The organism is Phocaeicola acetigenes (assembly GCF_027529745.1).
Classification (GTDB): Bacteria; Bacteroidota; Bacteroidia; order Bacteroidales; family Bacteroidaceae; genus Phocaeicola; species Phocaeicola acetigenes.
This window is the reverse complement of the sequence record NZ_JAPZVM010000001.1, coordinates 173,015-230,685: the sequence shown is the minus strand read 5'-3', so window position 1 is coordinate 230,685 and position 57,671 is coordinate 173,015. Positions and strand designations below refer to the sequence as shown.

The 57,671-nt window shown below is 41.3% G+C and carries 42 protein-coding genes and 3 tRNA genes (2 of these 45 running past the window's edge); 31 read left to right on the top strand and 14 right to left on the bottom strand.

Features of this window, described 5'->3' with window-relative positions; genetic code table 11:
* Positions 1-718, top strand: partial view of an RluA family pseudouridine synthase gene (locus O6P32_RS00985; RefSeq protein WP_269876348.1) — the final stretch only. The gene continues 953 nt to the left of window position 1, outside the view; the window shows 718 of its 1,671 coding nt (coding positions 954-1,671); its start codon lies beyond the left edge, outside the window; it ends in the stop codon at positions 716-718.
* A gap of 59 nt (positions 719-777) precedes the next feature.
* Here the strand turns inward: O6P32_RS00985 and O6P32_RS00980 are convergent, their stop codons facing one another.
* Positions 778-3,741, bottom strand: a complete 2,964-nt coding sequence (locus O6P32_RS00980) for an AsmA family protein (protein ID WP_269876347.1) — start codon at positions 3,739-3,741, stop codon at positions 778-780.
* A gap of 277 nt (positions 3,742-4,018) precedes the next feature.
* Here O6P32_RS00980 and O6P32_RS00975 point away from each other — a divergent pair, with 277 nt between their 5' ends.
* The 4 genes from O6P32_RS00975 (at position 4,019) to O6P32_RS00960 (ending at position 6,789) form a co-directional block, all read left to right on the top strand.
* A complete protein-coding gene (locus O6P32_RS00975; protein ID WP_178266459.1) occupies positions 4,019-4,411 on the top strand; it encodes a DUF2721 domain-containing protein in 393 nt (130 codons plus the stop codon).
* 133 nt (positions 4,412-4,544) lie between these two features.
* Entirely contained in the window at positions 4,545-4,949 is a 405-nt protein-coding gene (locus O6P32_RS00970; protein ID WP_269876346.1) for a hypothetical protein, read from the top strand.
* The gene (locus tag O6P32_RS00965) at positions 4,946-6,247 is read left to right on the top strand and encodes a DUF3440 domain-containing protein (RefSeq protein WP_269876345.1); all 1,302 of its coding nucleotides are present in this window, start codon (positions 4,946-4,948) and stop codon (positions 6,245-6,247) included. The genes O6P32_RS00970 and O6P32_RS00965 overlap by 4 nt, the downstream gene beginning before the upstream one ends.
* A complete protein-coding gene (locus tag O6P32_RS00960) occupies positions 6,238-6,789 on the top strand; it encodes an IbrB-like domain-containing protein (RefSeq protein WP_178266462.1) in 552 nt (183 codons plus the stop codon). Before O6P32_RS00965 ends, O6P32_RS00960 begins: the two co-directional genes overlap by 10 nt.
* On the opposite strand, the gene O6P32_RS00955 is transcribed toward O6P32_RS00960, so the two are convergent.
* Together O6P32_RS00955 and tamL are read right to left on the bottom strand one after the other, a co-directional pair.
* Positions 6,790-7,020, bottom strand: a complete 231-nt coding sequence (locus tag O6P32_RS00955) for a DUF6965 family protein (protein ID WP_269876344.1) — start codon at positions 7,018-7,020, stop codon at positions 6,790-6,792.
* A gap of 11 nt (positions 7,021-7,031) precedes the next feature.
* The gene (gene tamL / locus O6P32_RS00950; protein ID WP_269876343.1) at positions 7,032-9,344 is read right to left on the bottom strand and encodes a translocation and assembly module lipoprotein TamL; all 2,313 of its coding nucleotides are present in this window, start codon (positions 9,342-9,344) and stop codon (positions 7,032-7,034) included.
* A 105-nt stretch (positions 9,345-9,449) separates the two neighbouring features.
* On the opposite strand from tamL, the gene O6P32_RS00945 reads away from it, so the two are divergent.
* Complete coding sequence (locus O6P32_RS00945) at positions 9,450-10,208, top strand: RNA methyltransferase (protein ID WP_269876342.1); 759 nt, start codon at positions 9,450-9,452, stop codon at positions 10,206-10,208.
* Positions 10,209-10,225: 17 nt separating this feature from the next.
* On the opposite strand, the gene O6P32_RS00940 is transcribed toward O6P32_RS00945, so the two are convergent.
* The gene (locus O6P32_RS00940; protein WP_269876341.1) at positions 10,226-11,389 is read right to left on the bottom strand and encodes a hypothetical protein; all 1,164 of its coding nucleotides are present in this window, start codon (positions 11,387-11,389) and stop codon (positions 10,226-10,228) included.
* A gap of 287 nt (positions 11,390-11,676) precedes the next feature.
* On the opposite strand from O6P32_RS00940, the gene O6P32_RS00935 reads away from it, so the two are divergent.
* The 4 genes from O6P32_RS00935 to O6P32_RS00920 all read left to right on the top strand — a co-directional run bounded on the left by O6P32_RS00935 (position 11,677) and on the right by O6P32_RS00920 (position 20,419).
* Positions 11,677-12,855 (top strand): ATP-binding protein, encoded by a 1,179-nt coding sequence (locus O6P32_RS00935; RefSeq protein WP_178266466.1) that lies wholly within the window; start codon positions 11,677-11,679, stop codon positions 12,853-12,855.
* A 44-nt stretch (positions 12,856-12,899) separates the two neighbouring features.
* Complete coding sequence (gene nifJ / locus O6P32_RS00930; protein WP_269876340.1) at positions 12,900-16,451, top strand: pyruvate:ferredoxin (flavodoxin) oxidoreductase; 3,552 nt, start codon at positions 12,900-12,902, stop codon at positions 16,449-16,451.
* A 183-nt stretch (positions 16,452-16,634) separates the two neighbouring features.
* Positions 16,635-17,582 (top strand): thioredoxin-disulfide reductase, encoded by a 948-nt coding sequence (gene trxB, locus O6P32_RS00925; RefSeq protein WP_178266468.1) that lies wholly within the window; start codon positions 16,635-16,637, stop codon positions 17,580-17,582.
* Between the two features lie 20 nt (positions 17,583-17,602).
* Complete coding sequence (locus O6P32_RS00920) at positions 17,603-20,419, top strand: M16 family metallopeptidase (RefSeq protein ID WP_405371906.1); 2,817 nt, start codon at positions 17,603-17,605, stop codon at positions 20,417-20,419.
* Between the two features lie 289 nt (positions 20,420-20,708).
* Here O6P32_RS00920 and O6P32_RS00915 read toward each other — a convergent pair whose 3' ends face one another.
* The 6 genes from O6P32_RS00915 to O6P32_RS00890 form a co-directional block, all read right to left on the bottom strand.
* Complete coding sequence (locus tag O6P32_RS00915) at positions 20,709-21,842, bottom strand: immunity 26/phosphotriesterase HocA family protein (protein ID WP_269876339.1); 1,134 nt, start codon at positions 21,840-21,842, stop codon at positions 20,709-20,711.
* Between the two features lie 112 nt (positions 21,843-21,954).
* Positions 21,955-22,041: transfer RNA gene (locus O6P32_RS00910), tRNA-Ser, on the bottom strand.
* Between the two features lie 4 nt (positions 22,042-22,045).
* Positions 22,046-22,118: transfer RNA gene (locus O6P32_RS00905), tRNA-Glu, on the bottom strand.
* Between the two features lie 50 nt (positions 22,119-22,168).
* Positions 22,169-22,255, bottom strand: a tRNA-Ser gene (locus O6P32_RS00900).
* 148 nt (positions 22,256-22,403) lie between these two features.
* Positions 22,404-22,772, bottom strand: a complete 369-nt coding sequence (locus O6P32_RS00895; protein ID WP_178266409.1) for a DMT family protein — start codon at positions 22,770-22,772, stop codon at positions 22,404-22,406.
* A gap of 24 nt (positions 22,773-22,796) precedes the next feature.
* Positions 22,797-23,540, bottom strand: a complete 744-nt coding sequence (locus O6P32_RS00890) for an ATP-binding protein (RefSeq protein ID WP_340322084.1) — start codon at positions 23,538-23,540, stop codon at positions 22,797-22,799.
* Between the two features lie 85 nt (positions 23,541-23,625).
* Between O6P32_RS00890 and O6P32_RS00885 the strand changes: the two genes are divergently transcribed.
* The 15 genes from O6P32_RS00885 (at position 23,626) to O6P32_RS00815 (ending at position 40,004) form a co-directional block, all read left to right on the top strand.
* Positions 23,626-25,035, top strand: a complete 1,410-nt coding sequence (locus O6P32_RS00885; protein ID WP_269876626.1) for a tetratricopeptide repeat protein — start codon at positions 23,626-23,628, stop codon at positions 25,033-25,035.
* Between the two features lie 11 nt (positions 25,036-25,046).
* Positions 25,047-25,514 (top strand): NfeD family protein, encoded by a 468-nt coding sequence (locus tag O6P32_RS00880; protein ID WP_178266411.1) that lies wholly within the window; start codon positions 25,047-25,049, stop codon positions 25,512-25,514.
* Between the two features lie 24 nt (positions 25,515-25,538).
* Complete coding sequence (floA, locus tag O6P32_RS00875) at positions 25,539-26,540, top strand: flotillin-like protein FloA (protein WP_178266412.1); 1,002 nt, start codon at positions 25,539-25,541, stop codon at positions 26,538-26,540.
* 46 nt (positions 26,541-26,586) lie between these two features.
* Positions 26,587-27,465, top strand: a complete 879-nt coding sequence (locus O6P32_RS00870; RefSeq protein WP_269876337.1) for a nucleoside phosphorylase — start codon at positions 26,587-26,589, stop codon at positions 27,463-27,465.
* 71 nt (positions 27,466-27,536) lie between these two features.
* Complete coding sequence (locus tag O6P32_RS00865) at positions 27,537-28,028, top strand: GAF domain-containing protein (RefSeq protein WP_178266414.1); 492 nt, start codon at positions 27,537-27,539, stop codon at positions 28,026-28,028.
* A gap of 71 nt (positions 28,029-28,099) precedes the next feature.
* Positions 28,100-29,557 (top strand): tRNA uridine-5-carboxymethylaminomethyl(34) synthesis GTPase MnmE, encoded by a 1,458-nt coding sequence (gene mnmE / locus O6P32_RS00860; RefSeq protein WP_269876336.1) that lies wholly within the window; start codon positions 28,100-28,102, stop codon positions 29,555-29,557.
* Between the two features lie 270 nt (positions 29,558-29,827).
* The gene (locus O6P32_RS00855) at positions 29,828-30,706 is read left to right on the top strand and encodes a helix-turn-helix domain-containing protein (protein WP_269876335.1); all 879 of its coding nucleotides are present in this window, start codon (positions 29,828-29,830) and stop codon (positions 30,704-30,706) included.
* Positions 30,707-30,823: 117 nt separating this feature from the next.
* The gene (locus O6P32_RS00850; protein WP_087394634.1) at positions 30,824-31,939 is read left to right on the top strand and encodes a tyrosine-type recombinase/integrase; all 1,116 of its coding nucleotides are present in this window, start codon (positions 30,824-30,826) and stop codon (positions 31,937-31,939) included.
* A 168-nt stretch (positions 31,940-32,107) separates the two neighbouring features.
* Positions 32,108-32,950, top strand: a complete 843-nt coding sequence (locus tag O6P32_RS00845) for a hypothetical protein (RefSeq protein WP_269876334.1) — start codon at positions 32,108-32,110, stop codon at positions 32,948-32,950.
* A gap of 101 nt (positions 32,951-33,051) precedes the next feature.
* Positions 33,052-33,426: a helix-turn-helix domain-containing protein gene (locus tag O6P32_RS00840; protein WP_016273330.1), complete on the top strand. Its 375-nt coding sequence runs from the start codon at positions 33,052-33,054 to the stop codon at positions 33,424-33,426.
* Between the two features lie 2 nt (positions 33,427-33,428).
* Positions 33,429-34,499, top strand: coding sequence for an AAA family ATPase (locus tag O6P32_RS00835; protein WP_269876333.1), 1,071 nt, complete (start codon positions 33,429-33,431; stop codon positions 34,497-34,499).
* A 316-nt stretch (positions 34,500-34,815) separates the two neighbouring features.
* A complete protein-coding gene (locus O6P32_RS00830) occupies positions 34,816-35,235 on the top strand; it encodes a plasmid mobilization protein (protein WP_269876332.1) in 420 nt (139 codons plus the stop codon).
* A complete protein-coding gene (locus tag O6P32_RS00825) occupies positions 35,232-36,440 on the top strand; it encodes a relaxase/mobilization nuclease domain-containing protein (protein ID WP_269876331.1) in 1,209 nt (402 codons plus the stop codon). The genes O6P32_RS00830 and O6P32_RS00825 overlap by 4 nt, the downstream gene beginning before the upstream one ends.
* A gap of 282 nt (positions 36,441-36,722) precedes the next feature.
* Positions 36,723-38,861 (top strand): DNA/RNA helicase domain-containing protein, encoded by a 2,139-nt coding sequence (locus tag O6P32_RS00820; protein WP_269876330.1) that lies wholly within the window; start codon positions 36,723-36,725, stop codon positions 38,859-38,861.
* Between the two features lie 51 nt (positions 38,862-38,912).
* Complete coding sequence (locus O6P32_RS00815; RefSeq protein ID WP_269876329.1) at positions 38,913-40,004, top strand: HNH endonuclease signature motif containing protein; 1,092 nt, start codon at positions 38,913-38,915, stop codon at positions 40,002-40,004.
* Positions 40,005-40,161: 157 nt separating this feature from the next.
* Here the strand turns inward: O6P32_RS00815 and O6P32_RS00810 are convergent, their stop codons facing one another.
* The 4 genes from O6P32_RS00810 to O6P32_RS00795 all read right to left on the bottom strand — a co-directional run bounded on the left by O6P32_RS00810 (position 40,162) and on the right by O6P32_RS00795 (position 47,975).
* Positions 40,162-41,910, bottom strand: coding sequence for a hypothetical protein (locus O6P32_RS00810; RefSeq protein WP_269876328.1), 1,749 nt, complete (start codon positions 41,908-41,910; stop codon positions 40,162-40,164).
* Between the two features lie 33 nt (positions 41,911-41,943).
* On the bottom strand, positions 41,944-44,544 hold the full coding sequence (locus O6P32_RS00805) for a site-specific DNA-methyltransferase (RefSeq protein WP_269876327.1): 2,601 nt from the start codon (positions 44,542-44,544) through the stop codon (positions 41,944-41,946).
* Positions 44,541-47,687 carry a BPTD_3080 family restriction endonuclease gene (locus O6P32_RS00800; protein WP_269876326.1) on the bottom strand — a complete coding sequence of 1,049 codons (3,147 nt, stop codon included), beginning with the start codon at positions 47,685-47,687 and terminating at the stop codon, positions 44,541-44,543. Before O6P32_RS00800 ends, O6P32_RS00805 begins: the two co-directional genes overlap by 4 nt.
* Positions 47,688-47,759: 72 nt before the next feature.
* On the bottom strand, positions 47,760-47,975 hold the full coding sequence (locus tag O6P32_RS00795) for a helix-turn-helix transcriptional regulator (protein ID WP_269876325.1): 216 nt from the start codon (positions 47,973-47,975) through the stop codon (positions 47,760-47,762).
* A 322-nt stretch (positions 47,976-48,297) separates the two neighbouring features.
* On the opposite strand from O6P32_RS00795, the gene O6P32_RS00790 reads away from it, so the two are divergent.
* The 6 genes in view from O6P32_RS00790 to O6P32_RS00765 are tightly spaced (at most 12 nt apart) and all read left to right on the top strand, a layout consistent with a single transcriptional unit that may run on beyond the window.
* On the top strand, positions 48,298-49,023 hold the full coding sequence (locus O6P32_RS00790; protein ID WP_269876324.1) for a hypothetical protein: 726 nt from the start codon (positions 48,298-48,300) through the stop codon (positions 49,021-49,023).
* The gene (locus tag O6P32_RS00785) at positions 49,020-51,335 is read left to right on the top strand and encodes a DEAD/DEAH box helicase (protein ID WP_269876323.1); all 2,316 of its coding nucleotides are present in this window, start codon (positions 49,020-49,022) and stop codon (positions 51,333-51,335) included. Before O6P32_RS00790 ends, O6P32_RS00785 begins: the two co-directional genes overlap by 4 nt.
* A gap of 12 nt (positions 51,336-51,347) precedes the next feature.
* Positions 51,348-54,062: an AAA domain-containing protein gene (locus O6P32_RS00780; protein WP_269876322.1), complete on the top strand. Its 2,715-nt coding sequence runs from the start codon at positions 51,348-51,350 to the stop codon at positions 54,060-54,062.
* Positions 54,059-55,237, top strand: a complete 1,179-nt coding sequence (locus O6P32_RS00775; RefSeq protein WP_269876321.1) for a DUF6361 family protein — start codon at positions 54,059-54,061, stop codon at positions 55,235-55,237. Before O6P32_RS00780 ends, O6P32_RS00775 begins: the two co-directional genes overlap by 4 nt.
* The gene (locus tag O6P32_RS00770) at positions 55,230-57,014 is read left to right on the top strand and encodes a phospholipase D family protein (protein WP_269876320.1); all 1,785 of its coding nucleotides are present in this window, start codon (positions 55,230-55,232) and stop codon (positions 57,012-57,014) included. Before O6P32_RS00775 ends, O6P32_RS00770 begins: the two co-directional genes overlap by 8 nt.
* Positions 57,011-57,671: the 5' portion of a helicase C-terminal domain-containing protein gene (locus O6P32_RS00765; RefSeq protein WP_269876319.1), read on the top strand. Its footprint extends 2,300 nt past the window's final position; only the first 661 of its 2,961 coding nucleotides appear in the window; the start codon lies at positions 57,011-57,013; the stop codon falls past the right edge of the window. Before O6P32_RS00770 ends, O6P32_RS00765 begins: the two co-directional genes overlap by 4 nt.

The following is a 57,671-nucleotide window of genomic DNA, read 5'->3' as shown; positions in this document are numbered from 1 at the left end:
CATGTTAGTAGGACTGAAGGTGGAAAAGAATCCACTCGACGAGAATATACATAGCCAGACTCCACTGGATATTGTGTATGAGGATGAATGGATAGTTATGGTAAACAAGCCTGCCGGCATGCTTTCTGTTCCGGGCAAGAATGATTTGAACTCCGTCAGCCAGCGGTTAAACGAATATCTTCCCCATGCTACCGGTCCGCTCATTGTGCATCGGCTCGATATGGCTACATCGGGATTGCTGCTCGCGGCTAAAAGCAAGGAAATACACCAGCAATTGCAGGCTTTATTTGAGACACGTAATATCCACAAACGATATACAGCCATACTGGACGGTATACTTCCTCTTGATGAGGGCGTAATTGATTTACCTCTTTGTCTGAATCCATTGGACCGCCCCCGGCAGATGGTAGATTATACGTATGGGAAGCCTGCCATCACACGGTATAAGGTAAACAAGAGAGAAAACGGGAAAACTTACGTTGATTTCTTTCCACAAACCGGACGTACCCATCAGTTACGGGTACATTCGGCACATCCTCTGGGCTTGAATTGCCCGATTACCGGGGACGAACTGTATGGACGAAAATCGACGAGATTGTATCTGCATGCGGCCGAATTATCGTTCGTACACCCTGTGACGGGTAAACTTCTTACCATTCAGAAAGAAGCAGATTTCCCTCCTTTTCCGTCCGGTGATCTTTCATCCCAATTGCCATAAAAAAATCCTGATAGTGTAACAGAGCATTACGCTATCAGGATTTTTATCATTCTATCCCATTACCTTCTCATGATACGTCTGAAATCGTCTACAATCTGACGTCCCATATTGACTCGGGTACTATCCACTTTACGGATTTCTACCGGAGTAACAGCATCCTTGTACTTGGCTTTTCCTATCTTGAATTTCATTTTATCCATGTTTCCGGTAATGGTCACTCCGGCCTTGAATGGGAGCGGAGATTTCAATATCGATATATGATAATTAAAGTTCATATCAAGATCTTGTGTACCTCCTACGGCCGCCTTATACCGGTCTATTTGTACAAGGAAAGGATATACGGTAACGTATCCGTCTTTTACCGTAATATTTACAGCAATGCTATCGAATACATTCTTTTCCTTATTCTTGAACATCAGTTTTTTGGAAATCTCGGTAAATGTTTCTCCATCCATCAGTACAAGACTATCTCCCTTGATATGAATAGCGGAACGGAGACTCGGAATCCTGACATTTAAGTTTGAATCGAGTACGGTTTCGGCCGCCGCATCAAAATCGACAACTCCCTTGAAGGAACGGAGCATCGGCACAATGGTATCCAAAGAAGGAACAAAATCGACCAGTTTGCTGACGTCCACATCGCGCAATTTAAAGTCGAATCCGGCATATCCTCTTTTCTTTTCTTTGGCACGATATACCAAGGTTGCATTCATCTGGGCATCCATCCCGCGCATGCTGACTTCCTTCAGATGGACAGCCTGATTACGAATATCGATATCGCCCTGTACATTTTCGAATACCATGCTATCGTATTTTACTTTATCAAGCTTCACATCCAGTTCAAAATCGATATTTTTAGGAATCACAAATAACTGAATGTTGGAGTCTACAGTATCATTTTCTACCTGAAGCGTATCTTCCGGGAAATTTAATGAATTGATGAGCTGGTTACAATCCAGATTTCGCGATGCTATACTCAATTTGGCATGTATGGTTTTATTCTTTTTCAACGATTCATACAAATTGTATACAGCCCCACTTGCCGTCAGATTCGAGCGTCCTATACGCATATTAGCCTTACGCAACGTAATCGCCCTATCACCGACTGTAACCGCGGTTTTACGCATCCGGATAGGCAAAGCAAACTCCGGTGTGGATACAAACAAACGGTTGAATCCGATAATTCCTTTCGGTGCCCAAAGTGAATCGCGGAGTTTCTCGGCTTTAATGGCAAATCCTGCCTTGTCCATTCCCATCTTCATGGCTCCCAAGCGGCAGAATAAAGTATCAGACTCCAAATTAAGTCCTATTTTAGGCATGGCCGGATTCAATTCTCCGGGCTGTAAGCGAAGAGTAGACTTTGCTTTACGACAGAAAACCTTAATGGAATCTCCCATTACTGCTTTCAACTGGTTCATATCCAACTTACATTCCATATCCACAATGCGTGTGGTATCTTGCGGATTAGTCGATTTTACGGTGGCCGTCAGCTTTTTTAATTCAGAAGAAATATTGTTGGAATTCAAAACCATCTTTGTTACCTCGATACGTGCAGCCAGATTATCCTTTCCTATAAATGCAAGTTTTGCATCGCTGGTAAATTCAAAATTCCGGCTTGTATCACGCAAGGCGAGTCCCGTCATATTCAGTTTACCTCCAATCTTTATACGGCCCAAATCCTGACGAAGGATGGACGACAAACGACACTTCAGACGTAAGTCGGCATCGACTTTTCCTTCAATGGTAACTCCCTCCTGCAAAGGGAAAGTTTGAGCAAGGGCGGTCATATCGATGGTAGAACGGGTATTCAATGTAATATCCGGATCACCCAATAAATCCTGTATTTTTGCATCGGCAAGGATATCGGTGTGAGCTCCCTGAAAATGAAAAATCTTTAAATCGGCAAAAGAAGGAGTCTTTCGTGTCAAATCTACTGCCCCATAAAAATCAGCCGTCAGATTATCTATTCCATAGGGCAACTTGTCGTATTTGGCAGAAGCATCCTTTATCTGTGCCTTTATTGTAACCAAAGGAGTCTGCTCTTTGCCATAAAATCCTTTTATATCTCCTTCCAGCAAAACCTCTCCTTTCGCAGTCATTTCTTCCCGTTTCAAGACACTTTCCGGTATCATATCAAACACTGTCTTTAAAGAAGGAGCATGCAGGCCATAATGTACATTTACATCAATTGCCTTCTGAACCGTATCCCTTTTCAACGTACCCGATAAATCGAGTGCGACTCCATTTACGGTCAATCCTGCTTTTTTTACCGTCAAAGTACGGATGGCTCTATTCAATTCAAGATCTGCCTGAAGCTTAGTAGCGACTTTATTGACCAGCAACTGCCCGTCTTGCCAGAATAAGATATTGTCGTTGCTAAACTCCATGTCCAAAGCTGAATAACCTTTTTTTAAGGAAGCACTCAACTTGAGATTCGCATTGGTCAGACGAGTATAAACACGTGTATCACGATCGTCGAAGATTACATTAGCTTGTTTCAGAGAAATACGTCTGATATTAATTTCATCGGCTATCGGTCCGGACGATTTGGATAGCGTATCGGCTGAGACTGTAGTAGTATCACTCTTCATGATATCCCAATTCACAATGCCATCTTTCCCTTTATAAGCATATATTGAAGCGCCTTTCAATCCCAGATAATGCAGGTTTATCTTATTATTCAACAAATAATCAATCGGTTTTACTACCACTACACACTTGTCGAAGGTTATCAAAGAGTCTGTCTTTTGCCAAAGTGTATCTCGTATGCTCTTAGACACTAATGTCCCCTCCGTAAGTTTTAGTCCGAAACGCGGGAAAGTAGAAAAAAATGTAAGCTCTACCCTCTTCATATCCAACTTGGCATTCAGAGTCTGATTGGCAGTACGCAATACGATTGGAGTCAGTTTTTCCGGAGTGAAAAACCAATTCACAGCTACCGTAATAAGTAGCACGATAACAAGCAGTAATGTTCCTAAAGAAATACTGGTTACCTTGACTATCTTTTTCATTCTTTTGTTCATATTCTTTACTTTACTTAAACGCTTATGCAAAGATAAAAAAAAGGCGAGTGCAGAGGCAAACAGAAAACCAAGTTTTCAAATTTGATCTATGCTAAGCCGACTCCTATCTTCTGAAAATATAGTGAAAGGCGAGTACAATATCAAGCCATAAACTTGCTTTTGAGCAAAGAAAATACTAAACTTCACCCTCTCATATCTAAAGATAACAATACAAAAAACATTTTTTATAAGTTAAATGTTTTACTTTGTAAATGAAACAATATAAACTTTATCTCACATGGACGAATTGACACTTACTACCCCTACCCTTCTGTTTTCGGCTGTATCTTTAATTCTATTGGCCTATACCAACCGTTTCCTTTCTTATGCACAACTGGTCCGGACTTTAAAGGAACAATATGTACAACAACATTCGGAGGTAACCGCGGCACAAATCGATAACTTACGTAAGCGCTTGTATCTGACAAGAGCCATGCAAGTTCTGGGCATATCCAGTTTGTTCTTTTGCGTGATATCCATGTTCCTTATTTATATTAATCTACACGAACTCTCTGTTTATATTTTCGGACTTGCCTTACTCCTGCTGATAGCATCCTTAGGTATATCCATATGGGAAATACACATATCTGTAAAAGCATTGGAAATACATTTGAAAGATATGGAAAAGTAAAAAGACAATCGACTTATGATGTGTTAATAATATAAATTGGATTCTATTTATACCTGTTTTTCAGAATAAATGCACATAAATACATCTTTTTATTATATATTTGTCTCAATAGCAAATATTATTTAAATAAACAATGATACAAATCATCCGATTGGACGGTATAGACAAAAAACTCTATCCACTGATAGGACCACTTGTTATGAATCCTGAAGTGTTGCGCTTCAACAATAATTATCCATTTAAAACAGGGGAACAATACAAATGGTATATTGCGGTATCACAGAAGGAGATTTTAGGATTTATTCCTGTGGAATACCGGAAACAGGAATGGATAATTAATAATTATTACGCCTGTCCGGACAAAGAAAATGAAATACTTTCAACATTAGTTAAAGCGGTAATCAAAGAATGGGAGCAGGAAAGTTCCATTTCTCTGTCTGCCGTAGTACAAACCAGACATTTGACAATATTTACGGAAGAAGATTTTGAAATAACTAAAAATTGGAAAATCTATTGCAAAATGAAAAAACAAATATGATTACTCATGTGAACGACAAGAAAAATGTATACGAATTAGCTCAAGAACGTTTAGATATCATCTTCAAGGAGTTCGATAACATCTATATATCCTTCTCCGGAGGAAAAGACAGTGGGGTTTTACTGAATCTTTGCTTGGATTATATGCGAAAACATCAAATTAAGCGTAAGATAGGTCTTTTCCATATGGATTATGAGGTACAATATAAAATGACTATCGAATATATAGACCGCATCATTGAACAAAATAAAGATTTACTGGAGGTGTATCGTGTTTGTCTGCCTTTCCGGGTTGCGACTTGTACTTCCATGTATCAGTCATTTTGGAGACCTTGGGAGGCAGAGAAAAAAGAGTTATGGGTACGCTCCATGCCCAAAGGAGCCATGACAATAAACGATTTTCCTGATTTTAATCCGCAATGGTGGGATTATGATTTCCAGCTATATTTTGCCCAATGGCTACATCGGAAAAAAGAAGCTACACGTACCTGTTGCCTTGTAGGTATACGAACGCAAGAAAGTTTCAACCGTTGGAGATGTATCTTTCAAAATCCGAAAACGATCTTGTATCATAAATATATATGGACCTGTAAACTACAGAACGATGTATACAATGCTTATCCCATCTATGATTGGAAAACGACAGATATTTGGGTAGCGAATGGAAAGTTTAAATGGGATTATAACAACCTTTATAATCTGTACTACAAAGCTGGAGTTAGTTTGGAAAGACAACGTGTAGCCAGTCCCTTTATCGGTGAAGCGATTGAAAGCTTGGCTTTATATAAAGCTATCGATCCGGATACATGGGGAAAAATGATTGGCCGTATTAATGGGGTAAATTTCTCAAGTATTTATGGAAGCACACATGCTATGGCTCGACAAAAAATCAAACTTCCCGAAGGTTATACATGGAAAAAATTCATGTATTTCCTTCTTTCTACATTACCAGAAAAAACAAGAAACGGATATTTAAGAAGACTTGATGTAAGTATTAGGTTCTGGAGAACAAAGGGAGGATGTTTGGATGATGAAGTTATCCAGAAGTTGATTGATGCGAAAATCCCCATTGAAGTCGGAGATAAAAGTAATTATCGTACACATAAACATCCTGTACGCATGGAGTATCAAGATGATATTGATATTCCGGAATTCAGAGAACTTCCATCTTATAAACGCATGTGTATCTGTATACTACGAAACGATCATGCATGTAAATATATGGGATTCTCACCCACGAAGGAAGAAATCAGCAGAAAAAACAGAATAATGGAAACATATAAAAATATATGGAGATAAAAGACGAATATAAGAGTCCGGTTTACAATGTACGAGCGATACCGGTAGACAAAGTGGTTGCCAATGATTATAACCCCAATGTAGTGGCTCCCCCAGAAATGAAACTACTTGAACTATCAATATGGGAAGATGGTTTTACAATGCCATGTGTTTGTTATTATGACAAAGAAAATGATAAATATATTTTAGTCGATGGGTTTCACAGATATACGGTATTGAAGACCTCACAACGAATTTATGAAAGGGAAAGAGGATTATTGCCGGTCGTAGTTATCGAAAAAGATTTATCAAACCGTATGGGATCTACTATTCGTCACAATCGGGCACGAGGTACACATAATATTGAATTAATGTCGCATATTGTGGCAGAATTAGATAAAGCCGGTATGTCCGACCAATGGATAATGAAACACATTGGTATGGATAGGGATGAATTACTCCGACTGAAACAAATATCCGGATTGGCTGAATTGTTTGCTGATAAGGATTTCAGTATACCTCAACCCAAACCACAATACATTGCATCTGAGTTGGAAGAATAACTACTCTTCCAACTTCTGCTTAATATGTTCCAACAAGATAAGGCAACCTTGCATTTTAGGATTGTCATGGCAAACTTTTGCCTGATCCAATAATCGAAGTACAGTTTCTTTTAAATTCGGAATGTAAGTTGCTTTATCTACCTGCATTGACTCTGGCAGGTTTTGAGCTTCGAACCAAGCTTGCAGTTCCTTGAATTCGTCTTTTGTATAAAAGTTCTTTTTATTTTCCATATAGCATTCAATTAAAATGGATATCCTACCGCGAAGTGGAATGCAAAATCTCTTTTAAAATTGGGAGACACAATCGGATAACGGTCTTTTCCTGTATACATCGGATTGATGGCTTTCATACCACCATCAAATCGTAAAATCAAAAAATCAAGATCAAAACGTATACCCAGACCGTAAGCAACAGCCAATTGTTTATAGAATTTGTTAAACCGGAACAATCCTTCTGTCTGAATACCCTGACTACGTATATTCCATATATTCCCTGCATCTACAAACAAAGCACCGTTCAGTTTCCAGAAAAGATAGGTGCGATACTCCAAATTTAAATCAAGTTTTATATCACCGGTATGATTGACATAATCAATACTATTTCCATCACCCCGATATGAGCCTGGACCTAACGAACGCACCCTCCATCCACGTACACTATTGGCTCCACCGGAAAAATAAAGTTTTTCGAACGGAAGACTCTTTGAGTTACCATATGGATAAGCAACTCCTACCCCTAAATGAAATACCAATGAATTCCGGTCATCTATCATAAAATTCTTGGCAAAATCAAAATCGGCCTTTACATATTGGGCAAAATCTATGTTTGCTAATTGAAAGGCTTCTCCTTCCTTAGGATGTTTATTAATTAATTTTGAGAAACCATATAACAGATTACCCGCTTCTTCGATATTGAAACGAATTGAATAAGAATTACGCTGTGAAGTTTTCAGCGATGTAGCCCCAGCACTGTTATAAGTATAAGTATATCCCAAACGTACGATAAACAAATCTTCATAACTATACCTTAATAAAGGGTTAACTTTATCCATGTTGTCTAAATATGCATCGAAAGCAGCCGATGTATAAGGCATGTAGATATAGTTGATGTCCAACAAATCAAAACGATGTGTTGCTTTCTGCCGTTTTGTCCATCGGTAACTCCATGATGCGGCGGCCAAAGTGCGTTCAAACTCCGGACGAATCTGCCAATTATATTTTACATTGACCTCAGAAGTAGCTTTAATACGCCGTTTGAAATCAGAAGACAAAAAAGGAAACATAAATTCAGGAAAATTCAAACTACTCTCCACCCCATACTCCATATAGTTACTGTTCGTATACCCTTCCAAACCAGTAACTGCTTCGTAAGCACCTCTCAACTTTATTGTAAAAGTTTCCGATCCTTTGAATAGATTACGATGAGTATAAGATACAGAAGCCGCAGCCCCCAAATCGCCAGCCGAGTTTGTTCCTTCTATCTCAAAAGACAACGATTTGTTTTTGTTCTTCGACAATGAAATATATGCATCCAGATAAGTCGAATCGTTTTGCATGATTTCTTCAAAGCGGATATTGGAATATTTCAATATATGTAATCTGCTTAAAGCCGAATAGGTATTCTGCACATCTCGGTTTCGATACAACTTACCGGTATTCAAATAATTATAATCTGTCAACACACGTGGACGTAAAAAAAGTTTATTCTTATAATATAAGTTTACTCCACCAGAACAGATTGAATCTAAACCTTTAAGTTCATTTTTTGACAATGTAGCAAAATCCGCGTCCAACAAATAGTGCACTTTACGAATTGTATATTGAGGATGTTTTTCCTGCTTATTTTTTTCTTTCGACTGAAAAGGTTGTAATTTCATTGTCAATCCGACTTTATATGTATTCAGCATAGTATCTGCCTGAAATACAATATAGTCTTTATTGAACCGAAAATATCCTCTATTTTGTAAAAGTTGAGTAATACGTTGACGTTCCTCATCAAGGCGATTTACATCAAAACGCATTCCAGGATAAAGTTGGCTTCGAGTAGAATCCGCCTCCAAATAATCCCGGACTTTTCCATCGAATATATCATATGTGATTTGGTCTACTATATAAGGTTCTCCCGAACGAATCATATAATAAACCTTGATTTTATTCCCATCAGTTTCTTCTTTTAAGTCGACCTGTGCTCCCATATATCCCATATTTTGTACGGCCTTTTGGATTTCAGCACGACTTTCTTCAGCAGCCTCTCTACTATATATTACCGGTGCTTCTCCTATTCTTTTAAGAAAACGGTTTACCCATTTGGTTGAATCTTTTCCCGAAGCACTGTACATATACATTGGAAATTTAAAAAGGCTGAACCATTTAGCATTAGGATGCTGACGGACATAAATATTCATTTGAGAAGGCTTTACTTCTTTATTGTCCGATTCTATCTTAAAATCATTAAGTAAATATTGATTTTCCGGAATAAATTTGCTGACAGAGCACCCTACACAAGAAAGAGAGAGCATAGAAATTGTAATATATCGACAGACAGTTTTCTTCATACCAATGTAGTAGTGTTATGCAAATTTATTTGCAAATATAGGGAATAATAAAAAAAACTTCTTAGCTTTGCTTCTAATATTTGTTATTTTCACGCGTTAACAAACATGCTCAGCAAAAATAAAATCAAGTATATCCGTTCTTTAGAACTTAAGAAAAATCGAAAAGAAGCACAAGCTTTTTTAGCAGAAGGACATAAACTCGTAGGCGATTTACTCGGCCATTTCCCATGTCTGTTAATTGTAGCAACCTCCCGATGGCTACAGAATCATGCTGAAATACAAGCAGAAGAAATTATAGAAGTAACAGAAGAGGAGTTAGCACGTGCCAGTCTGCTCAAAGCACCACAAGAGGTGCTGGGTGTATTCAAGCAGCCCCAATATTTATTCAACCCTAATATTGCCAAGGAACAACTTTGTCTGGCACTGGACGATGTACAAGACCCGGGAAATCTTGGGACGATTGTCCGCATTGCCGATTGGTTTGGTATCAAACATATTTTTTGTTCTACTGGTACAGCTGATATTTATAACCCCAAAACTGTACAAGCTACCATGGGAGCAATAGCACGTGTAAAACTACATTACTGCAATTTATCGGAAGTACTTGGCTCGTTGACCGATATTCCCGTATTCGGTACTTTTTTAGATGGTGAAAATATTTACACACAAGAATTGAGCAATCATGGAATCATCGTGATGGGAAATGAAGGTAAAGGGATTAGTCTAAACGTTTCACGGTTTGTCAACAGTAAACTGCTGATTCCTAATTTTCCACAAGGATGTGAAACCAGTGAGTCTCTGAATGTAGCTGTAGCTACGGCTATTACCTGCTCCGAATTCAGACGGCGTACCCTTAATCCTTAACTATAAAGAGAGACGAATCAGTCAATATGGATATAAACCTGATAACGCGTATCTGCAAATACGGAAGTCAATGACAGATATCCTCGGCAGATTCGTCCCTCTTTCATGCACAAAGGATATTGCTCCATCATCTTCTGATGCTTCTCCAGAGCAAGTCCGTCGGCTGTATAATGCTCTACAATATAACGTCCATGTGCGGAAGGATGCACATAGCGGTCGAAGATAATTCTTGATATCACTCCCATATTCATACGTAAATTTATCTCTACACAAGGGTGAATCAGATATTTATCATCTTCATTACAAATCATCATGTCTACCCCTAAATAACCTTTATAATCTTTACCTAATAATGTAAAGAGTGTTTCCTTCAGTTTTTGTTGCACAATCTGTAAAACAGATTGTGGAAGATATGCAGTCAGCCGCCTTTCTATCTCTTCATTCGAAAGCAAAAGATTTTCTTTATAATTCCCGTGCGTATCCGTTTCGAAAAGAGAATAACCGGCAAATGAAATTTCAGAATCTACATAAAACTCCATTGCAAAATCCACCACCTTATTATAATAAGGTTCTGCAACGATAGTCCCCTGTGTGCGAATAATCCGAGATATCCATCCTTCCACAGAATCACTCCAATTATCCAAAGACACATGAGCTAACCCCCTTCCGCTTCCCGACCAAGGTGCCTTCAACACCGTTTTCCCATTTTCTTTAATGAAAAATTTAACGTCTTCTATAGAATAACATAACTCCGATTTTCCACATGCATACGGTAAACTAGAAAAATGGGCCAAAATTTCCCGGCACCGTTGCCTGCCGGACAGATAACGAAGTCTTTTTAATTGTTCATCTGTAAGCAAAAATTTTTCTTCCACTCCGGCTCCTCTTAATGCATAAACCAGCGCAGGATTCCAGCCCCATGCTCTATATGGCATAGAATGGTACTCAGTACACCAATGCACATCAAGCATTATTCCCATTTCCCGACATTGTACTTCCAACTGATCGCCCCGTTGCAGTTTATCCGTTTTTACCCAACTTCCCTTTTCTGCTGCATACCATGCCGGAAGAGTTGACAAATCATTAGCCATCCGGATAATTTCGGATGTAGTTTTATAATAAGGTGTAAAGTTGGCTAAAGCCATATCATGGTCTGGATTAAACAAGTACAAATGTGCCATAATGTTTATCTGCTACGAAATTATACTGCAAATGTAAAACTATCTGTCATTATATGATTTCAGACAAATGATTTTTTATTCTTTTGCAGAACAGTTGGTCAACTTCTATGCAGAACTTAACCAACAACCTTCCAAAAGTACAAATAAAATACTGCCCTCTCTTTATAAAGACAACAAGTTCGTTTTAAGTTTTCCTGTATTTCTAACAAGATTCAATTAAATATTGCCAACTCCAGTTTGCAATATAACGAAGTATTCGTATATTTGCAACGAAGAAAAAGAAATTCATGGAAGCATTTTACAGAACACACAGTTACCTGATAGAACATACCAATGCTCCGGTACGCCGCGATTTGATGGATCAAATAGATTGGAGTCATCGGCTGATTGGTATAAAAGGCACTCGGGGAGTGGGGAAAACCACCTTTTTGTTACAGTATGCAAAAGAGAAGTTTGGATTGGACCGCTCTTGCCTGTTTGTCAACATGAACAATTTCTATTTCTCACAAGTGAGTTTGGTAGACTTTGCCGGAGAGTTTGTAAAACGTGGCGGCAAAGTATTGCTTATTGACCAAGTATTTAAATTGCCAGACTGGAGTCATGCACTTCGTACTTGCTACGAGCGCTACCCTCACCTTAAAATCGTATTCACCGGATCATCAGTGATGCGTCTGAAAGAAGAAAACCCCGAACTGAACGGTATTGTAAAATCTTACAATCTGCGTGGCTTTTCATTCCGAGAATTCCTCAATCTTCAGACAGGGAATCATTTTCCTTCTTATACGTTGGAAGAAATTCTGTCCAATCACGAACATATCGTCAAGACCATTCTTCCACACATCAATCCATTGAACTATTTTCAAGATTATATTCATCATGGATTCTATCCTTTTTTTCTTGAAAAAAGGAACTTTTCGGAAAATCTGCTCAAGACCATGAATATGATGATTGAAGTAGATATACTTTTAATAAAACAAATCGAACTGAAATATCTCTCGAAAATTAAAAAGTTACTATATTTGTTGGCAGTAGACGGTCCCGTTGCTCCTAATGTCAGCCAATTGGCTACAGACATACAGACATCGCGTGCCACTATCATGAATTACATGAAGTATCTGGCAGATGCCCGTCTCATCAACATGGTTTATCCGAAAGGTGAAGAGTTTCCTAAAAAGCCTTCTAAGATAATGATGCACAACACCAGTCTGATGTACAGCATCTATCCGGTAAAAGTAGAAGAGCAAGACGTATTGGAAACATTCTTTGTAAATACTTTCTGGAAAGATCATAAAGTAAACAAGGGCGATAAAGGCACATCTTTTTTAGTGGATGGCAATATTCAGTTCCGGGTTTGTGCAGAAAACAGCAAATTAAAGAACAATCCCAATGTATATTATGCCATGCACAAAATGGAATTGGGATACGGAAATCAAATCCCATTGTGGCTATTCGGTTTCCTCTATTAATATAGAAGACAGATTTTATTAACTAATATATAATTAGTAATTGTATGACTAAACAAAAAAAATTCATCACTTGTGATGGTAACCAAGCTGCAGCACATATTTCATATATGTTCTCAGAAGTTGCAGCTATCTATCCTATCACCCCATCTTCTACAATGGCTGAATATGTAGACGAATGGGCTGCTGCAGGCCGTAAGAACATCTTCGGCGAAACTGTTTTGGTTCAGGAAATGCAATCTGAAGGTGGTGCTGCCGGTGCAGTACACGGTTCTCTTCAGGCTGGTGCATTGACAACTACTTATACTGCTTCTCAGGGATTGTTGCTGATGATCCCTAACATGTACAAGATTGCAGGTGAATTCTTGCCTTGTGTATTCCATGTATCAGCTCGTACACTGGCTTCTCATGCTTTGTGTATCTTCGGCGACCATCAGGACGTTATGTCTGCACGTCAGACAGGTTTCGCTATGTTGTGCGAAGGTTCTGTACAGGAAGTTATGGATTTGGCTGGTGTAGCACACTTGTCTACTATCAAATCACGCGTTCCATTTATCAACTTCTTCGATGGTTTCCGTACTTCTCACGAAATCCAGAAGATCGAAATGTTGGAAAATGAAGACTTGGCTCCGCTGGTAGACCAGAAAGCTTTGGCTGAATTCCGTGAACGTGCATTGAGTCCTAACAAACCGGTAGCACGTGGTATGGCAGAAAACCCGGATCACTTCTTCCAGCACAGAGAATCTTGCAATCCTTTCTATGATGCAGTTCCTGCTATCGTAGAAGAATATATGAACGAAATCAACAAGATTACAGGACGTAACTACGGCTTGTTCAACTACTATGGTGCTGAAGACGCTGAACGCGTAATCATCGCTATGGGTTCTGTAACTGAAGCTGCTCGCGAAGCTATCGACCACTTGGTAGCAAACGGCGAAAAAGTCGGTTTGGTATCTGTACACTTGTATCGTCCGTTCTCAGCTAAACACTTCTTGGCTGCTGTTCCTAAGACTGTTAAACGTATCGCAGTTCTTGACCGTACTAAAGAACCGGGAGCAACAGGTGAACCTTTGTTCCTCGATGTAAAAGAATGTTTCTACGGACAGGAAAATGCTCCGGTTATCGTAGGCGGACGTTACGGATTGGGTTCAAAAGACACAACTCCGGCTCAGATCCTTTCTGTATTTGAAAACTTGGCATTACCAATGCCGAAAGATCACTTCACTGTAGGTATTGTGGATGATGTAACATTCACTTCACTGCCTCAGAAAGAAGAAATCGCTTTGGGTGGCGAAGGTATGTTCGAAGCTAAATTCTACGGTTTGGGTGCTGACGGTACTGTAGGTGCAAACAAGAACTCTGTCAAGATCATCGGTGACAACACTGATAAATACTGCCAGGCTTACTTCGCATACGACTCTAAGAAATCAGGTGGTTTCACTTGCTCTCACTTGCGTTTCGGTGATCATCCTATCCGTTCAACTTACTTGGTAAACACTCCGAACTTCGTAGCTTGCCACGTACAGGCTTATCTGCACATGTACGATGTAACTCGTGGTTTGCGTAAGAACGGTACTTTCCTGTTGAATACTATCTGGGAAGGTGAAGAACTGGCTAAGAACTTGCCAAACAAGGTTAAGAAATATTTCGCAGAAAACAACATCACTGTTTACTATATCAATGCAACTAAGATTGCTCAGGAAATTGGTTTGGGTAACCGTACCAACACTATCCTGCAGTCTGCATTCTTCCGTATCACAGGTGTAATTCCTGTTGATTTGGCTGTAGAACAGATGAAGAAATTCATCGTGAAGTCTTACGGTAAGAAGGGTGAAGACGTAGTCAACAAGAACTATGCTGCTGTAGACCGCGGTGGTGAATACAAACAATTGACTGTAGATCCAGCATGGGCTAACCTGGAAGTTGAAGCAGCTGCTGCAAACAACGATCCAGCATTCATCAACGAAGTAGTTCGTCCTATCAACGCTCAGGACGGTGACTTGTTGCCAGTATCTGCATTCAAGGGTATCGAAGACGGTACTTGGTATCAGGGTACAGCTAAATACGAAAAACGTGGTGTAGCTGCATTCGTTCCAGAATGGAATCCTGAAACTTGTATCCAGTGTAACAAGTGTGCATACGTTTGTCCTCACGCTGCTATCCGTCCATTCGTATTGGATGCTAACGAACAGGCTGGTGCAAACTTCACAACACTGAAAGCTGTTGGTAAACAGTTTGACGGTATGACATTCCGCGTACAGGTAGACGTTATGGACTGCTTGGGTTGCGGTAACTGTGCTGACGTATGTCCGGGCAACCCGAAGAAGGGTGGCAAGGCTTTGACTATGAAGCCGCTTGAAACTCAGTTGGCTGAAGCTGCTAACTGGACTTACTGCGCTGAAAACGTGAAGTCTAAACAGCACTTGGTAGACATCAAGGCTAACGTGAAGAACTCTCAGTTCGCTCAGCCATTGTTTGAGTTCTCTGGAGCTTGCTCTGGTTGTGGTGAAACTCCATACGTTAAACTGATTTCTCAGTTGTTCGGTGACCGTGAAATGGTTGCTAACGCTACCGGATGTTCTTCTATCTACTCTGGTTCAGTTCCTTCAACTCCTTACACAACAAACGAAAAAGGTCAGGGTCCTGCTTGGGCTAACTCATTGTTCGAAGACTTCTGCGAATTCGGTTTGGGTATGGAATTGGCTAACAAGAAACTGCGCAACCGTCTGGAAGAAGCCATGAAAGCTGCTATCGCTGCAGAAGGTACTCCAGCAGAATACAAAGAAGCATTCCAGGAATGGATTGATGGTCGCAACGATGCAGACAAGAGCAAAGCTGCTGCTGAAAAGATCATCCCAATGGTAGAAGCTGCAAAAGACAAATGCTCTTACTGCGCTACTATCGCTGAATTTAAAGACTATCTGGTAAAACGTTCACAGTGGATTATCGGTGGTGACGGTGCTTCTTACGATATCGGTTACGGTGGTTTGGATCACGTTATCGCTTCTGGTGAAGATGTAAACATCTTGGTATTGGATACTGAAGTTTACTCTAACACTGGTGGTCAGTCATCTAAGGCTACTCCTCTGGGTGCTATCGCTAAATTTGCTGCTTCTGGTAAACGTGTACGTAAGAAAGACTTGGGTATGATTGCTACTACTTACGGTTATGTATACGTAGCTCAGATTGCAATGGGTGCAGACCAGGCTCAGACTTTGAAAGCTATCCGCGAAGCAGAAGCTTATCCAGGTCCATCATTGGTTATCGCATACGCTCCATGTATCAACCACGGTTTGAAAGCTGGTATGGGTAAATCTCAGGCAGAAGAAGCTAAGGCTGTAGAATGTGGTTACTGGCACTTGTGGCGCTTCAACCCGGCTTTGGAAGAAGAAGGTAAGAATCCGTTCTCACTCGATTCTAAAGAACCGAACTGGGAAGGCTTCCAGGATTACCTGAAGGGTGAAGTTCGCTTCGCATCTGTTATGAAACAGTATCCTACAGAAGCTGCTGACTTGTTCGCTGCTTGCGAAGACATGGCTAAAAAACGTTACGCTTCTTACAAGCGTATGGCTGCCATGGACTGGAGCAATGAAGAATAATATTATTCTTTCATAATACATCTGATAAGGAGTCCTATATGTAGGACTCCTTATTTTTTTATCTGTTTATACCGTCCCAGTCTCCAGACTTTTCCTTTTCTTATTTTGTTACTTTCTATAATTAGAAAAAAAAACTATCTTTGTCTTATAATTTAAACATATTAATATAAAAACAATAACACTATGACAACAGAACACGTAAAATGTCTGATCATTGGATCAGGACCTGCAGGATATACAGCAGCAATTTATACAAGCCGCGCAAACATTTCTCCTGTACTTTATGAGGGAATACAACCGGGTGGACAGCTTACTATCACCACAGAAGTAGAAAACTTTCCCGGTTATCCTGAAGGAGTAACAGGTCCGGTTTTGATGGACGATTTGCGCAAACAGGCAGAACGCTTCGGAGCAGATATCCGTCAGGGTATTATTACCAAAGCAGACCTTAGCCAGGCTCCTTATAAGTTCATTATCGACGATGAAAAAGAAATCACTGCCGATACTGTAATCATCTCAACAGGAGCTACTGCAAAATACTTAGGCTTGGAAGACGAAAAGAAATATGCCGGAATGGGTGTAAGTGCATGCGCCACTTGCGACGGATTCTTCTACCGCAAGAAAACCGTAGCAGTAGTAGGTGGTGGTGATACAGCCTGCGAAGAAGCTATTTATCTGGCAGGATTGGCAAGTAAAGTATACCTTGTAGTCCGCAAGCCATACCTCCGTGCCTCTAAGATTATGCAGGAGCGTGTCTTGAACCATCCTAACATCACTGTTCTGTTCGAACACAACGCAGTAGGTCTTTACGGAGACAACGGTGTAGAAGGTATGCACGTAGTAAAACGTATGGGAGAAGCAGATGAAGAACGTTATGATGTAGCAATCGACGGATTCTTCCTGGCTATCGGTCATCAGCCTAACTCAGCAATCTTCAAACCATGGGTTCAGACAGACGAAGTAGGTTATATCATCACAGAAGGAAGTTCTCCACGCACAGGAGTTCCTGGTGTTTTCGCAGCCGGTGATGTAGCCGACCCACACTACCGCCAGGCAATTACAGCAGCTGGCAGCGGATGTAAAGCAGCTATTGAAGCCGAACGCTATCTTTCAGCGAACGGACTACTATAAAACCTATAAATAAAACAGCTATGAAGAATCTTTTTAAAAAGACATGCGCCATTGTCGTTGTTTTAGGAGGAATGGTCAATACTCATGCCCAACAAATGCCTCCTATCCCCACCGACCCCAGTGTACGCATTGGTAAATTGGATAACGGACTTACATACTATATCCGACACAACGAACGGCCTGAAAAGCAAGCAGAATTTTATATTGCACAAAAAGTAGGCTCTATCCTTGAAGAAGACAACCAGAGAGGATTGGCTCACTTTCTGGAACATATGTGTTTCAACGGAACCAAGCACTTCCCGGGAAACTCATTAAGAGAATATCTGGAATCAATTGGTGTAAAGTTTGGTGTAAATCTTAATGCCTATACAGCCGTAGACGAAACAGTATACAATATCTCGAATGTACCTGTCATTCGTGATGGTATTATAGATTCCTGCTTGCTGATTCTTCATGACTGGGCAGACGATCTGACTTTAGACCCCAAGGAAATAGATAAAGAACGTGGAGTAATACACGAGGAATGGCGTACCAGTATGGGAGCCCAAATGCGTATGTTCGAAACCACGTTCCCATTAATCTTTTCCGGAAGCAAATACGCACACAGACTGCCCATTGGTACAATGGAAGTAATAGACAACTTCCCTTATCAGGATTTAAGAGACTATTATGAAAAATGGTATCGTCCGGACCAGCAGGGAATCATTGTTGTAGGTGATATTGATGTCGACCAGATTGAAGAGAAAATAAAAAAACTTTTCTCTCCTATCAAGATGCCGGCTAATGCTGCAGAACGCGTGTATTATCCTGTATCCGACAACAAAGAGCCCATCATTTCCATTGCAAAAGACAAGGAACAGCAAGTTACACAAATATATGTATACCATAAGCATGAACCTGTTCCTGCCGAAATGAAAAAAACAATGGGATATCTGGCATACAATTATACCACTTCAATGATTGAAAGTATGCTGAATACCCGTCTTTCAGAACTTACTCAAAAAGCCAACCCTCCTTTTATCGGAGCCGGTGTAGGCGATGGAGAATTTATTCTGGCCAAGACAAAACACGCTTTCACAGGAGTGGCTGTCAGCAAAGACGATGGTATAGAAACTGCATTGGCTACTTTAATGAGAGAAATTGAACGCGCACGACGCTTCGGCTTCACCTCTACAGAATATGCCCGTGCAAAAGCTGACTATCTGAGTGCTTTGGAATCGGCTTACAACGAAAGAAGCAAGATGAAGAACAGCCAGTTTGTACAGCAATACGTATCAAACTTCATCAACGGAGAGCCAATTCCCAGCGTAGAGGATGAATACAATATTTTGTCGCAAGGCATTATACCAGCCATTACAGTAGAACAAATCAACGCTACCCTCCAAGGGTTGGTTAGTGATAGCAATGTAGTAGTCACTCTATTCTGTCCGGACAAACCGGAAATGAAACTTCCTACTGAAGCAGACATCAAAAAAGTGCTGGACGATGTAAAAGCAGAGAAACTGGAAGCATATGTAGACAAAGTTTCCAACGAACCTCTGATGAAAGAGATTCCGGCCGGTGGTAAAGTTGTGAAAACAGAACAGGGTGCCTTTGGTTCTACTGTACTGACTTTGAGCAACGGAGTACGTGTTATTTTAAAACCAACCGACTTCAAAGCTGATGAAATCAGAATGCAGGGATTCAGCAAAGGAGGAAGTTCTCTTTTCGACAGTAAAGATTCTATCCAGTTCAATGTATTGAACCAGGTAGTGGCATTAGGAGGACTGGGCAACTTCAGTCTGACCGACTTGCAGAAGGTACTTGCCGGTAAGATGGCTTCTATCTCTACATCAGTCAATACCCTGTCGGAAACTGTAAAAGGCGGATGCTCTCCAAAGGATTTGGAAACTATGTTACAGCTTACCTACCTTACATTTACCGCTCCGCGTATGGACCAGCCTGCCTTCGAATCGTATAAATCACGTATGAAGTCACAATTGGCCAACATGGAAGCAGATCCAAGCGTAGCTCTAAGCGATACTATTTCCAAAGAAATCTACGGAAACAATCCCTATGCATTGCGCATCAAAGCTCACATGATAGACCAAATTGATTACGCAAAAGTAATAGAACTCTATAAGAACCGCTTTAAGGATGCAAGCGACTTTACTTTCATCCTGATAGGTAACATAGATCAGGCAACAGCCCTTCCTCTTATAGAAAAATACTTAGGCGGACTGCCATCTATCAACAGAAAAGAAGATTTCCGCAATGTAGTGGAAATACGCAAAGGTCAGTCTCGTAATGTCTTCCACAAAGAATTACAGACAGAAAAAGCTACCGTATTCCTGTTCAACAGCGGAGAATGTCCGTATACATTAAAGAACCTCATCCAAATGAGTATGCTTTCTCAATTGCTTACAATGAAGTATACAGAAACCGTACGCGAAGAAGAAGGAGGATCATACGGCGTAGGAGTTTCCGGAAACATTGGAAAATATCCAAAAGAAGAAGCTACTTTGCAAGTTTACTTCGATACCGACCCGGAAAAACGTGCAGAAATGACCAAGCTGATAGACAAAGGTATCTCTGAGTTTATAGCCAATGGTCCGGATGCAGACAACCTGAAAAAAGTGAAAGAATATATGCTGAAAAATTTTGAATCCAACCAGAAAGAAAACGGATATTGGATGAATCTGCTCTATTCTTTCTATTGGGAAAATCTTGACCGTGCTGCCGGATATAAGGAACTTGTAAACAATATTACAGGGGCAGACTTGCAGGCATTTGCAAAAGCATTCTTCAGTCAGAACAACCGTATTGAAGTCAGCATGACTTCCGGTGATACAAACTGATAATCTTTATTGTTCCAATAAAACAAGGAAGACAACCTGCGTGAAAGGTTGTCTTCCTTATTTTTTATTTGTATCAGTTGTACACCTTGCTTTTTCTGGTGTACAATCGGCGACGTTGGACATATATTCACCGATGTCGGATACAAAACCAACGACGCCGGCTGTACATTCAACGTCGTCGAATAAAGCACTTCAATATAAAAGTTCACTCACAGAAGCATTGTTTTATCATACATAAGTTACAATCATTTTCTTCTATCTCTCTATAGGCAGACTTTATAAGCACAAATCATTCTTTTTTCTGTTCTCTCTTCAAGTTTTCAGCATAAGTCTTATCAGCATCCAGCCCGAAAAATGAAAAAATCTCCCTTTTAATCTTTTTATTCTTCGGATCACTTAACGGACTAAAAACATAGCATTCCGCACTCTCTTTTTCTTCTTTTTCTAAATCAGAAATATTGTAAATTTCCCAACCTATACCTATCTTACAATATGGATTATCTCGGCCATCCTCTCCTATCAGAAACTTATTAAATAACCGGTCACTTGTTTCCTTGTAAATCAATCCATACTGTAAGAATACAGTCTTTCTATCCATCAGACTTCTCCCGTAAGTTATTACAGGCTCCCACTCTTCAGGAGAAACCGGTTTATTCCCTATAATTTTATATTCCCCATAGTAAAAACAATTATCCATAATGGGCTGCACATGAGAAACTGCACATACTTCCAACTCCTTTAAATCTGCATAAGGAATATCGGCCAACTTCCGATAAACCATGATGTACAATGGCTTTCCCATTAATTCTTTCAATCCGTAATTATTCTGACGAGCATACATTTCTGTTTTACGATAAGCATCTACATTCATCACAATACGTCCGAATCCCCATTTCCTTCTCCCTACTTTAAAGGTGAAAAAATCTCCTTCCCGGTATTTCACATGCAGACGTTCAGCCTGTCTGAAACACTCTATATCTTTCAAGTCTTCTTCTGTAGACTCTGTCATCCATTTATCAAGCCACTCGTGCAATGAGCAGAAATTAGCCCTGCGTTCCACATAATACTCTGTACGTGTGAAATTATTCCCTATCATTACACAACCTAGATCAAAATGGAAATAACATCCTTGTGGGCGAAAAGACAAGGCAGAGGCTGTCAATGGTTTCAGTTTTCCTCGCTTTGTCTTGGGTAATAAAAGCGTACGATTTTGGGTAGTATATTCACACAATTCCGTCTCATAATAGTTTCCCATTTCATCACTCTGTATTTCCTTACGGATAATATCTCCGTCAAAATACAAATATTTTCCAGCAATACAGACTAAGTTCCATGTATCCTTTACAGGAAGTAATCCTAAGTATCTGCGCTGTTCGTTGGTCAATTCAAAAGGAATCCGGGTATTTGAAACAAGTTCTTTCATACGCTTAAAAGATTAGTAAAGAATTCCAAATTTAAACAGAATTGAATAAAATAAGAAAGGTTCTGCAATAACAAATTGCAGAACCTTTTAAAGTTTCGATTTTCCACTTCAGCGGAAGCTGGGGGATTCGAACCCCCGGTACGGTTACCCGTACGACAGTTTAGCAAACTGTTGGTTTCAGCCACTCACCCAAACTTCCAAAGTAGCGCATACGGGAATCGAACCCGTGTTTCAGCCGTGAGAGGGCCGCGTCCTAGGCCACTAGACGAAAGCGCCATTCGTCTGTCTAAACAAGTCGTTAGGCTCGTCAAGGCATTTCAGAAAAGCGGAAGCTGGGGGATTCGAACCCCCGGTACGGTTACCCGTACGACAGTTTAGCAAACTGTTGGTTTCAGCCACTCACCCAAACTTCCAATCTTTCTGTTTTAGTAGTGCATTGCTCTCAAATGCGGTGCAAATATAGAGGGACTTTTTGACTTGTGCAAACTTTTGCAACACTTTTTTTATCGCCTTAAAATCCCTCTTAGAATAGTTGTCTGATTTTAAATCGATTAAGAAAAATTATTTCATGAAAACAAAATAAACCGCCATAATCAAACAAACGAATGCTGCCAGATGATTCCAATGCAAAGCTTCTCCTTTAAAAAATACGGTAGTAAACACTGTAAAAATAACCAGTGTAATGACTTCCTGAATTACTTTGAGCTGCATTAAAGAAAAAGGGCCACCGTTTCCTACAAACCCTATTCGATTGGCCGGTATCTGGCAAGCATACTCTGCCAAAGCAATACTCCAGGAAAATAAGATTACAGCATAAAGCGGCCAGTTTGAAATCACTTTCATTTCTTGCAGCTTTAAATGTCCATACCACGCAAATGTCATAAAGATATTCGATATGACAAGCAATAAGATTGTGTATAAAATTTTCATGTCAAATATAATATTATAATAAGATTATTTTTCTTCCGGCAATAAATCCGACTGTATATTACTCATACTTCCCCACAAACTGTAACGGGCTTCCGGATTCAGTTTCTCCAATGTGTGAAAAACTTCCTTAATGCTCGATCTATTAGAGTCTTTTTCGTATGGACAATTCTTGATTTGTTTTTTATATCCTCTATATGCTGCCATCTGCAGAAGGTCGGCTTCATGCACCAGACACATCGGGCGGATAATGGTCATATCAAACTTCCGCATCACCAGTTTAGGAGGCATCGTACTGAATGCACCTTGAAAAGTCATATTCATCAATAGTGTTTCCAATATATCATCCATATGATGTCCTAATGCTATTTTATTACACCCCTGCTCTTTTGCGACTGTAAACAAGGCTTTTCTTCTGTTCCATGAACAAAGGAAACAAGGAGACTTGCGCGTATCGGTAGAAGGATCGAAAGAAGTCTCATAACAGATGAAAGGTACTCCCAACGACTCTGCATAAGAACGTAAATAGTCCATATCCGATTCGTAAGATATATTTTTCATTACTACATGAGCCGCTACAACCGAGAATTTGGGCTTGTAAATCCGGGAACGCAAGGCAAGTAACTCCAATAAGGCAAGCGAGTCTTTTCCTCCCGATAAACCGACCAGAATTTTATCTCCATCTTCTATCAATCCGTATTGAACGACTCCTTTATTGAAACATTTCTGAATGCGACGCATCAACTTTTCTTCCATGATTCTTTTTTCCATATATCACATAAAAAATGGTTGCAAAAATACGAATTTTAGAAGAATATTTGTATTTTTGAATTTATTAAATAACAGCACGAAAATGATGAAAAAGAAATATATACTGACTTTCTTTATTTTAAGCTCAATAGGAAGCGCTTACTCTCAAACATTATCTCAAGCAAAAAGTTGGTTTCTCGAAGGAAAATTTGCTGAAGCTAAACCAGTATTCAAAAAACTTGTAAAACAGTCGCCCTCGAATGCCAGCTATAGTTTTTGGTATGGAGCCTGTTGCTACGAAACAGGAGAAAAAGCAGAAGCCCAACCTTATCTGGAAAAGAGTGCAGAAAGAAAAGTAATCAATGCATACCTTTATTTAGGAAAGCTATATTATGATTTATATCGTTTTGATGATGCAATCGAGAACATAGAAAATCATATCTATTGGCTTGAACAGAAAAAAAGAGACACAACCGATGCGGAAAAAGAATTGGAACGTTGCAGAAAAGCTGCACGCATGCTCCGAGGTACTGAAAATGTAGTAATAGTGGATAGTTTTGTAGTAGATAAACAAAATCTGCTTTCGGCCTACAGACTAAGTAAAGAATCTGGAGAAATATCCATGAATGCAGATGGGAACGGTACTTGCTTTACAAATGAGATGGGAGACAAAAAAATTGTGACTCAAACGAATAATGACGGAGAAACATATCTTGCTTCACAAATACAAATGATCAACCAATGGAGTGCCCCGGAACCTTTACAGTCTTTAAATGAAAATAGCAGACTGTTGAACTATCCGTTTATGGCTGCAGATGGCATTACACTATATTATGCCGCAGAAGGTGAAGAAAGCATGGGAGGATACGACATTTTTGTAACCCGTTACGATTCTGAAGACAATACTTATCTAAAAGCTGACAACATTGGAATGCCTTTCAACTCACCCTATAACGATTATATGTATGCATTGGATGATTTCAATGGCTTAGGATGGTTCGCTTCCGACAGATACCAGCCGGAAGGAAAAGTATGCGTGTATGTTTTTGTGCCTAATGCATCCAAAACTGTATATGATTATGAAACGACAGATCTTCCGAAAATAATAAATGCAGCTACCTTGAAAAGTATTAAAGATACATGGAACAATGAGGATAAACTAAGAACAGGACGACAGAGTTTAGCTAAGGTTTTATATGGTAGTAATCAATCCCAAAAAGAAGCAAACTTTACCTTCATTGTAAATGATAATACCATTTATCACAACCCATCTGATTTCGTATCCAAAGAAGCCGGCAAACAGTTCCGTTTCTTACAGCAAAAGCAGAAAGATTTGGAGGCATTGGAAGCAAGCCTGCTTGAATTAAGAAAAGAATATCATGAAGGCAATGAAAGCAAGAAAATTAATCTTGCTCCACAGATATTAGATCAAGAAAAACGAATAGAAGAATTGCGTAAAGAAGTAAAAAGTCTTTCTGTTTCTATTCGAAATCTAGAATTAAAGAGTAAAAATTAACAACAATAATTATGGAAGTATTAATTATTAGCATGCTTATCATAGCCGGACTGATACTTTTCATTATCGAAGTATTCCTGATTCCGGGTATCAGTGTCGCTGGAATTGCTTCAGCGTGCAGTTTATTGTATGCCATTTATTATGCTTTCGACAGTTTAGGAACACAAGCTGGTATTATAACTATAGGTATTACTATAATAGGAATAACCGGAATTACCATTTGGTTTATGAAGGGTAAGACGGTAGATAAACTTGCTTTGAAACAGACCTTGGACTATAAGCCTAACCCGTTAAAAGGAGTTGACATACATGTAGGAGATATCGGAACAACTATAACCAGACTGACCTTAATAGGAAATGCTGAAATTAACGGGCATATTCTTGAAGTACAATCAGCAGACGGGTTTATTGATGAGAAAACTCCTATAAAAGTATGCCGGATTACTCCTAATACCATTTACGTACAATCTATTCAATAATATTTACTTAAATCAAGGTAAACTATGATTGACCCTAACTATCTTCCGTTTATTTTAGCCGGTGGTGGAGTTATTCTGTTGGCTATATTTTTCCATTACGTTCCCTTTTTCCTTTGGTTATCTGCCAAAGTTTCAGGAGTACGTATTTCACTGGTACAACTTTTTTTGATGCGTATCCGTAATGTACCACCTTACGTCATTGTACCTGCTATGATAGAAGCGCATAAAGCAGGACTTAGTAACATCACCCGTGATGAACTGGAAGCACATTATATGGCAGGAGGACATGTAGAAAAAGTTGTACATGCATTGGTGTCGGCATCAAAGGCTAACATCGACTTGTCTTTCCAAATGGCTACCGGAATCGATTTGGCAGGACGTGATGTGTTCGAAGCCGTACAGATGTCGGTCAACCCGAAAGTCATCGACACTCCTCCTGTAACCGCTGTAGCAAAAGATGGTATCCAGTTGATAGCTAAAGCTCGTGTGACTGTACGAGCCAACATACGCCAGTTGGTAGGCGGTGCCGGTGAAGATACTGTATTGGCACGTGTAGGTGAAGGTATCGTTTCCTCCATCGGTTCTTCCGAAAATCACAAGTCAGTACTCGAAAACCCAGACTCCATCTCTAAACTCGTCTTGCGTAAAGGACTGGATGCTGGTACTGCCTTTGAAATTCTTTCCATTGACATTGCCGATATCGATATAGGCCGCAATATCGGAGCTTCTTTGCAGATAGACCAGGCTAACGCTGACAAGAACATCGCCCAAGCTAAAGCAGAGGAACGCCGTGCGATGGCCGTTGCTTTGGAGCAGGAAATGAAAGCCAAAGCAGAAGAAGCACGTGCTAACGTGATTCAAGCCGAAGCTGAAGTACCTAAAGCCATGGCCGAAGCTTTCCGAACTGGCAATCTTGGTATTATGGACTACTATCGAATGAAAAACATTCAAGCCGATACCGATATGCGAACCAGTATTGCTCGCCCCGATGTGCATCCAGCCGGACATGAACCTATCGGTAAATAAAGAGACAGAAACTAGCATTTAACTTGCTAATTAAAAACGAATGCGTATGAAAAAGTATTTTCCCCCTTCAGAACTGATCATCAATGAGGACGGTTCGGTATTCCACCTTCACGTAAAACCAGAACATTTGGCAGATAAAGTCATTTTGGTAGGCGACCCAGGACGTGTAGCGCTTGTAGCCTCTCATTTTGATACTAAAGAATGCGAAATAGAAAGCCGTGAATTCCGTACAGTAACCGGTACCTATCAAGGTAAACGCATCACGGTAACTTCTACCGGTATCGGATGCGATAACGTGGACATCGTAATGAATGAACTCGATGCACTGGCCAATATTAATTTCCAAACTCGTGAAGAAAATGAGACTTTTCGCCAGTTGGAAGTTGTACGCATCGGCACCTGTGGAGGTCTACAACCCTATACACCAGTAGGAACCTATATATGTTCTGCTATTTCCGTGGGATTCGACGGGCTTCTGAATTTCTACGAAGGACGCAATGCTGTATGCGACTTGCCTATGGAACGTGCCCTACTCAACCATTTAGGATGGACAGGTAACCTTTGTGCACCGGCTCCTTATGTAATTCACGCCAACGAAGAACTAGTAGATCGAATCGCCGGCACAGACATGGTACGCGGCGTAACAGTAGCTTGCGGCGGTTTCTTTGGCCCACAGGGACGTCAGCTTCGTATTCCTTTGGCTGACCCACATCAGAATGAAAAAATTGAGAGTTTTGAGTATCAAGGATATCGCATCACCAACTTCGAAATGGAAAGTTCTGCATTGGCCGGACTGGCACGTTTGCAAGGCCATAAAGCTACTACCGTGTGCATGGTCATCGCGAACCGAGTAGCCAAAGAAGCCAATACTGGATACAAGAACAAAATTGACGATTTGATTAAAGTCGTACTTGAAAGAATCTAACAAAATTATTATAAATCAACAGGTTCTCCTCTTTGAGGAGAACCTGTTTTTATGTCTGAAAACTCACTCATATGGAAGCAAGTTTTAAATCTAACCTTACCGATAAGCGTCAGCGATACGCTCAGTTCCTTGAACAATTCGCTCCCCTGATTGAAGGCGAAAAAAATGAAATCAGCGTGTTGGCCAATACTTGTGCAGCGCTAAAAGAAGCCTTCGGATTCTTCTGGATAGGCTTCTACCTCGTCCACGAAGATGAACTCCATCTCGGCCCATTCCAAGGCAGTGTGGCCTGCTATCGTATCAAGAAAGGACGTGGAGTATGCGGCACTGCCTGGGCTGAAGCTTGTACTCAACTTGTACCCGACGTAGATCAGTTTCCCGGTCACATCGCTTGCAGTTCTCTTTCCCGTTCCGAAATCGTCGTACCAATGATAGCCGCAGGAGAAGTACGAGGAGTACTTGATATTGATAGTGACCAATTGGCCACATTCGACGAGACCGATCGTGAATATCTCGAAAAAGTAGTTGCTCTGCTGGTAAAAACCCTCTATTCTCACGCATAAATATATTAACTCCATTTCCGGATGTAACCCGAAAACTGTATCTTTGCAAGGATAAAAAAACATATACACACGTGAATATATTACAAACAGAAGATACTATCTGTGCCATTGCTACCGCTCAGGGCGGAGCTATTGGCACTATCCGCGTATCAGGTCCAGAAGCTATCACCATTACGGACCGCATCTTTAAACCCGTTTCCGGAAAACCACTGACTGAACGGGCACCTTATACCCTTACTTTCGGTCATATACTTACGCCAGAAGGAGAAATTATCGATGAAGTATTGGTCAGCCTTTTCCGAGCACCTCATTCTTACACCGGACAAGACTCTACAGAAATCTCCTGCCATGGTTCGAGCTATATCCTCCAACAAGTGATGCAACTTCTCATCCGACAAGGATGTCGTGCAGCAGGTCCAGGTGAATATACCCAGAGAGCCTTTCTAAACGGCAAAATGGACCTCAGTCAGGCTGAAGCTGTAGCCGACCTCATTGCATCTACCTCCGCTGCCACCCATCGCATGGCCATGAACCAAATGCGTGGCGGATTCAGCCGTGAATTAGCCACATTGCGCGACAAGTTGCTTCACCTAACTTCCCTCATGGAGTTGGAACTCGACTTCAGCGACCACGAAGAACTGGAATTTGCCGATCGTTCCGAATTGGAAAACATCGCCCACCAAATTGAACACGTTATCCATCATTTGGTAGATACGTTCAGCGTAGGTAATGCCCTTAAGAATGGAGTGCCTGTAGCCATCGTTGGCGAAACAAATGCAGGAAAATCCACTTTGCTAAATGCTCTCTTAAATGAAGAACGTGCCATTGTAAGCGATATTCACGGTACCACACGCGATGTCATTGAGGATACCATGAACCTTGGAGGTATCACCTTCCGTTTTATTGATACCGCCGGTATCCGTGAAACAACTGATACTATCGAAAGTTTAGGTATCGAACGGAGCTTCCAAAAACTGGATCAGGCTGATATCGTACTCTGGGTCATCGACGCAACCTGTGCCGAAGAACAATATCGCCAGTTGGCCGACAAAATTCTGCCACGATGTGAAGGCAAGAATTTGATCATTGTGCTTAACAAAGTGGATCTACTTTCGCCGACAGACTCTCTCAATAAGGTAACAGAGGATACGAAATCGACTGATGAGCAAATTGCCCGTTTGAAAACGACTCTTCCCGACCTGCCGGAGGATACTTGTGTACTTTCACTCTCAGCCAAACAAAAGGAAGGACTGTCTTCGCTCCAAAAACAATTGGTAACCTTTGCGGCTTTACCCGATCTGTCACAAAATGATGTAGTAGTTAGCAATATTCGTCACTACGAAGCGCTAAGCCGTGCGCTAGAGGCTATTCACCGGGTACAAGACGGACTGGCCATGCAACTTTCTGGAGATCTTGTATCACAAGATCTTCGTGAATGTCTTTTTCACCTTGCAGAAATTGTAGGTGGAGAAATCACTAATGATGAAGTTTTAGGAAACATATTCAAGCATTTCTGCATCGGCAAATGACGGCTTGTAAACAACCGTAACCAATCATAACCATTTAGAACAAAGTCGCTGTATATCAGCGACTTTTGTTTTTGTGTACTTTCCAGACCGTATTTGGAAGTAACGGTTTTTATCCATATTTTTCATACGTATTTCTACCGTGACAGCAATTCACGGTTTGCCCAAATATCACAGTGACGCATTAGTTGACGTGTGTTGACAATGGTTTACATGTGTGGACAAAAAGGGAAATTAAAATTCATGTAAAATGGCAGAAAATAGGACGAAAATATGGAAGTAAAAAGAATTTGTCAATGGTGCGGAAAACCGTTCATCGCACAGAAAACAACAACCTGTTATTGCAGCCCGCAATGCTCGAAACGAGGTTACAAACACCGCATGATGGAACGGAAGATGGAGCTGCGCCATATGCAGGAGATGCAGGAATTGCGCTCGTCGCTGGAAAAGCAGGAATACTTCACCTTTTCGCAGGCAGCACGTCTGATGGGGGTAAGCCGCCAGTACATCTACAAACTGGTAAAGGAAGAGAAACTACGTGCCTCCCGGCTCAGCGGAAAGATGTCGTTGATACGGAAAGCCGACATCGAACTCATGCTTAAAAGCAAACCTTATGAACGGCTGGTAGCAAAAAACGACTTTGACATTACCGAGTATTACACCGCCGAAGAGATTGCACAGAAATATAAGGTCAATGCCAAATGGGTATGGACTTATACACGACAGCACAAGGTTCCGAAAGTGAGAATCCGCCAGTTCAACTATTACAGCAAGAAACATATTGATGCTGCCTTTGCCAAATATGAGGTGGACTCTGACCTGACGGAATGGTACACGCCCGAAGATATTCAGGAGAAATACGGCATGACACGTGTCGCCATCCGTTCACACGTCTACCGTAACAACATACCTTCGAAAAAAGAACACGGGCAGATATTCTACTCCAAACTCCACTTCGATCTCTCGAAAAACTCTGCGGAAGAGAGCAAGGCCGAATACTACACCGTCAAGGAGGCAATGGAAAAATTCAACCTCTCCCGTGACTCAGTTTATAATATCCTGCAATTCCATCAGATTCCTCGAGAGAAGAACGGGCGCTTCGTCCGCTTCCTGAAAGTGGACTTTGACCGGGTTTTGGGTGTCCGTAAGTGACCTAATTATAGGCTACCGTAAATTATTCCAAAATTAATCGTCACTGAAGGTGGTCTGCATGGTTACATTACAGTGATTTGCCAGCGAATTAACAACAACCATAAAAAATATAACATTATGAACGATTGTAAAACCGTAACATTAAGAACACGTCCTTTGAAAAACAGGATGCTGTCGTTTTATCTGGATTATTATCCTGGGTATAGAGACAAGGAAACAATGAAAGTTATCCGTCATGAATCGCTTGGCATTTATATATATGCCAATCCGAAGAACAAGCGGGAACAGGATTTCAACGAGGTAATGGCCGAGAAGGCTGAAGCCATCCGTTGTCGCAGATTCGAGTCGGTAGTGAATGAACGGTATGATTTCTTCGACAAGTACAAACTCAAGGCTGATTTCCTGGAGTATTTCCGTAATCAGCTCCGTAAACATGACCCAAAGTGGGAATTTGTCTATCTCCATTTCAGCAACTTCGTGCATGGGAAATGTACTTTTGAGGAGCTCGACATTGATCTCTGCAACAAGTTCCGTGAGTACCTGTTGACGGCAAAGAAACTCAAGCGTAACGGACACATCACACGAAACTCCGCATCGGGATATTGGTCTACATTCAGGGGACTTCTGAAAATCCTCTACCGTAACGGACTGATCCGCAACAACGTCAACGACTTCCTCGAAAAGATCGAGACCGAGGACGTAGTCAAAGATTATCTTTCAGTGGAAGAACTCTACAAGCTGGCCGAGACACCTTGCAAGAAGCCCGTACTGAAGACGGCATCCCTCTTCTCGTGCATGACCAGCCTGCGCATCAGCGACATCCTCGCCCTCTGCTGGGAGGACATCGTGGACTATTCGGCCGGTGGCAAGTGCGTACACATCATCACCAAGAAGAACCGCTCCGAGGACATCATCCCCATCAGCGAGGAAGCACTGGACCTGATCGGCTACAGCCCCGACAAGCGGGGAATGGTATTCAAGGGATTACAGCGCAGCTGGACCCAGACTTACATGAAAGGGTGGATCCGTTCGGCTGGAATCACCAAGAAGATCACATTCCACTCCTATCGTAGAACATTCGCTACGCTGCAAGCGGCTGCCGGAACGGACATCCGTACCATACAAAGCATGATGGCTCACAAGAGTATAACTACAACCCAAAGGTACATGAAAGTAGTGGACAGCAACAAGCGTGAAGCCAGCAAGAAAATCACCCTGATGCGGAAAGACTGACAGGCATTTTGACCACCTGTTTTAGCGGATATAGTTTGATTTTGAGCGAAAAATCGGACTATATCCGTAATTTTTGTGTAAAATCGGACGATTATAACTCATTATTTATCAGTATCTGAAATAACGCACATAACTTTGACGTACAGCAATTCCAAATAGTGATAGAAGATGACAAATACAGAACAAATCCGAACTAAGAAAATAAGTTTTATCCTTGCGCTATCCGTTATCATTTTTGCGGCCATAGCCACTTATTTTACCCTTTGCCATGACATCAACATCATGCGCATAACAACTCCTATAATTCTCGGACTGGCGATGTCCATCATATTGTGTGGAGTCCTGCAGAAATTTTTCTATAATTGGCTGACGAAAAATCCTATCCACTTCTCTTTTGGTGAACAATCCTCTCCTGTTATAGAATCAGAGAGCACCACAGAGCCTGTTTGTATTGCCGAAACACTCCCTACTGAACAACCGGCGGATTCTTCTGAACAGGAGTATTCTCCATCCCTACAGCCAAATCAAGAGCCTGCCGTACCTGATTGTTCCAATGAATCTCATTTGGAAAAGTATGATTCCATTCTGGAAGAACTCAAAGAGAAAGAACTGAAAAGGCAAGTAAAAGTTATGGATGCGATTCGGGAATATGTAACCATCAAGACTGCCCCTTATCTCTCCAAAGAGGCTATAGCGACTCTCATTTCCAACATTGAGTACATGGCTTGTGATCAGCCGGAACTCTACAAACCGATTCGTTCCAATATTGACAATCCGTTACGGTCACCGGGACTTCGTCATCTGGCGTGGAATGTAGGTGAACGATTGAGAGTACCATTGGCGAAAAGAGCCGTCTTTATCAAAGAATCATTTCCATACGAACTTGAAAACGCGAGTATTGAATATCTCAGGCTTAATTTACGGGATCAGGTAGCAAGTCAGATTCCAATTGATGTACCTGAAAAGGGAGACTATTGCTTCCATTTGGAAACAGATAACGATGAGTCGTAACAAAAAACGTATGCAGATGAAATAATTAATCCGGTCTGTATTGTTCTGCAAAGCTTCATTGGGTTGGTTCGCAGCATGTTAAACGATTAAAAAGTTATAATATGAAAACAGACCAACTTACATTCAATGACTTGCCGGCAGTAGTCGGCGAACTTTGCGACCGGATAGCAAGCATGGAAAATCTGCTGACAGAAAAACTGTCCAAGCAGCATGAAGCCAAAGAAAACACGCACGTCCCCATGACCGTGCAGGAAGCTTGCGCCTATCTCAAAATGCCGTTATCGACCTTTTATTACAAGGTCAAAAAAGATGATATTCCAGTCATCAAGCAAGGGAAACATCTATACATTTATCGGGATGAACTGGATAAATGGCTGGAATCCTCCCGAAAGAATCCGGCTCCGCAAACTTTCGAGGAAGAGAACGAAGCCATGCTCGCTTCCCATCGCCGTAAACCTAACCTTAAAAACTGGTAATGATGGAGAAGACGGACGAAACGATACCTTCACGTGAGGAACTGGCAGTTTTTATAGAGGAAGCTGCCGTGAGCGTCACGAATAACTATGAAGAAGCGCCGGCGGTGTTGATGGTGGATGATGCTGTTATAGGCACGTTGGGGAATTTCAGCGCTTCCATCGGGAAAGCCAAAAGCAAGAAGACTTTCAACGTTTCGGCCATTGCCGCATCAGCATTAAGTGGCCGCACTGTTCTTCGTTACCGTTCCATGTTCCCCGAGAACAAGAGGAAGATTCTGTATATCGACACGGAGCAGGGACGCCATCATTGTCAACAGGTACTGAAGCGCATCCTGCGTTTGGCGGAAATGCCGGATGACAAGGTGCCGGAGAATCTGATCATGTTGTCTCTGCGCAAGTTTGCACCAAGAGTGCGTCTGTTGATAGTCGAAGAAGCTATCGGCACCACACCTGATTTGGGTCTGGTCATTATAGATGGCATCCGTGATTTCCTTTACGACATCAATTCATCCAGTGAATCTACCGAAGTTATCTCGAAATTCATGCAGTGGACGGACGACAAACAAATCCATATCCATACTGTCCTGCATCAGAACAAGAATGATGAACATGCGCGTGGTCACATCGGCACGGAACTAAACAACAAGGCGGAAACCATCCTGCAGGTAGAAGTGGACAAAGAGGACAAAGCCATAAGTGTGGTCGAAGCTGTGCACATCCGGGACCGGGACTTTGAACCTTTCGCTTTCCGCATAAACGAAGACGTCCTGCCCGAACTGGTAGAACCATATCTGTCCAAAGAGAAGAAGAGCGGGCGACCAACCAAAGAACCGTTCGATCCGCAGAGGGAGATTCCTGAGCCTGTACATCGTGCTGCAGTGGATGCCGCTTTTGCCAATGGCAATATCGGCAGCTATGATGACTACCTGGAACGTCTGAAGGAAGCTTACGGATTGCACAATGTAAAGCTCGGCTACAACAAGGCAGTCAAGGTAGCCACCTTTCTTGGCAACAAGCAGATGGTCATAAAGGAGGGGAAAAATTATATTCTCAATCCAGAATGCCATTACTGAGTACAACTTTACTTTATTGCAGGGGCGTATATATTAGAATAAAGCAAAGTTGGCAGGAAATCATCATGTGAGATACTCATTTTCTCCCCTCTTTTAGTGGATAATATTATCCTGCATTTCCTTGTCCAAGTGCCAATTCATTATACGCATCCGATATAGCTTGCGGGGAAGGATAAACAGGTAACTGTTTCGAGATATGCCAAGGTATAACCTCACTGCGTTACGGTTGTACATTGGCGCTCTTGACTGCTCAGTTCCTTCGCCAGTACGGTACTCGCAAGCTCGCACCTTTTCAACCATTATAACAACGATTCAAATGAAAGAAAATATTGCCAATACATCAACTTCCCCGAAAGAAACAAGAAGCGTCTTTGTCGGGGCAAAAGTCACTCCCAGCCAGAGAGAACATATAAAATCACTGGCCGAACAATGCGGCATGACCGTAAGCGACTACATATTGTCATGTGCGTATAACTTCAAGCCCAAAGCGCGGCTTACTAAAGAAGAGGCGGCACTGCTGCAGAATCTGGACAATTGTCGGTCTGATCTCGTAAAATATACCTCCGCACTTCACGGAATGTCCACAAAGCAACGGATGGTAATGTTCAATCAGATTCCGTTCATGATCGGCTGGCTCGGAGAACTTTCCAATGTTGCCGAAGGCGTCTGCCAATTTCTGGAAGCCGTAAAGGAGAAAAACAGAATTCCGTCCAACCCTCAATCCGAAGAAAAATGATTGCAAAAGCCAAAGCCATATCTTACGGTATCAATGACCTTCGTTATATTACTGGCGAATCAAAGCACAAGAAGCATCCGGAAAAAATATATCGGGTATTGGACAATCTGTTGCCCCCTGATCTGGACGCTATGGGAATATGGAACTCCATGCAGTTGACCCTTTCCCAGTATCGGACGATAAAGAATTCCATAATCAGAATAGAGTTGAGTCCATCGCCTGAGCATACCACTTTCTATGACATTGAGGACTGGAAAAAGCTCTGGCACGAGTTCGCCGAAGAGTTCGACAAACAAGTGATTAGCGGCAAGGACGGGAAAGTCCGTTCCTGCCAGACCAATCTGGCAAACAGCAAATACACGGTTTACCTGCACATGGAATCCAAAGGTAAAGTTCCCCATCTCCATGCTGCAATTTGCCGTTTTGATGAAAACGGGAACATCAACAATGACCATAACATTCATCTTCGGGCACAACGTGCAGCCGAGCGAGTTGCAGTGAAACGTGGCTGGAAGACTGCGGAAGAAATCCGAAGTCGCAACATTCCGGAGGTAAGCAGAGAGTGCATGGAGGTATTGAGAATCATGCCATCGTGGTCATGGGAAGAATACAAGAAGGCACTTGCCCGGAGAGGCTATTCTGTATATGAACGGAAAGATAAGAAAGATGTTCTCCGAGGATATGCGATCCTCAAAGGAAATACCAAATACAAGGCTTCCGAACTGGGAGTGGCCCGTAACCTGATGATTTCGAAACTTCCCCGTACGTGGCAAAAGCTCCACTACCGGGAGAGGCTTGCCACTCAGGTCAATACTTCTCAAATCCATCGGCCGGAACCTGTTCAAAGACCGGCAGCCGGTATGGATTATACCTACTATCGTTCCGGCTCGGTGTCCTACACGCTTTCTTCCCATGGCGGAATGGAACAGCGTTTCTATATCCCGGAGCGGGTACTTGACTATTTCAATGAAGAGTTCGACTACCGGGAGGTTGCCAACAGCAGTGAGCTGACCGACATAGCCGTAGCACTCTTTGTCGGGATGCTTGATACGCCGGCCGTATCTGCCGGAGGTGGTGGCGGAGGTTCGCAAAGCGATCTTCCCTGGCGGGACAAGGACGATGACGACCTGCAATGGGCTCGCCGCTGTGCACGTGCTGCTACCCTCCTATTAGGCAAGAAACCGAGAACAGGATTAAGACGATAAAGTCATGAAACAAGCACACAAAAAGCGGCCGCCTCGTGCGACCGCTAATAGTCCGCCAATCTTGGCGGATATGGGAGAAATTACTTTATAAATCTGGAAAATTTATAAAGTGCCACTTCCTATTTTGCATCTTTTTCACATATCGATCGTATATTCCACAGCAAATATAAGACATATTTGTTGTAATTGTCTTAACTTTGTATATTTCAAATCAATATGCTGAATGCAGCCCATTATATTGCGTTGCGACATCATCAGCGCTTTGATTATTAATACACAGATATGGCACGTTGTCTATATAATTCCACAATCCGCAAATTTCTGCAGTTGTCCCCCGAGGCACTGTTAGGACATTTTGTGAACAATTACCACGGAGCGGCACTTACCACAACCAATGAAGCATGGGCCAACGAGATCCACATCATGCAGGAGGTTCTACAACCGTGGATGGATGAAGATGGACAAGTGATATTCGAGTACGATATTCCGCGACTTGGGAAACGGATCGATGTCGTTCTGCTGCTCCGTGGATTGATCTTCTGCTTCGAGTTCAAGGTCGGAGAGCGGGAGATGCTTCAATCCAATATAGAGCAGGTCCTGGATTATGCCCTTGACCTGAAAAACTTTCATTTGCTGAGCCAAAACAGGATCATTGTCCCGATTCTCGTGCCTACCCTATTCCGAACAAGTTCAAGTGAGTTCATTCCCTCGGTATACGATGATTCTATATACAACCCATTGGCGACTGGAGCCAATGGATTGCGAAAACTCATTACGGATGTTCTGGCTCATGCCGGAGCAATAGCCCCGGATCCCAGTCTGGGAGCCGACTGGATTATTAGCCCTTATTCACCCACCCCAACCATCATTGAAGCGGCCAAGAGACTCTATGAAAATCACTCGGTAGAGGACATCACCCGCCACGAAGCCGACAAGGTATCAACCGACCGTACCATTGCATATATCCTCGATGTGATCAAGACTAGTCGTGAGAAAGGAGAGAAGAGCATTTGCTTTGTAACCGGTGTACCCGGAGCGGGAAAGACGCTGGTCGGATTGGACGTTGCCGTCAAACAGTCTTATCAGAATGGTGATAAATTGGTCGAGGACGAGGGTGCGGTCTACCTATCCGGCAATGGGCCACTGGTCGCAGTGCTGACCGAGGCTTTGGCCATAGACAATCAGAAGAAATGCAAAGCTCGGGGCGAGAAAAAGAACATGTCAGACTCCAGGAGGGAGGTAGGCAAATTCATACAGATGATTCACCGCTACCGCGACAATATGTTGGCCAAAATCAAGAACCCCGTTGAAAACGGAGTCCTCGAGATTGACCCGAAGAAAGCAATGAAGCTAGCAAAGTCCGGCTACGGTGAGGTGGAGCATGTGGCCATCTTTGACGAAGCCCAGCGTTCATGGACGCATAAAAGGCTCGCAGACTACCTTAAACGAGGCGGTACCTATGGGAACAAACTCAAGGTGCCGAACTTTCCCTACTCCGAGGCGGCATTCCTAATTTGGTCTTTGGATCAGCGGGAAGATTGGGCAACAATCGTATGTCTGGTCGGTGGCGGTCAGGAGATCAACACCGGAGAGGCCGGCATTTCAGAGTGGATCAAGGCTCTCAACGAGAAATTTACACATTGGCAAATCTATATCTCCGACAAACTGACCGAAGCGGAATATGCCGAAGGTCGAGTCAATGAACTATTGGCCGACAATAACAAGGTCACGTTCTCTCCAGAACTCCATCTGGGAGTTAGTCTGCGTTCGTTCAGAGCTGAAAATCTCTCTGCATTTGTACATTCTTTACTCTCTTTCAATCCGGATGCTTCTACATGGTACAACACAATAAAAGAGCGCTATCCGATTGTACTAACAAGAGATATGACCAAGGCAAGGGCCTGGCTGCGTAAGAACACCCGAGGTTCGCAACGATCAGGTGTGCTGGTCAGCAAGGCTGCGGCTCGGTTCAAACCATTGGCCGTCGATATTCTGGATCAAGGCGACGAAAATGCCGTACACTGGTTCTTGGAGGATAAAAACGACATCCGCTCATCTAATTTCCTCGAGGACGCTGCAACCGAGATTCAGGTTCAGGGTCTAGAGCTGGATTATACATGCGTCCTCTGGGATGCTGACTTGAGATGCGAAAACGGACAATGGCGATATTATAACTTCAATGGCCGAACAGCCTGGCGCGAAGAAGCTGGTAAAACCGAAGGCAGCCTTGAACGAAGGAAATACATGCTAAATGCCTATCGGGTTCTCCTAACACGAGCCCGCATCGGCATGGTCATTTGTGTTCCAGAAGGCAATTCCAACAAAACTGTCGGCGGTTTTCCGGAAGATGCGACCAGACTACCTGAGTTTTATAACGGTACCTACGAATACCTCAAGTCAATAGGGTTGGAGGAAATATAATTGAATTTGAGCATATGCATTTTTGGACAAGACATTCACAAAAGACTATATATGGAAACCTCACCTAAAGAATTATTATCTAAATACAGTGAAATTCGAGAATGTGATTTCAAAGAACGCCATTATTCCGTTAGAGATAATGGTGCAATATATCGGCATCCCAAAAAGGATTGTAAGCCATCAAAACTAGACTGTACTTGGACCTTTGGAAACAAAGACAACAAAACAGGTTATATGCTCTATGGTGGAGTTCGCGTTCATCAAATCGTCGCAACAGCGTTTCATGGAACGCCTGATGATTCACATATGGTCATCGATCACAAAGATACGAACAGATGTAACAATCGCCCCGAAAATCTTGCATGGGTTACTCGGTTGGAGAATGCTCTCAACAACCCCATAACCAGAAACAAAATCAAATATTTATGTGGTTCAATCGAGGCTTTTTTAGCGGATCCCTCCATTCTGCGTGAATCTGCATCAGATCCCAATATCGGCTGGATGCGTACTGTATCAAAGGAAGAAGCAGCAAAATGCCTTAAAAATCTTGAAAGATGGGCAACGGAAGATAACACTACCCCAAAATCATCAAATGAAAGCAAAGGAATCGGGGAATGGATCTACAAAGATAGCCCAGACAGCGGATTCAGATCATCTTGGAATCTAGCTTGGGATTCAAAAGAGACACATAAATCATATGCTCAGCAACGGGCTGAAATCGAAGCTGAAACTGCCAGACACTACGAAGAACAACTCTCACTCAAAGAATCTCTAACGCCAGGAGCAAAACAAGTACATTGGAAAATCCCAACAGAGTTCCCTTTGTGTCCCAACACTCATACAAAAACGCCATTACAAGACTACATAGCAAATTTAATTCCGACAGCAGTATTTTGTCAAAATCAATACTATCATTCAGAAGTCATTAAAGCAGAACTTTCTTTAGACAAAACACATATAGCAGTGCTTACGACCACTAGCGGAGTAACCAATTTTGCCCTCACAGAAATCAGATACGAAGATGGATTTTACATACACGAAAGTATCCGCACATTCTTCACTGATGAAGGTGCTGAAAAATACTACTCGCTATCCCTTGGCAAAGAATGGACAGGAGGAGATGTTCTGGAAGATTATTGTTAATAGATTATCTCTATACATTGGGAACTATTGTGGCCCTAATCATTCAATAGACCTGCAGTAGAAAACCATAAATACTGAATTCCTCATTTACGAGAAATTCAGTATTTACATATCACTCCTTTCATGAGTTTAATAGTAGAATATTGCCAACTATAATTTATGGCCATAGATGCCGAATCATACTTTTGATAGTGTTATTCTCCAATTTTATACTTAATTGTTTTGAGATATCATTATCACCCTCAAGATGTAAAGGATGGTTATAGATGATTCCAAGCAGATAGTATGTTTCGGGTATCAGAACTCCTAAATCATGTGCATAATTTAACTTTTCGGTTGTCCCATGTGTAGCAAGAAATTTCTCTTTATCAGCATCTGTACTAATACGACTATACACGTTCTCTTCAATTCTAATCCGCATTGAAACACATACGGCTAACGGATCATACACTTCATCCGGTTCAAACAAATATCGACGTAATTCCCTATCGACTTTTTTCTTAAATTTCTCAGGCTTTCCCCAATCGCTATTCAGTGATAAGCTTACAAATTTGTCTGTAATATCAACTCTATCCAAATCGGGGTGGTAATGCAAAAAATATGTATCCACTTCATTCTTAATCAAAGGATCTTCCCTTGTTCCAATAAGCTGACTCATCTTATCACTAATTCGACCTTTGCTCTCTTTTAAATAACAAACATTGAGTCGTTTGTCATTGAAACAAAAATGTTTTAGGTAATTAGGGTCTATATGAGTTAGCAGGATCGGAAATATGACTCGTTTATTTTTTCTATAATTATCTATTAAAGTGGACACATAATATTGAAATGCAACAAGATTTGCATCATCCAAATAATCAAAGAACTCATCAATAACAAGGATACAAGCTTTTGATTCCTTATAATGACATTCCATTAATCTAGATATAAACGTAAGAATGTCACGTTGACCATTTGAAATCATATCTGCTTTGGGCCATTCAATGATTAATGAACGATCCTTGATTGTAGACTTAATTTCAAATCTATCACTTACAGGATTTAACTTTTTAAGGGTAGAATCTATCTCTGCTTGTTTTTTTAGAAAGGCCGCATACTCCAGTGCTTTTCTATAATTTACCCCCATGTTATTTCTAACATGAATAATTTGCCATGCAGCAAGAAAGACATCAACACTATTATCAAAGGCCCTTTTTCTTCTTATTATATCACACAAATTAGCGAACGCTTGATTATTGATGTCTATAATATTCTCCCTATTAATTTCATCTTTAATACTTCGGGCCGTTTTCCTGCTATCAATATTATTGATTCGTGTTATTATTGCATCAAAAGGAGTTCTAAACCGCACTAAGCCAAACTCTCCAAAATTTACTTTCTCAGAGATCTGGATCATTAAGTTAGGATTATTATAAATATCTGAGATATCTGTTAATAATTTACCATTTGCTCCAAAATCTCGTTTGTTTCTCGTAAACGAATAATCAAAGTTTATTTTTGGGGGAATCGTTTTAATCATAACGGTAGGCCTAATATCCATCGAGGCCCTTGGAATAAGCCTACCTCCGTACCGTTGAGCTGTCGCCTTCGGTTTAAGTTGACAATTAATGACAAAGACGTCAAAATCGTCAGAGATCGTATTATGGTTACGATCTGCCTCTAAAATTCTTCCTGTGCTTAGTTTTAATCTTAAAACAGGAAGATTCGTGTCATCTCCATTGTAACTGTTTGTCCCTTCAAGTTCCAAACAATTACTTTTCAATGAATTGAACGCAACAGCCAGAGATGTTTTTCCAAAACCATTAGGCGCTACCAAAATATTAGGACGATTAGGCTGTATAGGCTGCTTGAGATCAAAACTCTGCAGCCCTTTTACATTTTCTATATGTATCTCGTTTATAACCATCTTTTATCAAACAAAATTACGGCTAACAACACCTCATTCTATTGTAAGCACCTTCGTTGACTCTTCGCCGAACTGCGAGATGACACGGACCGCAATCTTGCGACCGGCTCGTTTCTCTATCGGATGGCTGCGGAAATCATAAAGGGTATCCCACATCTCTTCGTTGAAAACGATTCGCAGCGTTTTCTCGATTCCTTTTTTGTTTTTACCCGGGGCGACCGATTGCAGACCTTTTCTCCAGGCTTCGAACTCCTTCTTCGAACCGCCACAGAAATGCAGACCTCTGACAATAAATTGTTCTCCATTATAATCATCATCAATTTCCCAATAGGCAATATCTTCTACAGAACGGGGTTTGACAATATCTTTAATCGGGTCATAAATATCAAGTCCCTGAATCTCAACATGGACTGTTTTACCTCCTTCGTCTTCAACAATTGCAATATCTGGCTCTCCAATAGTAATGAAAGTTCCAGCTCCTTTGTCTTTCTTCAGCAGTCCGTCTTGCATCAGATCGTCATGCATACGTACTTTGCTTACAACAAACGAACCCAAATTATAATCCTTCTCATTGATGTTGTCCTCAAATGAGAAACCAAGCACACACAACCAGGAAGCCCCTTCATTAAGGGCGATCCCGCGGAACTCCTTGAGCGCCTCGCTCACGGCACGCTTACTCACCGATCCGAACTTGGGACCGATGTGGAAATAAGCCAGACGTTCCTTGTCCTCCGCATCCTTGTAGTATCCTTTGGCATGCAGGTAGGGATTGGCCACCGCCTCGATATTGTAGAATATGGCCTGCTCGTTCTTGGCACCGTTGCGAATACCCGACGACTTAAGGTGTGCAAATACCCGCTCCTGAAAATCCTCCGTTTCGTTCCGTTCGTCCACCCCGATCGCATCCGGATTTACCACATTGAAACTTTGCAGCGTCTCCACGGTAAAGGGCCCTGCGACACGCATCTTCTTCTTGTCCTCATTGGGCTGGTCATACAGAATTTCTTCATCGGGTTCCAGATCATTGGCCAGAGATTTCAGCGTGATATGCGGAACCGTCTTATAGACAAAACCCTGACGGATATTGCCATGCTCCTTGTCAAACAGCTCGTAATAGGGGAAGACCGCCGTTGTCAAACGTTTCTTGGCGATATTGAGGGCAATGCGCGAGGTGTCTATCGTAATCCAACGACGTCCCCACTGCTCGGCCACGTATGCAGTGGTACCACTGCCGCAGGTCGGATCAAGCACCAAATCGCCGGGATCGGTGGTCATTAACACACAACGCTGTATAGGCTTTGTCGAGGTTTGACATACATATTGTTTATTTTGTTCAGCTGTCCCCATTGTATCATCCCATAGATTTGTCAGATTTACCACAGGAAAATCATCATAATACAATTTGAAATTAATGGATCCAGCTGTTTCAAAAATTCTGTTACGTTCTACTAGACGTTTCATACCTTGTATATTGGTACTCCAACCTCTATTCCCAGGAGAATATATCTTCCCTTTAAATTCAAATGGATATACAGTAGAAGCACTTGGGGTTTGAGAAGTCAGTGGACCACCTAAAAAAACTCTTGCGCCTTTGGGTATCAAATTGGGAGAGATACGTTCTTCAAGTGATATAGGGCGAAAAGTTCCATCAACTTCTTCAATTCTGTTATACCTTGCGCCAGGGCCAATGGAAAGAGATTTTGGTATAAATAATTTACGAGATTTCATATTTGATTTATCTTTGGCATACCACAAGATAAAATCAGAAATATTATTAATAATTTGCTCACTCATACCACCGCTTTTTTTAGTAGTAATTTGGCTAACAAAGTTCTCACTTCCAAATACCTCATCCATCAGATTCCGGACAAGATGCACATTGTCATCCGAAATCTGCACAAAGCAGGAGCCTGATTCGGTAAGCAGTTCACGGGCAAGCACAAGGCGATCGCGCAGGTAAGAGAGATAGCTGTGGATACCCAGTTCCCAGGTATCCCGGAAGGCCTTAATCATCTCCGGCTCACCAGACAACGACTCGTCGTTTTCCTTGACATCGCGGTTATTAAGTTTCATCTGCCAGTTGGAGCCATACTTGATGCCGTAGGGCGGATCGATATAGATCATCTGCACCCGGCCAGCCATTCCCTCCCGTTGTAACAGAGAGTTCATCACCAGAAGAGAATCGCCCTGGATCAACCGATTGCGCCAGTCGGCATTGTGTTTATAATATTCGGTAATACGCTGAAATTCGTCTTCATACGTCGTTTTCGGCATCTCATTGCCAAAAAGTGAAGCCATACCGGATGCATTATCATCGGACTTTATTGTATAAAGCTGATTGATAATCATCTCGGGACGAATCTCCTCATGGCGATACAAAGAGCGCGTATCGACCCGCAAATCGGAAGACTGGGTCTCCTCGTCATCGTTCTTGTACTTATCCAGCCAATAGAGCTCTGGATCCCGTCCACGATCGAACTCGTGTTTGAACTGCGAATACCGGCCTTCTGGGGTCATGGACTCCACGACCAACGACTCCTCACCGGCCAGCTCGGTCGTGGGGATGGATGCACGGTGTTCTTCGTCGTGCTTGATAGCTCCTACGGGATATATATTGTTGTTTTTGTTGCTCATAACGAGTTGATTTTATGGGTTAATATAGCTTTTATATTATCAATATCGGTCACCTCAATGTAATACCACACGCCATGGGTCCCGAGATTATTTGCGGCAGGAAGCCAGAAATCCTTGGCGTATTTACGCTTGAAATCCTTGTGCCCCAGTCTGTCGTTGGAGAGGCCCGAGATCTCAATGATAAGATTCACCTCTGCGCCGCTCTTCGTTTTAACCACCGCAATAAAATCGGGCACATACAGATGCTCGATGGCACCGATAAGATACGGGATCTTGAAGTCAAGAAAATGATTCTTCACATAGCGCACCACCTGCGGCAGTTCCTCCAATGTCTTGGCGGCAATCTGCTCCCAGGAGTCCGTGTCGGCCACCACATAATTGACATGGCTCTTTACCGTTGGATAGACCTCTTTCGATGTTGCACCGTACACATAGCGTGTGCTGCCCTCGGGATTGTAATAGTTCAGAACCGCTTTGATCTGTTCGCTGTCGGTATTGGCCCTTCGGATTCCCTCATATATCGAGGTTGCCGTCTCTTTCTGATTCCAGAATATAACCAGTCGGCGCATCTCGACTGAACCATCGCCTCCGATAACCTCAATCTGGGTATTATACCACTTCTCGACAATCCGTTTCAGTTGCCCGAAGAGTTGGAATTCGCGGCCCTTTTCATGGTCGGTATAATATTGCTGGATCAGTCTTTGCGTAAGAACATATACAACCTGGGCGTCGCGCAGATCATGGTAATCCTTTTTCAGCACCTTCATATCATCACCGATGGGCGTTGACAGAATGGTCTCCTCGGGAATCTCCGTAAAGTTCAGTTTGAACTTCGGTTCGCCCGTATAATCGGCATCAATATGTCCCATTTCGTTCTCACTACGGTAGCCTACGATATTGGGGAATCGGATCTCCAGATCCTTCCTTTCATCAAGAGCCCGAATAACCGTCTTCGGCTTCTGCGGCGGCGGAGTACCGGCCCCTCCTCCCTTGAAGGTCTTAAACGGCACTCCAATAATGTGGGCATATTCGGGAGGAAACTTATAGACGATATTTTCCTTCTTGTATTTCTTAATATTCTTCGGATCAATCTCGTTCCCCTCCTTATCGTATGCTACCAGATTGTAATTTTGACGGCGCAATGCACGACCGGCAACTTGCTCGCACAGAAGCTGCGAACCAAAAGCTCGCACCCCACAGATATGGGTTACCGTATTTGCATCCCAACCCTCGGTAAGCATGGAGACAGAAACGACAAGACGAATATCCTGTCCAAGTTTTCCCTGTTTACCTACGCTGTTGACTACTTCCCGGAGAATGTCCCCATCGGAAAGGGTATCCGCACTTCCGGAGCCATGAAGAGTAGCATATTCACGTTTGAACTGTTGAATCTCATTGGCAAAAACCTTTTTGAAATCATCGTCAACGATTGCTCCTGCCTCGTCAATGGCAATGCTGTCGATAAGAAGCGATGGCTGTCTTCTTTTGGGGATGCCATTTTGGTAATTGGAGAAAATATCAAAATGCCCGTCTATATAGACGGTCTTTCCTTCGGTATCGACCGTTTCATATCCAGCCATATATTTAAACACCTCTTTGGAAACAGTCGTGTTGTTACAAACGACGATGAAGACAGGAGGTGCCGTAAACAAGTTCTTTACAGCTTCGTTACTTTGTCTTATTCCCTTGTCGTAATCTTCATAATCCTTGACAAACTGCTCCAACGCAAGATTCAGCAAGGAAGGTAGATTGGGGGCTTTCTCGCCCAAAGGGCGCTCCTCGCCGTTCTCTTTAGCCTCCTTCTTGGCCTTTTTCTGGCCTTTTTTAGGCAACTCCTTACTGATGTGCTGGTATATATTACGCAATTTAGGCTCATCGAGGTCATGCGATGAATCCATGGTCGGCAGGAACGGAATCTTGACAAGTCCACTCTCTATGGCATCCACAAGGCCAAAATCACTAACGACCCACGGGAACAAAGAATATGGCGTATAACCCGATCCTTTCAAATAGTACGGCGTTGCGGAGAGATCATATACCTCTTGAACTTTATAGCCCAGTTTTTTCATCTGACGCAATCCCTCATACCATACCATGGCGTTCTTGTTCTCCTCGTCGGTCTCCTGTTCCTCCTCCGATCTTCTTTTTGAACCGGAATCTTTAGGGAGATAACAATGGTGCGCCTCGTCGTTGATCACAACGATGCGCTTCCCCTTCATATTTTTGCCGAGAAGACGAGACAGAACAGAGGTAAATTCTTCCTTGTCCTTTTGCTTGACCATCTCGCCATCCTCATATTTGAGTTTCCCGTCAAAAGGACTTGATTTCTTGCCTGTGTAAACTTTGGGCTCAAACTGATGATAATTGGTGATAGTGATTACAGAATTAAGCCCACCAAACAACCGGACATATTTCTCAGGTATAAGTTCCCGTTGGTGATAGTAATCCAATTTATCATAAGCCGATTTACCGGACGCATCAATATACAGAACACCAAGTCGATCTCGGATAGTGATGCCCGGCGCCACAATCAAAAAATGATCTGCAAACCGTGTATCCTGAGGGTTTTCTTTCTTGTTTACATAATGATACAGGATTAGCATGGCCATTACGACAGTCTTTCCTGTGCCAGTGGCCATCTTAAACGCTGTACGCGGTAAAACATCTTCATACAGATCCGATACGGTTTGTCTGCGCATGTCAAGTTCATGAAGGATGCTTCTACCCAAATTAGGATCACGAGGAGCCACTTCGTTAAGGTAGATAGCCGTTTCCACAGCCTCCCGTTGACAGAAGAAAAGAGATTTGCTGAGCTCTCTTTCCGGGTTAGAGAACCAAAACTCCAGAAGATCACGAGTTGTACGGGTAACCTTTGGATAACCTTGCTCTCTCCATTCTTTTACAACTTGTCTAATGCCATTTATAAAGTTCGCATTCTCATCATCCAGTGAAATGTCTTCTGCCGAAAATAATGCTTTATTAGGAGTTGTGTTCGGAACAACTGTAAGATTGGCTGCGTACGGCCTTCTGCCTGCCAAAATCCTTGAATAATCGAGATTGCCATCGAAAGTAACATCATAATGCCACTTTGGTTCCTCATAGGGATTATTCAAGATAGGACTTATATTATCAGATGCTTTCATTTTAGATATTTTGCATTAAAACTATTGTCCCTTCTTATACCTTTGCCATGCTGGGACAACATCAAGACCATATTAATTGCTCATTTGATCTTTTTCGACATGAATCAACTCCCTCACATCCACTTTTAGAATCTCGGCTATACGAAATAGCGTTTCTAAATCGGGTTGAGAGCTATTGGTACACCAACGAGATACAGAACAGGGATTTTTACCAATCTGCTCTGATAGCCATTTAGCTGTTTTATTTTGCTCTACCAATACTATCTTTATCCTGTTGAGTTGCTTCATAAACCAAAATACTTATAGTTTAATGCAAAAATATTGAAACTTACCATAAAATAAAAGTTCTCGCGAGTTAAATCTCATATTTTCCTCTCTAAGTTTATTATTGAGGGTTGCAATTACTAATGTTATGGCAAATAGTCTGTATATTTGCATATATAAGAAAATTGCAATTTTAAATAAACTACACCCAAATATGAAACGCCAGTTTATCCCAGATAAAGAAATCATATTAGAGAACAACATTCGTACTTCCAAAGTAGTTCGTTGACGGTCCCCTCTTTCTGATTTCTGTAAGCATACGAAGAATTTAATAGATAACTTACATATGAACGTCATAAATATCCAACGTATTGATTTAACTCATTATGGACTACCACCTCATCCATGTGTGATTGAACTTGATATACAGATATCAAGGGCACAAATTCCGACCGAGGCTATGCAAATAATAACATGGCTTCAAGATACTAGTTGGTTGGCAACACTTGACGACATAGACAAAGCCAATTATCGTGCTTGCGCAGAACCTACTATCAAAGATTTGTGCAATATGATAATTAAAGAATATTTGAGCGATTCTTATATACCAGGGACTCTAAAAGATGACTTAGGTGAATATTTAGTTTCAATGAATGCACAAGAAGCTCTAGTCCAAGGACTTACTCACACAAAGATTCCAATAGCGGAATTATGGAAAGAACAAGTAAAAGGTAATCCTGGTTTTGACTTCCATACATTAAGTACTTCCGATATAATTGTATATGGAGAAGCCAAATATAAAAGTACTCAAAATGGATATTATGACGCATTTAATCAAATACGCGATTTCATTAATGATAATAAGATGCAACGAGAGCTTCGACATCTAAGAGTATTGGCAACAGAGAATGCAGCGCGCAATGTTTTAACAGGTCAATTAGGATTTGCCGCAGCATTCTCTGTTAATGCACGAAACCTGCCGCATATAATAGAAAATGCTATTAAATATCCTACATTTAGCGCTTTACTTAATTATCCAGAAGTCTATCTAATTACAGTAGAAATAGTATGATTGTCAAAAGAAACGAAGATATATCCTATCTTAAAGAATTAATGGATAATATCTTAATAGATATACATAAGTCTGGTCCAGTTTCAGCATGCCATCTAGAAACATTAGCTTGCATCAAGAAGTTTTATCCAGACTTGTTTAAAGATTATGAACATCAATTAATGTATCTAATGGGACTGTTCTATAAAACTACAGAACCTCAGTCTATTATTGAACTATCCTATAAGTTTCATCGTGATACAATAAAACAGGCAACAAGTTTTGATTTCACTCCAGTACAAGCGAGTGAATTTAAAGAGATTAACAACAATAAAATTTTCTCTTTTTCAGCTCCCACAAGCAGCGGTAAGTCCTTTCTATTTAGATCCTTATTGTCAATTGTTGACAATGATGTTGTTATAGTTTTACCCTCTCGTGCACTCATTGCTGAATATATCAACACAATTAGAAAAATTGTCCCCAAAAACGTCCTTGTATTACAATTCATAGAAGACGTTAATCGTAATAAAGTTAATAGACGCATATATATCGTCACCCCAGAAAGAGCTGATGATGTTTTTCCTATATTAGGATCTTTAAATATAGGCCTTATATTATTCGATGAAGCACAGATTACTGAGGATGCATATAGAGGAATGCTATTTGATGCATTGGTAAGAAAGTGTGAATTTTATATTCCTAACGCAAAAAAGGTATTTGCTCATCCGTTCGTATCAAATCCTGAAGCACAACTTACAAGAAACAACTTAGTCGACCGCATTTCATATAAAGTATATAAACAAAATTCTGTAGGTAAATTATACTACACCAAGAAGGAAAATACATTCAAGCTGTTCTCCCCATTTCAGGATACAGATTCTATAATTGTCAATGATGTTATCCTTGATTGCCTAAATAATAATGGAAGTGTTTTGGTCTATGTCTCAAAAGACAAACTGTACTCTGAAGAATTTATGCAAGATTTTAAAGAGTACATAGATCAATGTGATGAAATAAAAGATGCCAAAGCATTAGTTATTTTTGAAAGGCTAAAAGAATATATTGGCGGCTCGCTACATGGTGATAAGCACTCACTTCTTCTGTCTCTGATGAAAAGAGGTATTGTGCTTCATCATGGCTCAATGCCATTAAAAATGCGATGGATGATTGAAGAATTCGTTGCTGGTGGCTTCGCAAAAATATGCTTTGCTACATCAACTCTGATTCAAGGGATCAATATGCCTTTTGATGTCGTATGGATTGATAACTTTGTTTTTAATGGTTCAGAAGACAAAAAACGTTTAGACTTAAAAAATCTAATTGGCAGAGCTGGAAGAACTACTAATAATTCAAATGTGTTCGATTATGGATATGTAGTTATATCAGAATCTCATAAGAATACATTCTGCAATCGTTTAATTAATCCAAGTACACTATCCGAGATATCAGCATTATCCGAAAATATAGATGCTGCACCAGAAGATCATAAAGATATAATCGAGGCTATTCAAAACAATACATTTAATAATGATCTAAAGATTACTGAATCTCAAAAACAACGAATTCTGGATTCTGATGTGTTTAATGATGTAGCTTATATCTTAGAAAAATTATTTAACAGAGGCAGATTAATTTCTGCAGATAAATATTACGAAATACCGACCGTCGAAAGGAATCGTATTAAAGAGCACTTCAGAAGAATATATGTCGTACACTTACGAAGACAAGAATTAACGCCTGCCGAAAAAACAGTGCTTAGCGCCTCTATCCCAATGCTTCTATGGAGAGTACAAGGAAAATCTTTTAAAGAAATTGTTTCTTTAAGACAAAGCTATATTCAACAAAAATCGAAAAAAGCAGAAATCAACAGAAGATATAGAAATGGGGATATTACAGAAGAGCAAAAAACAATTGAACTAGGACAATTAACACTAAAAAGAACTCCTATTGCAATATCCCTTCCCAACAGAAATGCACGGAATGTTACGTTATTCCAAACATCACCTCATTCATTTAAATATGATTTACTCGTATATGATACATATGACTATATTGATAAAGTAATTAATCTATCTCTGGCAACTCCTATTTGTGCTGTCTTGAAACTATATTACCAAGCAACACAAGACCCACTTGCTCTTGACTTATCGAACTTTATACAATTTGGGACAACTGATATAACAGAGATTTGGCTACTTAAATATGGATTTTCTGCGGACGATTTTGAATGGCTAGTACCTTGTATAGAAACAATCGATGAAAATCAAATAACATTCAAAAATATTGAACACCTATCTGAAGATCATAGAATTCTTATTGAAAGATATTTATAGCAGATAAAATATATGGATTCTAACCAATGTATGATTATAGATTTAGAGAAACGCGGCGATAAGCAAATGTTTGTCACAGAACGTGTTTCTTCTATTTACCAAAACAAGAATGGACTTTGGACTGTTCGGTTTTCGTCATCACCACGTGTATTCAATTACAATACATCACGTTTGCTTTATCTCACACATCCTGAGACAATCAATCTTGGAGAAAAAGGGCTATACATCAATAATAAACATATTAACAATGTAGCAGAATTGCTACGTTTTACAGATGGTCGCTACATTTTTTATCGAGTAACCTATGACAATGGTTATTATGAGAATCTAGAAGGGAACGAGGTCTATATTACCCGTACTCCGATTGACAAAAATGAAGGTTCTATTTGGGATTATCTTCGCAAACTGGCTGATGAAACAGGTCTGATTACGGAAGAAAATGATGAAAGTATTCTATCCAAACAATATGAATTGGTAGATGTGAAGCGTGACAATGTTCCCTTGGCTCAATACCTAGGTGACAAAACAAAATTGGCAACTTACTCTATGCCCAAACATGTCTATTATCCGTTTGGATGCAATGCCAGCCAAAAAGCGGCCGTAGAAGCTGCGTCAACACATCAGGTAAGCATTATTCAGGGACCTCCGGGAACCGGTAAAACACAGACAATACTGAATATTATTGCCAATCTGCTGATGAAAGATAAAACAGTATTGGTTGTATCAAACAATAACTCAGCTGTAGAGAATGTAGCTGAGAAACTAAACGGAGAAGGATTAGGCTTCCTTGTTGCCAAACTGGGTAGTGTACAAAACAAAGAAACATTCATCGCCAACCAGCCAGAGCATCCTGCTATGACAGGTTGGAAGATTGATGAACAAACAACTACAAAGAATCTGGCAAAAGACTCACTTCAAGCCGTTTCACAAGGATTTGATGCTCAACTCAAGCAGGCCAAACTAAAGGCAGAATACGATGCCCTATTAAAAGAATCGAAATACAACGAAATGCGGGAAGACAACCAAACAGAAGATGAATGGTTGAATGGTAAACCATCGGCTAAACTTATGAAATTGCTCAACCACTATCAGACGATGGTTGAGAACGGACATAAGCCAGGTTTATGGTTCAGATTGCAATGGGCTTTCTCATTAGGAACTAAAATATTGACATTTTTAAATAGAAAAGCAACAGATGTCATAAACAGTTTGGAGTCGGCCTATTACTTTTCTCGAAAAACAGAATTAGAGCAAGAGCTAGAATCGATTGCTTCGGCACTCCAAAGCATAGATATCCAGAAGAGTATGAAAGAACTTCGCTCCTCTTCTCTGCAACTATTGAAGGACAAGATAGCTAAACGGTATAATACTGGACAAAGGAAAAATTTTACAATCAAGGATATTAAGCCCAGAACAGAAGAGTTTCTGAAAGAATATCCGGTTGTGCTCAGTACCACTTATTCGGCCAAAAGCTGTATAAGTAAAGACATGGTATTTGACTATGTGATTATGGACGAAGCCTCACAAGTGGACATCAAGACGGGAGCTCTGGCTTTATCATGTGCCATGAACGCCGTGATTGTGGGTGACGACAAACAGTTACCAAATGTGGTAAGCCGAGAAGAAGAATTGGCGTTGAAGGCTATTCAGACCACATATCAAGTGGACGACCGATACAATGCTGTCACGCACAGTTTCCTACAATCGTGCGTTGAAATATTTCGGGATGCGCCAGTAACATTGCTTAGAGAACATTATCGTTGCCATCCGAAAATTATAGAGTTCTGTAATCAGCGCTTTTACAATGGCGAACTGGTTGCCATGACTACAGACGAAGGAGAAAAAGATGTATTGCAAGTGATTCAAACTGTACCCGGCAACCATGCCAGAGGACATTTCAACCAACGTGAAATAGATGTCATTACGCAAGAAGTATTACCGGAATGTGCAGAATCGAAAAGTATAGGTGTTATTACCCCGTATCGGGCACAAGCTGAAGCAATCAATACAACCGTCGGAAAAGACATAGCCAGTACGGTACATAAGTACCAAGGGCGGGAATGCGACACCATCATCATGAGTATGGTAGACAACACTCCTACAGAATTCTCGGATGATGCCAATTTGCTTAATGTGGCCATTTCACGTGCTAAGACCAAATTATGTCTAATTACGAACGGAAATGAAATGCCGGAGGATTCCAATCTCAGCCAGCTAATCAGTTATATACAGTACAACAATTTTGAAGTGAAATCCAGTAAGTTGCATTCTGTTTTTGATTTGCTCTATCAGCAATATACAACAGAAAGACTGGCTTACGAAGCTGCTCATCCTGCCGTCTCCGAACATATATCAGAGAATCTAATATACGATATCCTGTTAAAAGCCATTGCTGAATTAGGTTTTCCCCATACGGGGGTACTTTGTCATTATCCTCTGTCCAGACTTATTGCCGACTGGAATCAACTGGAAGATAAAGAAAAAACATTTGCCGAAAGTCCATTCTCACATGTGGATTTCCTGCTCTATAATTCCCTGACCAAACAGCCAATCAGTGCCATAGAAGTGGACGGATGGCATTTCCATAAGGAGAATGACGCCCAACAATCACGTGATGCGTTGAAAAATCAGATATTCACAAAGTTAGGACTTCACCTGCTTCGCATTTCCACGACAGATACAGTGAATCAGGAAACGATAAAAAAATCATTATTAGCAATTTTATGAAATTAGGATATATACACAGTAACAGAGAAGAGCAAACCCGGGTCATGCAAGTACTGAAAATGACTTCGGAATCTGTAGCTCTCGACGAACTTGGCATTGGCCGTATCCGTGATGCTTTCGCAGACCGTATGTTTCCCGGGATATCTACCCTGCAAAAGCACATGAAATATTTCTCGCTTATGCCGCAACTCTATCGTAAGGCTACAGAAAAACGATATAACCGTTTGTCGGAGGTAAAAGCGGAAATTATCCGGCTGGAACGCATCATGACAAAGAATCTCTATGAAGGGAGTACGGACAAACGAGGTATCACAGGAAGTGAGATGATTGGTAAAAGTGGAAACAATTATGTAAAATATGATCCGGCATACATCTACAATTCCGGATTACAAACTTTTGGAATTTTACATAGTCCACAGTTATATGAACTAATCTACTCAACTTCAAAGGCATTACACAATGCCCCTAAAGTGGCCAAGACGGATGATGAAGATACAAATGACGATGCGGACGAGAAGTCGGGCCTGTTCCAGTTCTGCTCTTTTCCTAATGTAGATTATGATTTTACCCAGAAATGTACATTAGATCTGACCGTAGAAGATAAAGACTTCATTGTGGATCACATACTGAATGCAGAAGCATGTCAAGGTACCTTATTACGTTACATCGTAGACAATCCAGATTTTGTGATAGCCGATAGTTTTGAACAGATTTCCTCCCGACAGTTACCACAGGAGATTGGAGAACTGCAAGACCTAGCTCGGCGTTTTGCAGATTTTATATATATGGTACACATCCGCTATAACTATATCTATTCACAATATCAGGATGAAGAAATGCGAACTAAGTTTCAGGAGAAACTCGAAGAATACCGGAGTAGCGGTACGGACATAGACAAGGTTCTGAATGCCGTAAGCATACGAGAGAACAGCGGGAAATGGTTCTGCAAAGAAGTTGCGGAACGCATTGCGACCAATGACATTGAAGAAGATGGCGGTTTGGACCAGTTAATTATTAACCGGGAACGAAGAGTGAAAGGGAATCGAAGAAAAATTGGAAATCCAGCATATATTTACGACAAGAAGAATCGTATACACTACTATAAACTAACCTACCGATGGGAAACGGTAAAAACCTTTGCCAAGGAATTAAGAAAGGAGGCAATCAATGGCTGACGCATTATGGAATGATATCGTCTATACGGATGTGTTGCAAAGCGATGGCTTTGTAATTGATTATGCGGTTTGTACTACCTATAGTCTGGACATGCCTTCCTTGCTATCAGTACCCTTTATGTTGGGCACAATGACCGACCTGACAGAAACAGCCATGCGCTCTCCTCGCCTAATATTGGAGACTATCAATAAATCAGCAGGTAAGTTTGCCGTTTTCTGCAATGCCGGATGTATGGTAGTACCGCAAGCCAACTCCAAAGTGTATTCACTATTGGAACAGAGCGTTGTACAAGTAACACTGCAAGCAAAGGGGAGCGGTTTCGTCAATTTTCATCCCAAGATATGGATTATAAAAGAAACGAACCCGGACACCGGTGCTCAGCGAATCAAACTGATTGTCCTTTCCAGGAACCTTACCGGTTCCAATGACTTGGACGTAGTGTGTGAACTTATTGGTAAAATCGACACCAAACCGGCCACAAGAAAAGCGCAAATCAAACATGCACCGCTTGTGGACTTCCTCACATGGTTAATCACAAAAGCCGACAACCGTACTATCCGTAAAAATATGCGTTCTATCTGTAAGAGCATGGACTACATTGAACGATTTGACCTTACAGATTCTCCTTTTGATGATTACGAGTTTTTCCCTATGGGGATACCTGGATATGATGGATATACAAAGTGTTTTGAACAAAGTATGCTGAATCATGCGGCAGAAATGCTGGTCATCTCCCCCTTCGTGGACAAGAATATTTTGAATCAAATGGTCAGTTGCAATCCTAGTGCTAAAAAGACACTCATCACACGACATGTTTCAGTTACACAAGAGGTTATAAACTTGTTTAATGACGGTGTTTACACTCCCAAGGAAGTACTGACCGATAAGGTGGAAAAAGATGTGTCTGTCGACTTGCACGAGAAAGTGTATTTCATACGCCGAAACGAGGGCAATCTCAGCTATAACCATCTGTATCTTGGTTCTACCAATGCCACCATGAATGGATTCAGACGGAATGTGGAGTTTTTACTGCACCTGAAGTTTGCTCCCTATAAATCTTCGTATGAAAAATACCGGAGTGAACTGATAAACGACAGCAAGGAATGTATGTTCGAGCAGGTTCTTTCGGTACCAGAGGAAGACTCTGAAAAAGAGGATATCACCAACGAATTGATGTTGCGTCGTGCAATTTCGGCCATTCAGCTGGCCCGAGTTACGTCTAATGACGGAAGCTATACCGTCACCATACAATGCCAGACTAACAGAATACCTTCGGAGCCTGTTTTTCTTTATCCTTTAGGATGTGATGGCAAGGAACAAATATTAGTTGACGGGCTGACATTTAAAGATATGCCACTGGATTCATTAACAGAGTTTTACACGATACGGATTGGAGACTTGCGTCGTCTGATAAAAATACAGACGGAGGGAATGCCAACCGATGAACGAGACAAAGCGATATTCCGTTCCTTTATCAATACGAAAGGAAAGTTCATCAACTATCTGGCATTCATGCTAACTGATGAGGTGGAACAGTATATATTGGAAAGCCAACAACTGGAAAAGGAGCTGGCCAATGACAAGGCATCCTCTTTGGAACAGCAAATTAGCACCTCACTTTATGAAGACATGGTGAAAATGGCCTATAAAGACCCTGACCGCATCGCTTCTATCCGGCGAATCGTAGAGAAAGCAGACGAGACAGTCATCCCAGACCATTTCATGGAGATGTACAACACATTTGAAAACGTTATTAAACAAATAAAACGCTTATGAGTCAGGAAGTAAAGGATTTTCAGCGTGCTACAGCAGATCGTATTCTGCATATCTATAAAAATTTAGGTCATCGACGGGTATTGCTAGCCGACGAAGTGGGATTAGGCAAGACGTTCGTGGCCAAACAAGTCATCAACCTGGTTCGTGAATGGCACAGGCAGGAGAAAGATGACTTCTTTAAGGTGGTTTATATCTGTTCGAATGCCAACATAGCCGACCAAAACATAGAGAAATTAGGGGTTGAAAATCGGATGAGCATCAGCGAGAGCCGTCTGTCAATGCAGCATCTCTATATCAAATTAGCTGAGAAAAGGATTGCAGAACAGCATGAGCAAGGAGAAATGCCTGAATCAATCATTCCGCTGACACCTTCCACTTCCTTCCGTTTTTACAGTGCACAAGGAACGGCCAATGAACGTGCCTTGATGTATAATATTTTATGCGGACAGGCTCAATTCAAAGATTATAAGGAAGTTATCAGTGATTTTCTTAGCTGTAATGTTAAAAACTGGCAGGAGCTTACGAACACTTATAACGAAAAAATCAAAGGATGCGGAGATGATTATCTTTTTGAGATGCATAGTAAGTTACAGACGAGATTGTCGGATACTATTATAAATCAATTGATTGAGTACGCACAATATGGTTGCGATAATC

Excerpts from the sequence above, each read along its gene's own strand:
- trxB (WP_178266468.1), top strand. The coding sequence starts at position 16,635 with ATGACAACAGAACACGTAAAATGTCTGATCATTGGATCAGGACCTGCA.
- O6P32_RS00815 (WP_269876329.1), top strand. The coding sequence starts at position 38,913 with ATGGAAACCTCACCTAAAGAATTATTATCTAAATACAGTGAAATTCGA.
- O6P32_RS00770 (WP_269876320.1), top strand. The coding sequence starts at position 55,230 with ATGGCTGACGCATTATGGAATGATATCGTCTATACGGATGTGTTGCAA.
- floA (WP_178266412.1), top strand. The coding sequence starts at position 25,539 with ATGATTGACCCTAACTATCTTCCGTTTATTTTAGCCGGTGGTGGAGTT.
- O6P32_RS00850 (WP_087394634.1), top strand. The coding sequence starts at position 30,824 with ATGAACGATTGTAAAACCGTAACATTAAGAACACGTCCTTTGAAAAAC.
- O6P32_RS00800 (WP_269876326.1), bottom strand. The coding sequence starts at position 47,687 with ATGAAAGCATCTGATAATATAAGTCCTATCTTGAATAATCCCTATGAG.
- O6P32_RS00890 (WP_340322084.1), bottom strand. The coding sequence starts at position 23,540 with ATGGAAAAAAGAATCATGGAAGAAAAGTTGATGCGTCGCATTCAGAAA.
- O6P32_RS00940 (WP_269876341.1), bottom strand. The coding sequence starts at position 11,389 with ATGGCACATTTGTACTTGTTTAATCCAGACCATGATATGGCTTTAGCC.
- O6P32_RS00880 (WP_178266411.1), top strand. The coding sequence starts at position 25,047 with ATGGAAGTATTAATTATTAGCATGCTTATCATAGCCGGACTGATACTT.
- O6P32_RS00795 (WP_269876325.1), bottom strand. The coding sequence starts at position 47,975 with ATGAAGCAACTCAACAGGATAAAGATAGTATTGGTAGAGCAAAATAAA.
- O6P32_RS00870 (WP_269876337.1), top strand. The coding sequence starts at position 26,587 with ATGAAAAAGTATTTTCCCCCTTCAGAACTGATCATCAATGAGGACGGT.
- O6P32_RS00885 (WP_269876626.1), top strand. The coding sequence starts at position 23,626 with ATGAAAAAGAAATATATACTGACTTTCTTTATTTTAAGCTCAATAGGA.
- O6P32_RS00970 (WP_269876346.1), top strand. The coding sequence starts at position 4,545 with ATGATACAAATCATCCGATTGGACGGTATAGACAAAAAACTCTATCCA.
- O6P32_RS00915 (WP_269876339.1), bottom strand. The coding sequence starts at position 21,842 with ATGAAAGAACTTGTTTCAAATACCCGGATTCCTTTTGAATTGACCAAC.
- O6P32_RS00785 (WP_269876323.1), top strand. The coding sequence starts at position 49,020 with ATGATTGTCAAAAGAAACGAAGATATATCCTATCTTAAAGAATTAATG.
- O6P32_RS00945 (WP_269876342.1), top strand. The coding sequence starts at position 9,450 with ATGCTCAGCAAAAATAAAATCAAGTATATCCGTTCTTTAGAACTTAAG.
- O6P32_RS00845 (WP_269876334.1), top strand. The coding sequence starts at position 32,108 with ATGACAAATACAGAACAAATCCGAACTAAGAAAATAAGTTTTATCCTT.
- nifJ (WP_269876340.1), top strand. The coding sequence starts at position 12,900 with ATGACTAAACAAAAAAAATTCATCACTTGTGATGGTAACCAAGCTGCA.
- O6P32_RS00975 (WP_178266459.1), top strand. The coding sequence starts at position 4,019 with ATGGACGAATTGACACTTACTACCCCTACCCTTCTGTTTTCGGCTGTA.
- O6P32_RS00840 (WP_016273330.1), top strand. The coding sequence starts at position 33,052 with ATGAAAACAGACCAACTTACATTCAATGACTTGCCGGCAGTAGTCGGC.
- O6P32_RS00825 (WP_269876331.1), top strand. The coding sequence starts at position 35,232 with ATGATTGCAAAAGCCAAAGCCATATCTTACGGTATCAATGACCTTCGT.
- O6P32_RS00920 (WP_405371906.1), top strand. The coding sequence starts at position 17,603 with ATGAAGAATCTTTTTAAAAAGACATGCGCCATTGTCGTTGTTTTAGGA.
- O6P32_RS00865 (WP_178266414.1), top strand. The coding sequence starts at position 27,537 with ATGGAAGCAAGTTTTAAATCTAACCTTACCGATAAGCGTCAGCGATAC.
- O6P32_RS00955 (WP_269876344.1), bottom strand. The coding sequence starts at position 7,020 with ATGGAAAATAAAAAGAACTTTTATACAAAAGACGAATTCAAGGAACTG.
- O6P32_RS00965 (WP_269876345.1), top strand. The coding sequence starts at position 4,946 with ATGATTACTCATGTGAACGACAAGAAAAATGTATACGAATTAGCTCAA.
- O6P32_RS00820 (WP_269876330.1), top strand. The coding sequence starts at position 36,723 with ATGGCACGTTGTCTATATAATTCCACAATCCGCAAATTTCTGCAGTTG.
- O6P32_RS00830 (WP_269876332.1), top strand. The coding sequence starts at position 34,816 with ATGAAAGAAAATATTGCCAATACATCAACTTCCCCGAAAGAAACAAGA.
- O6P32_RS00780 (WP_269876322.1), top strand. The coding sequence starts at position 51,348 with ATGGATTCTAACCAATGTATGATTATAGATTTAGAGAAACGCGGCGAT.
- O6P32_RS00790 (WP_269876324.1), top strand. The coding sequence starts at position 48,298 with ATGAACGTCATAAATATCCAACGTATTGATTTAACTCATTATGGACTA.
- O6P32_RS00895 (WP_178266409.1), bottom strand. The coding sequence starts at position 22,772 with ATGAAAATTTTATACACAATCTTATTGCTTGTCATATCGAATATCTTT.
- O6P32_RS00810 (WP_269876328.1), bottom strand. The coding sequence starts at position 41,910 with ATGGTTATAAACGAGATACATATAGAAAATGTAAAAGGGCTGCAGAGT.
- O6P32_RS00980 (WP_269876347.1), bottom strand. The coding sequence starts at position 3,741 with ATGAACAAAAGAATGAAAAAGATAGTCAAGGTAACCAGTATTTCTTTA.
- tamL (WP_269876343.1), bottom strand. The coding sequence starts at position 9,344 with ATGAAGAAAACTGTCTGTCGATATATTACAATTTCTATGCTCTCTCTT.
- O6P32_RS00775 (WP_269876321.1), top strand. The coding sequence starts at position 54,059 with ATGAAATTAGGATATATACACAGTAACAGAGAAGAGCAAACCCGGGTC.
- O6P32_RS00935 (WP_178266466.1), top strand. The coding sequence starts at position 11,677 with ATGGAAGCATTTTACAGAACACACAGTTACCTGATAGAACATACCAAT.
- O6P32_RS00805 (WP_269876327.1), bottom strand. The coding sequence starts at position 44,544 with ATGAGCAACAAAAACAACAATATATATCCCGTAGGAGCTATCAAGCAC.
- O6P32_RS00960 (WP_178266462.1), top strand. The coding sequence starts at position 6,238 with ATGGAGATAAAAGACGAATATAAGAGTCCGGTTTACAATGTACGAGCG.
- O6P32_RS00835 (WP_269876333.1), top strand. The coding sequence starts at position 33,429 with ATGGAGAAGACGGACGAAACGATACCTTCACGTGAGGAACTGGCAGTT.
- O6P32_RS00855 (WP_269876335.1), top strand. The coding sequence starts at position 29,828 with ATGGAAGTAAAAAGAATTTGTCAATGGTGCGGAAAACCGTTCATCGCA.